Genomic DNA, 55714 nt, shown 5'->3' on the forward strand with positions numbered 1-55714 from the left:
CCGCGGTGGCACCTATTAGTGCGCAGAGCGGCTCTGCTCACCAGGAGGAGTCCGGCGGGCGGGTAACGTCGGGTCATGCCCACCCTGCCGACCGCCCGGTTCTGGGAGCGCCGCGATGTGCCCGGCGTCGAGCACACGCTGGTGGACGCCCGGGACGGTCTGTACGCCCGGGGCATCCAGCAGGCCGTCGACCCGATCCCCTACTCCGCCCGGTACGAGATCCAGACCGACCCACGGTGGGCCACGACCCGGGTCGACGTGGCCGTCGAGGGCGCGGCCTGGGCCCGTACCCTCAGGTTGGAGCTGGCGGCCGGACGCTGGCGGGTGACCACCGCCGAGCAGGGCAATCTGGACGCGGTCCTGACCGCGGCGGGGCACGCGGCGGCCGGCCTGCCGGGCACCGAGGATCCCGATCTGCTCTACGGCGCGTTCGACGTCGATCTGACCGGCTCACCGCTGACCAACACGCTGCCGATTCGCCGGTTGGGGCTGCTGACCGCCGAGCGCGGGGTGGCCCATCGGATCAGCGTGGCCTGGGTGCTGCTGCCCAGCCTCGAGGTGGTGCAGGCCGATCAGATCTACACGCCGCAGGCCGACGGGGTGATCCGGTTCGCCTCGGACACGTTCAGCGCCGACCTTATCGTCGACGACGAGGGCTTCGTCACCGACTATCCGGGACTGGCGAAATGGGTCACGCCGTCTTCCTGATCCAGCTCAGGCAGGCCTGGTCGACCGTTTTGAAGGGCACACCGTAGGCCTCGCGGGACGCCATGTCGTAGGTGTTGTCCTCGCGCAGGGTCAGCTTGACGAACTGGAACAGCTTGCGTTCACCGTATTTCTGGGCCATGCAGTCGACGGCGAAGTGGGCCAGCCCGTAGAACGCGTCGCCGGCCTTGTCGCTGGCGTTGTCGCCGAGTTCGCCGGCGGCGATCGTCTTCGGTTTCCTGGCCCGGGCGAAGGCGTTGTGCACGCTGCGGCGTCGCCAGCTGTCGGTGGCGTGCCGCGGGGCCCAGCCGATGTATTCGGCGATGCCCTCGCTGAGCCACTGGTCCTGGCCGAAGTCGCGGGTGGACACTCCGCCGACCGTGACCACGTGACCGAGCTCGTGCTGGAGGGTGGTTTCGAGCAGGCGGCGGTCGCTGAGTTCGCTCATCCGCAGGACGACGTCGGTGCCGGCGTTGTTGAGCGGGACGGCGTACGCCACCGTCCATTTGTCGTCGATGCCGCCGTACCACTTCTTCCAGACCTTGTCGTCGGCCAGGTAGACGCGGTAGCGCTGTTGCGGGTTGCCGACGAAGGCCGCGTACCGGTCGTTGATCACTGCCGCTTTCTCGGCCACGGCGAGCACCCGCTTGAGGTTCTTCGCCTGTTTCGGGGTGGCCGCCACGGTCACCCGGCGGCCGGCGGCGAAGACCAGGTCGCCGCTCTCCCAGGGCATCGGCTGCAGGTAGTTGGGGTCCTTGACGCCGGCCAGGCCGCTGATCACATACCGCCCGGCGACCGGTTTGAGGGTCAGGGCCTGCTCGGCCCGGGGCGGGCCGTTGTCGGACTTCATGGTGTACGCGGGGCAGGTGACCACGCTCAGGCAGAAGGCGATCGAGACGCCCATCGCGACGGTGCTGCCCTTGCTGCCCGCGCGCTGGTAGGTGTGGTACTCGAAGTGGCTGACGCCGAGGCCGCGCAGCGAGCGGAACATCGTGCGGTACCGCGCCCGCAGCGCCGGCGACTTGGGGTCGACGGCGGCCAGCCACCCCTTCTCGTCCCCCTTGATCAGCGCGCCGGCCTGCCGCTGGAGCGACGCCTCGGCCTGCTCGAAGGGGGTCGGCGGCTCTTTCTCCTCGGCCTCGGCCGCACGCACCGCGGAGACCGAGGCGGGCCGGGACGGCGCGAACGCGATGACCCCGGTGGACACGGCCACCGCCACCGCCAGCACCCCGGCCGCGATGATCAGCGCCCGCCGGGACGGCCGCGAAGGTGAATCGTCTTCCACGTCTGAAATCCAACCAAATCCGGGGCGACCGCGCCGCCCTTCGGTCGGTCAGATTTCGGCCCAGGTCCCCTCGGAGAGAAACCGGTCGATCACCTGGCGATAGCGGGCCAGGTCGAGGCCCTGCGCGGCCACCCAGGCGTCGGAGTAGTAGGTGTCCGCGTACCGCTCACCGCCGTCGCAGATCAGCGTGACCACCGAGCCTGTCCGCCCAGCCGCCCGCATGGCCGCGATCAGCCCGAACGCACCCCACAGGTTGGTGCCGGTCGAGCCGCCGATGCGCCGCCCGAGCACCTCCGACCCGGCTCGCATGGTGGCCAGCGAAGCCGCGTCCGGCACCTGCACCATCCGGTCGACCACGGCCGGCTGGAACGACGGCTCGACCCGGGGCCGCCCGATGCCTTCGATGCGTGAGCCGCGGCCGGTGCAATGATCAAAATCGCCGCTGAAGTACGCCGGGAAGAACGCGGAACCTTCCGGATCGACCACGCACAGCCTGGTCGGGAAGCGCCGGTAACGCGCGTACCGGCCGATGGTGGCGCTGGTTCCGCCGGTGCCCGCGCCGACCACGATCCAGGCCGGCACCGGGTGCCGTTCCAGGGTCAGCTGGGCGTAGATCGACTCGGCGATGTTGTTGTTGCCGCGCCAGTCGGTGGCCCGCTCGGCGTGGGTGAACTGGTCCATGAAGTGCCCGCCGAGGTCGGCGGCGAGGCGGGTGGCGGTGGCCGACACCGTGGTCGGGTCGTCGACCAGGTGGCATTTGCCGCCCTGGAACTCGATCAGCGCGATCTTCTCGGGCGACACCGAGGCCGGCATGACCGCGATGAAGGGCAGGCCCAGCATCCGGGCGAAGTACGCCTCGCTGACCGCGGTCGAGCCGCTGGAGGATTCGACCACCGTGGTGTCCGGGCCGATCCAGCCGTTGCACAGGGCGTACAGGAATAGTGATCTCGCCAGACGGTGCTTGAGCGAGCCGGTGGGGTGCGACGACTCGTCCTTGAGATAGAGGTCGACGCCCCACGCCGATGGCAGCGGGAAGGGCAGCAGGTGGGTGTCGGCGGAGCGGTTGGCGTCCGCCTCGACCAGGGCGATGGCGTTGCGGGCCCAGTCGCGCGCGTGGTCGTCACCGCGGTCGAGCTGATCCATGCCTACTCCGATCCGGGCTGGGGCCGGTTCTCCCATTTTGTGCTGAGGGCGATCGCGGTGCGGGTGCTGGCCACCCCGCGGGTGCGGTTGATCCGGACGATCAGCTGCTCGAGCTCGGCGATCGTCCCGACCCGGACGGTCAGCTGGTACGACTCGACGCCGGCCATGAAGTAGCAGGACTCGACCTCGGGCATCGCGCGCACGGCGGTGAGCACGTCGTCGGTGTCGGCGCCGGAGTCCTCGACGATGCCGATCAGCGCGGTGACCCCCAGACCGATCTGTTCGTGGTCGACCTCGGCACGGTAGCCCCGGATCGTCCCGGCCGCCTCGAGCTTGCCGACCCGCTCGTGCACGGCCGGGGCCGAGAGGCCGACTTTGCGAGCCAGTTCGGCGTACGACGAACGTGCGTTTTCGCGCAGCAGGTCGATGAGTCGGCGGTCGATTCCGTCCATGGTGCAGACCCTAATCTGCCCTTGCGAGAACTTGTCTCGCGGAGGGGCAGCCTCACACCGCGTAGCAGGGTTAGGGTGCCAGGATAATGATCACTGTCGTAATCGGCTCTTTTTCCGCATTTCACGGACTTGCTGTTACGCCGATGCTCTAATGGCTGTACGTCCCGATCGAGCTCGCCGACACTCACCGTGACCACGGCCGCTCCAACACACCGACGCGAGGAGGAGGCTGTGGACACGGGAGATCGTCTGCTGACGCCGGGCGAGGTGGCCGCACTGTTTCGCGTCGACCCGAAAACGGTGACACGCTGGGCCGCGGCCGGCCGGATCGGCAGCATCCGCACGCCGGGCGGGCATCGCCGCTTTCGCGAATCCGAGGTCCGCGCGCTGCTGGAAGGCGACGGCGTGATCGAGGAGATGCGCGAGGACGACGCGGCCAACCGGCCCCGCAACAGCGGACCCAGCAATCCGGGGGCCGGTTACGGGCCACCCAACGGGCTGCGCTGAGCATTCAGCTCACCCGTCCAACGGGTGAACAGGCTGTGCGTGACGCCGAGCGCGTCCAGCACCTTGCCCGCCACGAAATCGACCAGCTGCTGAGCCGTCGCCGACGCACCGGCGCCGTAAAAGCCCGGGCTGGCCGGTAGTACCACCGCGCCTGCATCATGCAGCGCGATGAGATGTTCCAGGTGGGAGCGGGTGACCGGTGTTTCACGGGGAACGACCACCGTGCGCCGGCGCTCCTTCAGGTTGACCTCGGCGGCCCGCTGGAGCAGATCCTTGGACAGGCCGATCGCGATGCCCGCGCAGGCCGCGGTGCTGGCCGGCACGACCACCATGCCGCGGGCCGGGTAGGAGCCACTGCTCGGCCCGGCGGCCAGATCCGTCGCCGGCCAGTAGGTCAGGTCGTCCCCTTTCGTGCCGAGCCAGGCCGCCACGTCGTCCGCCCAGTGGGCGTCCCGGACGGTCGCGCCGGTCTCGTCCAGCAGGGTCAACCGGGCCGCCTTGGAGATCACCAGGTCGACCGGGTGGCCGGCGTCGAGAAGACCATTCACTACCGCTTTGGCGTACGGGGTTCCGGACGCGCCCGAGACGCCGACGATCCAGGGAACGCGGGCTGTCACAGCAGCGCCAGATCGAGCAGAGCGAACACGAAGAGTGCGATCCCGACGAAGCCGTTGGCCGTGAAGAACGCTCTGTTCACCTTGCTCAGATCACTCGGCGTCACGATGACGTGCTGGTAGACGAATGAGGCGGCAGTCAGGGCCAACCCGATCCACCACAGCCAGCCCAGCCCGGCCAGCGCACCGAACCAGACGAAGAGGGCGAACGTCACCACGTGGGTCGCGGTCGAGATGCGCAGGGCGGTACGCACACCGAACCGGGCCGGCGTCGAGTGCACGCCGATCTGCCGGTCGATCTCCACGTCCTGGCAGGCGTAGATGATGTCGAAGCCGCCGATCCACAGGCCCACCGCGACCCCGAGCACCCAGGCCGGGCCGGAGCCGGTGAACGTACCCGTGATCGCGATCCAGGCCCCCACCGGCGCGACCGCCTGGGCCAGCGCCAGCACGTAGTGCGGGAAGTTCGTGAAGCGCTTGGCGTACGGGTAGATGATCAGCGGGATCACGGCCAGCGGCGACAGCACCAGGCAGAGCCAGTTGAGCAGGCCGGCCGCCACGAAGAGGACGAGCACGCTGATCAGGGCGCCGGTCCAGGCCGTGCGGAGGCTAACGGCGCCGGTGACGAGTTCGCGATTCCGCGTACGCGGATTGAGGGCGTCGATCTTGCGGTCGAGGATCCGGTTGGCCGCCATGGCGAAGGTGCGCCCGGCCACCATCGCGACGGTGATCAGCAGAAGCTTCGTCCACTGGGTGTCGCTTTTCATGGCCACGAACGCCGATAGATAGGCGAACGGCAGCGCGAAGATCGAATGCTCGACCTTGACCAGACGGAGGAATGAGGTGACCTTGCCCGGCCGCTCTGACAATTCGGTCATATGCCGTACTCCTTCCACCGCTTGTCGACCAGGCTGACCACCTCGGCCGACATGGTCATCTCTTCCGGCCAGCCGCGGGTGTAGCCCTCGGACGGCAGCTTACGGGTCGCGTCGATGCCCGCCTTGCCACCCCAGAACTGCTGGTAGGAGGCGTGGTCGAGGTGGTCGACGGGCCCCTGGGTGACCAGCAGGTCGCGGTCGTAGTCGACGTTCCCGAAGGCCCGGAACGCCACCTCGTTGTAGTCATGCACGTCGCAGTCGGAGTCCACCACGACGATCAGCTTGGACAGCGACATCAGGTGGGCGCCCCAGATCGCGTTCATGATCTTCTGGGCGTGCTTCGGGTACCGCTTCCGGATCGAGACGATCACACAGTTGTGGAAGACGCCGGCCGCCGGCATGTCGTAGTCGACGATGTCCGGGATCAGCATCTTCAGCAACGGCAGGAAGATCCGCTCGGTCGCCTTGCCCAGCCCGTGATCCTCCTGCGGCGGCTTGGACGTGATGATCGAGTGATAGATCGGCTTCTTCCGCATCGTCATCACCTCGACGTGCAGCACCGGGAACGGCTCGACCGGCGTGTAGAACCCGGTATGGTCCCCGAACGGCCCCTCGTCGTGACGCTCCCCCGGCTCCAGATATCCCTCGAGGATGACCTGGGCCTGGGCCGGCACCTGCAACGGAACGCTGACGCAGTCGACCATCTCGACCCGGTCCCCCCGCAGAAAGCCCGCGAACAGGTATTCGTCGATGTCCCCCGGCAACGGCGCCGACGCGGCGTAACTGACCACGGGGTCACACCCGATCGCGATGGCCACCGGCAGCCTGGTGTTGTTCCGTTCAGCCACGGCGTGATGCGCGGTCGAGTCCTTGTGGATCTGCCAGTGCATGCCCAGCGTGTTCTTCGAGTGCTGCTGCAGCCGATAGAGCCCGAGATTCCGTTTCCCGGTCTCAGGATGCTTGGTGTGCGTAAGCCCGAAGTTGTGGAAAACGCCGCCGTCCCCCGGCCACACCTGCAGCCCCGGCAGCTTGTCCAGGTCAACCTCGTCGCCCTTGAGCACCACCTCTTGGCACGGCGCCGATTTGACCTTCTTGGGCGGCATCGAGGTCAGCTGCATGACCTTGCCGAGCCCTTCGCGCATCCCCGAGAACCCAACCGGCAGTTCCGGCTTGAGCATCGCCCCGATCCGGTCCCCCACCTCGTCGAGCGACTCGACCCCCAGGGCCATGGCCATCCGCCGCTCGGTCCCGAAGAGGTTCACGACCACCGGCATCTCGCCCCGGGTGGGCCGCTCGAACAGTAGGGCCGGGCCCCCCGCACGCACGGTCCGAGTCACGACCTCGCTGATCTCCAGCGTCGGGTCGACCGGCACGGTCACCCGCCGCAGCTCACCGGCCGCTTCCAGCGCGGAGACAAAAGATTGCAGGTCAGAGTACGGAAACCCACGCGCGGCCATACCCCAAGTCTCGCACCGCCAACCACCCGAACCCGCCCAGGGTGCCGATCATCACCGCTGGCCAGGCTCGGATGGCGCTGGGCCATCAATCCTGGACACCACCGTCAGCGTGGCGAGAGTCATCGAAGTGCCGGTACCCGTCCTCCGCTATCTTGTCCGCCGCTTCCTGCCCGATCACACGCTCAAGCGCGTCGAACACCGCACTCCGGGCCGCGGCAAGACGCCGTCGAACAATTCTCTCGGTCATGTATGTCACCAGATTTCCGGATCCGCTTCACCGAAAGCGATGCGCGAGAAGATCTGATCGAAAGCGACCACGAATTCATCGAGGTCTGCGGCAACCGCCATCGCTTCGAACAGTTCCAGTTGGCAATTTCGAACCCCGCATTCACGACCGTCGGTCGCGGCGAGATTACCGATTGGAGTGATGGACGTAAATGAGATTCACGTCCGGTTGACGGCGACCGTCACCGGTGATCGTCGTACTGCGTTGAGGGTGCGTGAAGGTGCGTACCGTGGGACGGGTTCTGGGTCTGGCCGGGCTGGTGGCCGCGCTGGCCGTGGCCACGCCCGCGCAGGCCGGGGACCTACCCGTCTGTGGCAAGGCCAAAGCCTCGACCAAGGCGCCAACCATGCCCGCCGGTACGCGGACGCCGGGCGCCTGCCGGGCCGGGGCCGGGCCGGTGCTCGAGTCGGCCGTTCAGGTGCAGCGGCTGCGGGCGGAGACCACGGCCGGGGGCTACCACCACCTCGGGGCCGGTACCGGCGGTGAATGGGGCGGGGTGTCAGGGCGGATCGCCGTGGTCGACGGGGCGATCCGGCCGAACACCTATGACTTCGTCGCCGGGCGGTTCATGGTCAAGCGGGATCTGGGGAACGGGAACATGGCCTGGCTGGAGGCCGGGTGGGCGGAGACCGGGTGGGTCGGGGCCGGGCGGCAGCATGTGTACACGTACAACTCGAACACCCGGACCTGGCAGTTCTACGACCAGTACACGCTGCGGCCGGGTGACCGGGCCTGGATCGACCTGCACACCGACGGGCAAGGCGTGTGGCAGGCGTGGCTGTGGTGGGGGAACCGGTGGAACCTGCTGACCGCGCAGCGGCTTCCGGTGGGGCGTAGCGCCTACATCGAGCAGTATGTCGAGGTGTACGCCGACCCGCGGCGGGCCGCCCGGATCGACGTGCCTCCGGTGGCGGTGGACAACGTGCAGTTGCGGCCGGCCGTGGGGGCCAGCCGTCCGCGGTATTGGCGATCGGATGTGAACACGCTGACCGCGGACTCGGCGGCCCAGCGGTCGGGCGGGTTCTGCCTGAACTGGAAGAACCGCTTCGACACGTGGACGGCCGGCGACTGCCCGGTCACCTAGCCTCAGGTTCGCGGGTTGCCCGCCGATTACGCGGCCCGTGAAGAAGCGTTCCGTCGCCGGCGTGGTGCTGGTGGTTGCGGCCGTGGCCGGAGCCGTGGTGGCCGTCCGGCTGGCCAAGCGGTCCCGGCCGGTCGAAGCACCACCGCCGCCGCCAGTGCTTCGGCTCACCGCGGGCGGGAGGACGGCAGCGTCACGGTCCCTGATCCGGATGGCCGTCGCCGCCGCCGTCGTCATCGTCGTGGGTCTGGCCGGCATCGTGGCGACCCGCCCGGCCGACGAGAAGGTCGACCCCGAGGCCGGCGAACAGGCCCGCCAAAGAACCAGGGAACTCGAGGAAGAGATCGTGGCCGGGCTCCGGCTCCGCGACCTCGCACCCGACGCGGTGGCGCCGATCCCGCTCGCCTCGTGCCAGGCCCTGCTCGCCACCTGGCCCGCCCAGGCCGGGGACTGCGGCTATGCGGGCGCATCGGTCCTCGACGCGATCGACGAGCCGGCCGCCGACCCGAACGACCCGAAGTACGCCGGCGCCGCACTGCCGACCGCCCTCTCGACCAACGGCCTGGGCTGCTCGACCGGGCCCGGCCGCCCCACCCTGGACGTCGCGTACCCGGTCCTGAGCAGCTCGTTCATCCCGGTGCCGGGGCTGTCGCGGATCCAGAGCACCTTCCAGGTGACCCGGCTCGACGGGCGCCATGACCAGGACGTCAACCAGGCCGGGGCCGAAGACCGGGGCGGCTCGGCGCGCCTGGACTTCCGGATGCTCGGCACGCCCCTGACCCATGGCGCCGGCTACCGGTGGCGGGTGCGGGCCACCCCGCCGAGCATCCCGGCCGGTGGGTGGTCGGAGTGGTGCGAGTTCACCATCGCCAAGTTCACCTCGGACGACCTCGGTCTGGTCGCCGACCAGCCGTACACGGTCACGCTGCCGGTGGTGACCTGGCGGTCGATCGCGGCGCTACTGGGGCCGGTCGAGACGTACGCCGGCGGCGAGCTGTCCGAGCACGCGCCGATCGCCGCCGCGGCCCGGAGACCGGCCCGGACGGCGGCGGTGGCCATGACCGGCCGCTCATGGGAGCACATGGTCAGTGGACTGGCCTACGCCGCGGCCAAGAACGGCGAGTCGTGGGGGCCGGCCGACACGCTCTCGACCGCCCTGGGCGGGCCGCCGCACCCGACGATGGGGTTCGAGCGGAAATGATCAGCCGGCGTTGGCGTACGAGTGCAGGCCCTCGAAGAACAGGTTGACGCCGAACAGGTTCATCAGCATCGTGGCGAAACCGATGATCGCGATCCAGGTGGCCGTGGTGCGCTTCACGCTCGGGGTGGCCCGGGCGTGCAGGTAGGCGGCGTAGACGACCCAGGAGATGAACGCCCACACCTCCTTCGGGTCCCAGCCCCAGTAGCGGCCCCAGGACGCCTCGGCCCACAGCGGGCCGGCGATCAGCGCACCGAACGTGAACAGCGGGAACGCGAACGCGTGGAGGCGGAAGGTGAGCCGCTCCAGCGTCTCGGCCGCGGGGACGTGCCGGCCCAGGGGGTACGGGAAGCGGGTCTTGCCCTGGTCGTACCCGGACTTGATCAGGAACAGGGTGGCGGGCACGGCCCCGAACAGCAGGATGCCCGAGGCCAGGATGATCGTCGAGACGTGGACGACATACCAGTACGACTGGAGCGCGGGCACCAGCGGACCGACCGGTGTGTACGCGATCAGCCCGTTCGCCCCGAGCAGCACGACCATGGCCAGCGCCACGAACAGGCCCAGGTGCCGGATCGCGGGGCGGCGCCAGAGCACGCCGAGCCACACCGCGGAGCCCACGAAGGACACCGACAGGATGAACTCGTACATGTTACCCCAGGGCATCCGCTCGGCCGCGACCGAACGCGTGACCAGGGCGCCGAGGTGCAGGGCGAGCCCGAGGACGTTGAGCGCGACCCCGACCTTGCCGACCAGGTCGCCACGGCTCCGCGGCTCATCGATCGCCAAAGAGTCTTGAGTAGAAAGCGGGGGGCCACCGGCTCCGACCAGCTCACGCGTAGCCGCCCGGGCGATGTGACTGCGCGTGCCGAACGCGTACTCCGCGGCGTAACACACCATCGCGGCCAGATAGCCCAGCACGGTGAGCGCCATCAACTGGTTCGACAACTCCGCCATCACGCGGTCCCCTCGTCACCCTGGGCTGCCTTGACCACACCCCGGAACTCGTCGGTGAAGCCGGGATAGTCGGTGCGCGGCAGGCCACCGGCCTCCATCACGGTACGCCCGGCCCCGTCACCGGCACCGGCCAGGGGCGACATCCGGAAGAACACCCGCCGCCGGCGCCCGTACAGCGACGCCATCAGCCCGAGCAGGCCGAGCACCGCACCGGCCAGCACCACCGGCAGGGTCGGGTCGTCCCGCACGGCCAGCGTGGCGAACGGTTCGGTGCCGAGGAACTCCAGCCTGGTTCCGTCGTCCAGGGTCCAGGCCTGGCCGGGCTCGAGCTCGTGCGGGCGCCCGTCACCGCTGACCCGCGCGAGGCGGCCACTGGCGATCTGGGACCGGTCGAGCGAGTACACCGAGCCGGGGATGCCGGCGTCGACCCCAAGATTTCCGCGGTACGCGGTGAGGAACAGCACCGGGTTGCGCTCGCCCGGGAACACCGACGTCGGCCGGCCGTCGGAACCGGCCGTCGGCAGGAAGACACCCTCGAAGCCGACCTGCAGGTTCTCGTCGCGCCGGCCGGTCCGGGGGTCGATGTTGACGTCGGGGAACATCGCGACGCCCTCACTGGTGAACATGCCGTCGCGGGGCAGGAACGGCACCGCCTTGGTCGACTGCTTGCCGTACCGGTCGGTGTAGCGCAGCACCGGCGCGTACCCGTGGCCGATCAGGCTGACGTTCGCACCGGCCAGCCGCAGCGGGTGGTTGACGGTGAAGGTTCGGGTGCTCTCCCGGCCGTCCTCGTCGACCCGCACGGTGGCCCGGAACGACTTCGGCTGCCCGGTGTCCTGGAACGCCGCGGTGAACTCGGTCAGCTCCAGGCAGAACGGCGGCAGGTCCTCGGGGCCGACGCGCGCGCCCAGCTTCGATTCGTCGTACTGCGTGACCGCATTGCAGAAGCCGCGGTCCGGGCCTCGCACCAGGAGGCGGTTGCCGTGCCAGCCGTACCACGCGCCGAACCCCACGCCGACCAGCACGAACAGCATGGCCAGGTGGAACAGCAGGTTGCCGGTCTCCTTGAGGTAGCCCTTCTCGGCACCGATCGTCCACACGCCGTCGTCGTGCTCACGTACCCGGGCCCGCCAGCGCCGCTTGCGCAGGGCGGCGGCGACGTCCGCCGCGACGGCCGCGGGCTCCCCGGTGCGTTCCGCCGGTGCAGCGTGTTCCGGCAGGCGGTCCAGGCGCTTCGGGGCATCGGGGGGTACGGAGCGGAGCGCGCGGACCAGTTCCAGGAGCCGGGGCGTCACGCAGCCGACCAGCGACGTGAACAGCAGCAGGTAGATCGCGGCGAACCAGACCGACGCGTACACGTCGAACATGCCCAGCTTGTCCAGCGTGGGTGCGAGGTCGGGGTGCTGGCGGAAATAGCCGGCGACCCGCTCGATGTTGACCGCGCGCTGCGGCAGCACCGACCCGGGGATGGCCGCGACGGCGAGCAGGAAGAGCAGCACCAGCGCGGTACGCATGCTGGTCAGCTGACGCCAGGAGTTCCGCAGGAAGGCCAGCACCGGGTTGGCCCGGCGCGGTGGCGGCGCGGCCTCGGCGGTCCGCTCTTCCAAGACTGTCACAGCAGGGCCCCGGCGTCGAAGTTGAAGGTGGTCAGCAGCCAGATCAGGAAGCTGTTCCAGCCGCCGGTGATCAGGGCCAGCCCGACCAGGATGAGCAGGCCGCCGCCGATCCGGGTGACCCAGCGGCTGTTCCGGCGTACCGCCTTGAAGACACCGATGAGCTTGCGGAAGAACAGCCCGAAGAGCACGAACGGCACCCCCAGCCCGAGGCTGTAGGCCAGGGCCAGGACCAGCGCCCGGTCGGTCTGGCCGGTCGTGGTGGCCAGGCTCATCACCGCGCCCAGGGTCGGGCCGGTGCAGGGCATCCAGGACAGGCCGAAGATGGCGCCGAAGACCGGCGCGCCGGCCAGGCCCGCGTTGGGCAGCTTATGGATCCGGAACTCGCGCTGCATGCCCGGGATCACGCCGAGGAAGGCCAGGCCGAGCACGATGATCAGCACGCCGAGGACGATCTCGAGTTCGTGCTTGTGCCGCAGGGCCAGGCCGACGTTGGCGGCGAGGGTGGCGAGCAGGGCGAAGACGACCGAGAAGCCGAGGACGAACAGGCTGGTCCCGGCCAGCACCCGGCCCCGCGTACGCACCGGGGTGGCCACCGCGACCGAGCCCTCCGCCGGCGCCGCCTCGCGGTCTCGGTGATCCTCCAGGTCGGAGCCGGCCAGCCCGGTCACATAGGACAGGTAGCCGGGCATCAGCGGCAGCACGCACGGCGACAGGAAGCTGACCAGCCCGGCGATGGCCGACACGGCGATCGCCAGCAGCAGCGGTCCGTTGTCGGCGATGCCGGCGAACGTCTCGCCCATCAGGGTGTCCTCTCGGCGGCCACCCGCTCGACCAGCGGTTGCAACTCGGAGGCCACTGTCGCTCGGCGCAGCGCCACGGCGATCTTGCCGGCCCGGTCCAGTATCAGCGTCTGCGGCGTGCTGACCTGGTTGACGTCGAACTCGAGCGCGACCTTGCCGTCCGGGTCGAAGACGCTCGGGTAGGTGACCCGGCCCTGCTCGAACGCCTTGGCCGAGTCACGGTCGTCACGCGAGTTGACACCGATGAAGGTGACACCCTTGGCCTTGGTCGCCTGGTAGGTCCGCTCGAGGTCGTCGGCCTCGGCCCGGCAGGGGTTGCACCACGAGCCCCAGAAGTTGACCACGACGACCTTGCCGCGATCGTTGGCCACGTCATAGGCGCCGCCGTCCAGCAGCTCACCGGTCACGTCCTTGACCTGCGGACGCTTGTCCGGGGCGCACTCGATGACGCCCTGGGTGGTGACGCAGTCGTCGACCCAGCTGTCGCTGCCACAGCCCGTCAGCGCCGCCCCCGCGAGAGCGGCGATGGCGAGCAGCGCGACGAACCGGCGCATGGTCAAGCTCCCTTGGCGCTCCGGGCACCCGGCGACATCGCGACCAGATGCGCGGCGGGTTCGGAGTAGTCGATACCGGCTATCTCGCTGCCCTCGAAGCGGAACGAGGTCAGGCTGGCCAGGCCGCACTGGCGGCGGCGCGGGTCGTGCCACAGGCGCTTACGTTCGACGTACCGGCGCAGGGTCCAGATCGGCAGCTGATGCGAGACGCAGACCGCCTCGTGGCCCTCGGCCGCCACCCGCGCGGCCTGCACCGCCTCGAACATCCGCTTGGCGATGACCAGGTAGGCCTCACCCCAGGAGGGGGTGATCGGGTCGCGCAGCACCCACCAGTTGCGGGGGTCGCGGAACGAGCCGTCCCCCGGCCCGACGCCCTTGCCCTCGAAATAGTTGGCGCTCTCGATCAGCCGCACGTCGGTGGTGACGTCGAGCTGGTACTGCGCGGCGAACGGCTCGGCGGTCTCCTGGGCGCGTTCGAGCGGGCTGGCCACGAGATGGGTGACGTCCCGGTCCTTGAGGACGTCGGCGGCCGCCTTGGCCATCTGCCGACCCAGCTCCGAGAGGTGGAAGCCGGGCAGACGGCCGTACAAAATCCTGGTCGGGTTGTGCACCTCGCCGTGCCGCAGCACATGGACGACGGTGGTGGACTCGCTCATCGGCTCTCCCCCATGGCGGCCGCCGCGGCCCGGGCGGCGAACGGCAACGCCTCGGCGATGGTCTCCAACGCCGCCTCGTCCAGGGCGGTCGACACGAACCACGACTCGAACGCGCTGGGCGGCAGGTAGACGCCGCGGGCCAGCATCGCGTGGAAGAAGGCCTTGAACGCGCCGGCGTCCTGGGTGCGCGCGGTCTCGTAGTCGTACACGTCCACGTCGGTGAAGAAAATCGAGAACATGTTGCCCGCGTACGAGAGCCGGTGCGGCACCCCGGCGGTGTTGAGCGCATCGGAGGCCAGCGCGCCGACGGTCGCCGACAACTCGTCGAGGCGCTTGTAGACGGCGTCGTCGGCCAGCCGCAGTGACGCCAGGCCGGCCGCACAGGCCAGCGGGTTACCGGAAAGGGTGCCGGCCTGGTAGACCGGGCCGGCCGGGGCCAGCCGGGACATGATCTCGGAGCGGCCGCCGAACGCCGCCGCCGGAAGGCCGCCGCCCATCACCTTGCCGTACGTGTAGAGGTCGGCGTCGACCGGGTCGAGGCCCTGCCAGCCCTGCCGGCTGACGCGGAAGCCGGTCATCACCTCGTCGACGATCAGCAGGGCGCCGTTCGCGTGGGCGATCTCGGCCAGCCGCTGGTTGAAGCCGTCCCGCGGCGGGACCACACCCATGTTGCCGGCCGCCGCCTCGGTGATCACCGCGGCCACGTTCTTGTGCGCGAAGACCGCCTCGACGGCCGCGACGTCGTTGTACGGAACCACGATGGTGTCAGCCGCCGCCGCACCGGTCACTCCGGGCGAATCGGGCAGACCGAGCGTGGCGACGCCCGAACCCGCCGCGACCAGCAGCGCGTCCACGTGCCCGTGGTAGCAGCCGGCGAACTTGACGATCGTCGAACGGCCGGTGAAGCCCCGGGCCAGGCGGATCGCGGTCATCGTGGCCTCGGTGCCCGAGTTGACCAGGCGGACCTCGTCGATCGGCGTACGGGCGACGATCTCGGCCGCCAGCTCGACCTCGCCGGCGGTGGGAGTGCCGAAGGACGTGCCCTTGACCGCGGCGGCCTGGACCGCGGCGATCACCTCGGGATGGGCGTGGCCGTGGATCAGCGGCCCCCACGAGCAGACCAGGTCGACGTAGCGCCGGCCGTCGGCGTCGGTCAGCCAGGCGCCGCTGCCCTCGGCCATGAATCGGGGCGTGCCACCGACGGCCCGGAACGCACGCACGGGTGAATTGACCCCGCCCGGCACGATGGCGCGGGCGCGGTCGAACAGGGCCTGGGAAGCCGGTGCGTCCTCCGGGTACGGGAACGAGCCGGCGCGGTATGAGGTGGTCACAGCGTCATCCATTCTGGCAGCGGCCCTCCCGTGACGGGGCAAGAGGGTTGTTCATGTCACCTTGGGTGACCCGCTGGGCCCGCTCTCAACAGGAACTACGCGGCCACTCGCGATAGGGTGAAACGCGTGGAGCGACCGGAGCTGTCCATCACGGTTCAGCGTGCCCCTGACGAGCTGACCTTCGTGCTCGCCGGGGAGATCGACGTGCTCACGGTGGCCGAGCTCAGCGCGATGGTGAACGAGGAGCTCAACGAGCCTCCGGCCCGGATCGTGCTGGATATGGCCGGTGTGACGTTCTGCGACAGCCAGGGGCTCGGCACGTTGGTCGTGCTCAGTCGCAAGGCCCAGCATGCACGCTCGGTGCTCGCCCTGGCCAACGTCGGCGACTTCCTGATGCGTGTGCTCGACATCACCGGCCTCCGCTCCGCCCTGATGATCAGTAGCGCTTGACCGCCCCTCCGACCTTTTTTGCGCGGGGAGATGTTCTGGCGAGGGCTCAGCCGGCGGTTTGTTGCGCTAAGCGCGGGGCCGCCCTGCGGGTCGTTGCTGGCCTCTCGGTTGCGGTTCTGTTGCTTTGACACCGGCGTCAAGGCATAGCGTTCGACGCATGCTGATCGGTGAGCTGGCGGCACGGGCCGGGACCAGTACGCGCACGCTGCGTTACTACGAGCAGCACGGGCTGGTTCGCGCGTCCCGGGACGCGCGTGGCTACCGCTGCTACGACGACGCCGAACTGCGGGTGGTCCGGGAGATCCGGTCGCTGCTCGACTCCGGGTTCGCCCTCGACGACATCCGCCCCTTCGTCGCTTGCCTGCGCGCCGGCAACGAGGCCGGCCACGTCTGCCCCGACGCGGTGGCGGTGCTGCGCCGCAAGCTGGCCGAGGTCGACGGCGTCATCGATCAGCTCGCCGCCGTACGCACCCGGCTGCATCGCCAGCTGGCCGACGCCATCGAGGAGCGCACCATCCGATGCCAGATGACCTGCTGACAATCGTCACCGACGCCACCTTTGCCGACGAGGTCCTGCGTTCTCCCACGCCGGTTCTGGTCGACTTCTGGGCCGAGTGGTGCCCACCCTGCCGCCCGATGGCGCAAACCTTGTCGGCCTTGGCCCCGTCCTTCGCCGGCCGGGTCGTGTTCGCCAAGCTGAACTCGGACGAGAACCCGGCCACCACCCGCGACTACCGTGTCATGTCGATGCCGACGCTGATGCTCTTCCAGGCCGGCCACCCCACGATGACCCTGGTCGGCGCCCGGCCGGCGGCCCACCTGCGAGCCGCCATCGACAACGCCCTCACTCCGTACGTGAACCGATAACCTCACCCAGGTGTATGCCCGCCGCTCCGCCCGTGTGTTGCTGGTCGACGGTCAGGACCGGTTGCTGTTGCTCCGCAACCGGTTCGCGCACGGCGAGGCGTGGCTGACACCCGGCGGTGGCGTCAAGCGCTGGGAACGCCTGGCCACGGCGGCCGCGCGCGAGCTGGGCGAGGAGGTCGGCCTCACGGTGGACCGGCGTCAGCTGGGCGCGCCGGTCGCGTTCACCACCGGGTACGCCGACCTGGGCTTCGCCCAGGGCCAGTTCCGCGACGACTTCTTCTTCCACCGCGTCGACCGCCACGACATCGACACCAGTCGCATGGAGGACCTGGAACGGGGCTTCCTCACCGGCCACCGCTGGTGGCTCCTCCCCGACCTGCGGTCCACCACCGAAACCATCTACCCGTACGCGCTACCACCGTTGCTGACCAACCTGCTGGCCGGTCGCATCCCACCCACCCCGGTCCAGCTCCCCTGGCACCACTGAGCCACCCTCAGGCGATCGCGGCAATATCGCCGTCGTCGAAGTAGATCGCCTGGTGCAGGGTCCCGCCGAGCGCTATCGCATACCGGGCGACGACATCCTGACCGGAGATCTTGCCCTGCTCGATCTGGGAGATCCGCCCCTTGGTCACGCCCATGCGCTCGGCGACCTGCAGCTGCGTCATGCCCCGCGCTTTCCGGATCTCAGCGAGACGCTGCCCGATCATCGAGGCCAGCAGTTCGCGTTTGCCGGCCTCAAACGCTTCCTCGCCGCCTGCTCGCTCGACGTACTCGACGCGAATGTCCTTCCAACGCACATAGCTGCTCACGCACTGTCCCCCTCTTCTTCGGCCCGTTCCTTCAGATAGACCTCATACCGTTGCTCCGCGAGAGGTATGGCTTGGTTGTACCACTCGTTCCACATCCCATCCTTGTCTCCCGCGACCAACAGGATGGTTGATCGCCAGGGGTCGAAGACGAACAGGATTCGAACCGTGCCCGGCCGCAGCTCCTTCAGATTGGCGATCGACGAGAGGCGGACGCTGTCGACCATAGGCCGGCCGAGACCGGGCCCGACCTCAGCCAAGATGTCGATCGCCTTAGCGACACGATCCTTCGTAGCTGGATCGAGCGCGTTGACCCAGGCTCGCACTTCATCGACGACATATATGTCCCACTCCCTGTCCTCCGGCACGGCCGAAGTTTAGCAAATACTATACCCCCCGGGGGTAGTCGCATGACAAGTCCTAGGTCTCGGATGCGTTACTTCCTGTCAGAAGGCGCGGGTGAGGTCCTCGATGAGGGCGGCCCGGTCCTGTTGGACGGCCGGGTCGGTGGTGGGGTGCCACGGGCAGGCGACGTCGAGGGCGACCACCCGGTTGGTGTCCAGGATGCGACGGACGGCCTGGAGCACGTCGGCCGCGGAAGGGCCGCCGGGGGCCGCGAAGAGCAGGCCGGGCAGTTCGGACGGGTCGATCACGTCGACGTCGACGTGGACGATCAGCGGGCCGTCGGGCAGTTTGGCCACGTCCAGGTCGGCCACCCCGAAGCGGGCGATCGCGCTGGTGCGCAGGAAGTCGGCCTCGGCCGGGTCGAGGTCGCGGGCGCCGACCAGGACGCTGCGATTCTCGGAGATCGGGCGGACGCCGAGCGGGGTGGCCAGGCGGTCGGCGTGCGCGCCCTGCAGCAGGCGCAGCGACAGGCCGCCCAGGTAGCCGGAACTGCTGCTCTCGAGCGTGTGAACGTCGCCGTGGGCGTCGAACCAGACTATCGCCGGATCGTGGCCGGCTCGCTGGGCGCCGGCCAGGGTGGCCATCGCGACCAGGCAGTCGCCGGACAGGACGATGGTGTCGCCGTCGGCGCGGATCTCGGCGGCGATCGCGTCGGCCGCGGCGGCGTGCAGGGTGACCATGCGGGACCAGACGTCGCCGTCGGGCAGGGCGGGCTCGATCAGCCGGACGCCCGTGGTCAGTGGCAGCAGGTCGTCGGCCAGGCGCTCGTCCTGGTGGTACGGAACCAGGATCATCAGTTGCCCCAGCGCGCCTTCTCGAGCAGTTCCAGGGCCTCGCCGGCGGCGTTGTCGCCGTTTCCGCGCAGCACCCGGGCGGCCTCGTCGACCGTCTCGGTCAGCCGCTGCCACTGGGCGTCCCGTTCGCGGGTGGCCTCGGCCTGGGCTTTGAGCTGCTGGGTCTTGTTCCACAGCTCGACGAAGATGGACACCTTGGCCCGCAGCACCCACGGGTCGAACGGCTTGGTCAGGTAGTCGACGGCGCCGACCGCGTAACCGCGCAGGGCCAGCTGGGCGTCACGGTCGGCGGCGGTCAGGAACAGAATGGGTACGTGCCGCGTACGCTCGCGCCGTTTGATGTGGCTGGCCGTCTCGAAGCCGTCCATGTTGGGCATCTGCGCGTCCAGCAGGATCACCGCGAAGTCGTCGGTGAGCAGCTGTTTCAGCGCCGCCTCGCCACTCTCCACGGCCACCGCGGTGACCGGCAGGCCCTGGAGGATGGCCTCCAGGGCGAGCAGGTTGTCGCGCCGGTCGTCCACCAGCAGCGCTTTGGCCCGATCAGCCACGTTCAGAACCCCCCGACAGCCCGGTCAGCCACGTTCAGAACCCCCGAAAGCCCGGCAGCCACGCTCAGCCACGCTCCGTCTCGGTCTCGTCGGCGTTGACCCAGCGGGCCATCAGCTCGATCAGTTCGTCCAGGTCGACCGGTTTGGTGATGTAGTCACTGGCCCCGGCGGCCAGCGCGGACTCCCGGTCGCCGGGCATCGCCTTCGCGGTCAGGAACACTACCGGCAGGTCGCGGAAGCGTTGATTGCGCCGGATGCCCCGGGTCGTCTCGTAGCCGTCCTGGTCGGGCATCATCGCGTCCATCAGCACGATGTCCACCTCGGGGTGCTCGGCCAGGATGCGGACGCCGTCGACGCCGTTGTCCGCGTACAGCACGTGCAGGCCGTGCATCTCCAGCGCGCTGGTCAGGGCGAACACGTTGCGGACGTCGTCGTCCACGATCAGCACGGTGGCCCCGTCGAGCTGCCGGCTGGCCGGCGTCACCACGGGCTTCTCCTCCGGCCGCGGGGTGATCATCGGGAAGTCGAAGGCCGGCGGTGCGGTGCGCGGCTGGATGGTTGCCGCCGGCACCGGCGGCACGAGCGGCGCGGGCATGGCATCGGGTACGAACGAGTCGGGCATGAACAGCGTGAACGTGGACCCTTCGCCGGGCACCGACCGGACCGCGATCTCACCGCCGAGCAGAGCCGCCAGTTCCCGGCTGATCGACAGCCCGAGGCCGGTGCCGCCGTACTTGCGGCTGGTCGTGCCGTCGGCCTGCTGGAACGCCTCGAAGATGAGGCTGAGCTTCTCGTCCGAGATGCCGATGCCGGTGTCGGTGACCGCGAACGCGACCACCTGACCGGCCTGCCGCAGCGACGGCGTGTCGAAGTCGACGCCGGGCTCGGCCGGGTTGATGCTCAACGTGACCCGGCCGTGGTCGGTGAACTTGACCGCGTTGGCCAGCAGGTTGCGCAAGATCTGCTGGAGCCTCTGCGAGTCGGTGACCAGCGCGTCGGGCAGCGAGTTGGCCAGCTCGACCCGGAACTCCAGGCCCTTCTCGTCGGCCTGCGGGCGGAACGCCTGCTCGACGTAGCTGCGCAGGCCCGCGAGGTCGACCTGGTCGGGTTCCACGTCCATCCGGCCGGCCTCGATCTTGGACAGGTCGAGGACGTCGTCGATCAGGGACAGCAGGTCGGATCCGGCGCTGTGGATCGTACGAGCGAATTCGATCTGCTTCTCGGTGAGGTTGGCGTCGGGGTTGTCGGCGAGCAGACGGGCCAGCAGCAACAGCGAGTTGAGCGGCGTACGCAGCTCGTGGCTCATATTGGCCAGGAACTCGTTCTTGTATGCCGACGTGCGGGTGAGCTGCTGCGCCTTTTCTTCCAGGCCGAGCCGGGCCAGTTCGATCTCACGGTTCTTGGTCTCGATGTTGGCCTTCTGCTCGCTCAGCAGCTTGGCCTTGTCCTCCAGCTCGGCGTTGGTGCGCTGCAGCTCGGCCGACTGGTCCTGCATCTCGCGGGCCAGCCGCTGCGATTGGGAGAGCAGTTCCTCGGTGCGCCGGTTGGCCTGGATGGTGTTGAGGGCCACGCCGATGCTGGCCACCAGCCGTTCCAGGAAGGTCAGGTGCAGACCGGAGAAGGCCGCCACCGACGCGAACTCGATCACGCCGAGCATTTCGCCCTCGAACACGACCGGAAGCACGACCAGGTCGTTGGGCGGCATCGACATCAGCCCGGACCGCATGGTCAGCACGCCGTCGTGCGTCGCGCGTACCCGGATGGTCCGCCGGCTGACCGCGGCCTGGCCGACCAGTCCCTCGCCGGGACCGAACGTCACCTCGTGGTTGCGGGCCACGTAGCCGTACGAGGCGGCGAGCCGCAGACGCATCACCGCCTGCTCGTTGTCGACCAGGAAGAACGCGCCGAGCTGCGCGTCGACCAGCGGCGTGACCTCGGTCATGATCATCCGGCAGACCTCGCCGGGGTCGCGCTGGCCCTGCAGCAGGCCGCCGATCCGGGCCAGGTTGGAGTCGAGCCAGCCCTGTTCCGCGTTGGCCTTGGTGGTGTCGCGGAGCGTGACGATCATCTGGTTGATGTTGTCCTTGAGCTCGGCCACCTCGCCCTGCGCCTCGACCGACACGCTCTGGGTGAGGTCGCCGCGGGTCACGGCGGTGGACACCTCGGAGATGGCGCGCAGCTGGATGGTCAGGGTCGAGGCCAGCTGGTTGACGTTGTCGGTGAGGTCTTGCCACGTGCCCGAAACGCCCTTGACCTGGGCCTGACCGCCCAGCTTGCCCTCGATGCCGACCTCGCGGCCGACCCGGGTGACCTCGGTGGCGAACGAGCTGAGCTGGTCGACCATCGTGTTGACGGTTTCCTTGAGCTCGGCGATCTCACCCTTGGCGTCGACCGTGATCTTCTGCGAGAGGTCGCCCTTGGCCACCGCGGTGGTCACCGAGGCGATGTTGCGCACCTGGGCGGTGAGGTTGGACGCCATGTAGTTGACGTTGTCGGTGAGGTCGCGCCAGGTGCCGGCCACACCCCGCACCTGTGCCTGACCGCCGAGGCTGCCTTCGGAACCCACCTCGCGAGCCACCCGGGTGACCTCGTCGGCGAACGACGACAACTGGTCGACCATCGTGTTCACGGTGTTCTTGAGCTCGAGGATCTCGCCCTGGGCGTCGACCGTGATCTTCTGCGACAGGTCGCCCTTCGCGACGGCGGTCGACACCTGGGCGATGTTCCGCACCTGGGCGGTCAGGTTCGTGGCCATGTAGTTCACGTTGTTGGTCAGGTCGCGCCAGGTGCCGGCCACACCCCGCACCTGTGCCTGACCGCCGAGCTTGCCTTCGGAACCCACCTCGCGAGCCACCCGCGTGACCTCGTCGGCGAACGACGACAACTGGTCGACCATCGTGTTCACGGTGGACTTCAGCTCAAGGATCTCGCCGCGGGCGTCAACCGTGATCTTCTGCGACAGGTCGCCCTTGGCCACAGCGGTGGTGACCGAGGCGATGTTACGCACCTGGTTGGTCAGGTTGGTGGCCATGTAGTTGACGTTGTCGGTGAGGTCGCGCCACGTACCCGCGACGCCCTTGACCTGAGCCTGACCACCCAGTTTGCCTTCCGAACCGACCTCGCGGGCCACCCGCGTGACCTCGTCGGCGAACGAGCTGAGCTGGTCCACCATCGTGTTCACGGTGTCCTTCAGCTCGGCGATCTCGCCGCGGGCGTCGACCGTGATCTTCTGCGACAGGTCACCCTTGGCCACCGCGGTCGACACCTGGGCGATGTTCCGCACCTGGTCAGTGAGGTTGTTGGCCAGCTGGTTGACGTTCTCGGTGAGGTCACGCCAGGTGCCCGAGACGCCCCGCACCTGCGCCTGGCCGCCCAGCTTGCCCTCGGTGCCCACCTCGCGGGCCACCCGCGTGACCTCGTCGGCGAACGAGCTGAGCTGGTCCACCATTGTGTTCACGGTGTCCTTGAGCTCGAGGATCTCGCCCTGGGCGGCCACTGTGATCTTCTGCGACAGGTCGCCGTTGGCCACCGCGGTCGACACCTGGGCGATGTTGCGCACCTGGCTGGTCAGGTTCGAGGCCATCGAGTTGACCGAGTCGGTCAGGTCCTTCCACGTACCGGCGACGTTGGGCACCTGGGCCTGACCACCCAGCTTGCCCTCGGTGCCGACCTCGCGGGCCACCCGGGTGACCTGCTCGGCGAAGAGCCGGAGGACGTCGGTCACCCCGTTCATGGTGTGCGCCAGGTCGGCCACCTCGCCGCGGGCCGAGACCGTGATCCGCTGGGTCAGGTCACCGCGGGCCATCGCCGTGGCCACCTGCGAGATCGACCGCACCTGATGGGTCAGGTTCGAGGCCATCGTGTTGACCGAGTCGGTCAGGTCCTTCCAGGTGCCGGCCACCCCGCGGACGTCGGCCTGGCCGCCGAGCTCGCCCTGCGTACCCACCTCGCGGGCGACCCGGGTCACCTCGTCGGCGAACGACGACAGCTGGTCCACCATCGTGTTGACCGTTCGGCCGATCCGCAGGAATTCACCCCGGAGAGGTCGCCCGTCCATCTCCAGGGCCATGTGCTGGGACAGGTCGCCGTCGGCCACGGCCACGATCACGCGGGAGATCTCGGTGGTCGGCCGGGCCAGGTCGTCGATCAGCGAGTTCACGGAGCGTACGGAATCGGCCCACGCTCCGTCGAGACCTTCTTCGTCGAGGCGTTCGGTCAGCCGGCCGTCGCGACCGACAATTCGGCTGATCTTGCGTACGTCGAGGTTTTGCCGCTCCTGAAGCGAGACGACCTCGTTGAACGCATCGGCCACCTCACCTGCGGTGCCGGACCACTTGGGCAGGCGTACCTTGAGATCGCCGCGGCGAACCCGCCGCAGCGCATCGGCCAGCTCGCCGAGCAGAATGCCGTCGTCGGGCACGCCGACGCTGACCTGTTTGGCCGCAGTCATGCTGTCCTCACTCGCTGTCCACCGATCTAAGGTGCTTCATCATCCCTCGCCCGAGCGGGTTGATGCGAGACATGCTTTGTGCATCGAGCGGAGAACAGGGGAGGATGCTTCTCGTGTCGGTGGAAGCGGGAACCGGAGGCGCCCTGGTGCGCCGGGTCCGGCTGCCCAACGACCGGCGTACGCCCGCCGCCGCCCGCGCCCTGGTCCGCTCGGTGCTCGAGGAAGCCGGCCTGGACGCGCTGCTCAATGAAGCCCTGCTGCTGACCACCGAGCTTTCCACGAACGCGGTCGTGCACGCCAACACCGAGCTCGACATCGAGGTCGCGGCCGACCACGAAGGCCTGACCGTGACCGTCACCGACTTCGCGCCCGGCCCGGTCGAGCAGTTGGCGGTCGGCCCGCGCAACGACAGCGTGGACATCGGCGAGGTCGCCGAACGGGGCCGCGGCCTGCTCCTGGTCGATCATTTCGCCAGTCGTTGGGGAACTGTTCACGAGGGCACCGGCAAGGGCGTCTGGTTCCGGCTCGAAGGCCGGACGAGTGGCAATTCGGTCGCGTCGGCCGTGCCCACCGGCGCCTCCCCGGAGGCCGATCTGCCCAGCGTGGGGGCGCTCGCCGCGCTGCTCGAGGTCGACCCCGAACGCAGCACCGAGGAGGGTCTGGCCGACTTCGCCCTCGAGTTGCTCTCCCGCCTGGCCCGCCTGACCGGCGCGGCCGGCGGCGTGGTGCGCCTCGACCGCGGCGACGGCACCGGACGACAGATCATGGCCCGCTACGGTCGCGCTCCCCGGGACGATGCGGCCACCATCCGGGTCGGGCTCAACGTGCAGCGTCCGTACGCGGGAGAGCTGGAGCTGGACGCCTCACCCGACGGGTACGGGCACCCGCTGGCCTCGATCGTCGCCGAGCGCCTCTCCCTGCACCTCGAGAACGACCGGCTGCGCCGCGCCGACCTGCGCCGGCAGACCTGGCTGACCTTCCTGGCCGAGGCCAGCGAGCTGCTCGCCCAGTCGCTCGACGTCAACCTCACCATGGCCCTGATCCCGCAGCTGGTGGTGCCGCGACTGGGCCAGTGGTGCGCGGTGCACACCACCGACGCCTGGGGCCGGCTACAACTCGCCGCGGCCACCCACGCCGACGAGGCGGCCGTCGCCGAGTTGCACGCCCGGCTGGCCGAGTCCGGTCCCGACTCGGTCCTGGCCCGGCTCGAGGAGGCGTCCCGGCTGGGCACGCAGGTGATGTTCGGGGCGCCGGCCGACGGTTTCGCGGTGCCGCTGGTCGCCCGCGGGCAGCGGCTGGGCACGCTCGCGGTGGGCCGGCACCACCGGCACCGGCACGACGCCGACGAGGTCGCGGTGCTCGAGGACGTGGCTCGCCGGGCCGCGCTGGCCATCGACAACGCCCGCATCCACGACGAGCGGCGCAAGGTCGCGCGCACGCTGCAGGCTTCACTCCTGCCGCCGGCCCTGCCGCACGTCGACGGTGTGGGTTTCGCCGCCGAGTACGTCCCCACCGGCAGTGAGGTGGGCGGCGACTTCTACGACGTGGTGCCCGGCCCCTCCGCCGACGGCTGGGTCGTGGTGGTCGGTGACGTCTCGGGCAAGGGCGTGCAGGCGGCCACCGTGACCGGCCTGGTCCGGGACGTGATCCGGATCCTGGTCGACGACGGCAAGCCGATGACCGAGATCCTCTGCCGGGTCAACCGGACGCTGGTCCAGCGGGGCGGCGGCCGCTACTGCACGCTGGCGATGGCCTCGGTGACCCAGCAGAAGGACGGGACGCTCGCGGTCTGCCTGCACCTGGCCGGCCACGACCGGGCGGTGCTGGTCCGGGCCGACGGCAAGACCTCGTTCGTGGGTGAGGGCGGGACGGCGCTGGGCCTCCTGGAAACCATCTCGTCGCCGGACGAACTGGTCACGCTCGGGCCGGGCGACTCGCTGATCTTCTACACCGACGGTGTGACCGAGCGCCGGCGCGGCCGCGAGCTCTTCGGCACGGCCCGGCTGCGCGAGGCGGCGGCGCCATTGGCCGGCTACCCGGCCGACGTGATGGCGGCGCGACTGCGCTCGACGACGATCAACTTCTCGGTCGAGGAGCCGCGGGACGACATCGCGATCCTGGTGCTGCGGAACGACGCCTAGGCTTGTCCCGCCGCCGGCTCGGGCCGTAACTGTCGTACGGCGCTGGCAGGCTTTCGGGCATGGCGCTTACGACGTATTACACCGCGACCACGCTCGATGGGTACATCGCCGATTCCGACAACTCGCTCTCGTGGCTGTTCGAGGCGGACTCCGGTGACAACTCGGACTTTCCCTCGTTCTTCGCCTCGATCGGGGCCTTCGCCATGGGCCGGACGACCTGGGAATGGGTCATCGACCACGAGGATCTGCGCTCCGATCCGGCCAAGTGGCACGGCTATTACGGCGACGTCCCCGCGTGGGTCTTCAGCAACCGTTCGCTGGATCCGGTGCCCGGCGTCGATGCCCGCTTTGTCCGGGGCGAGGTGCGGCCGGTGCACGCCGAGATGGTCGCCGCGGCCGGCGAGAAGGACATCTGGTTGGTCGGGGGCGGTGATCTGGCCGGGCAGTTCGCCGACGCCGGGCTGCTCGACCAGCTGATCGTCGGGGTCGCGCCGGTGACACTCGGTGCCGGCGCCCCGCTACTCCCACGGCGGCTCCCGTCCACCCGCCTCACCCTGACGTCGGTGCGGCAGGTGCATCAGTTCGCCTACCTCACGTACGCGGTCAGTTAGGCATTTCGCCCGTTTTTGTCCAGCGGAAGTGGCATCGTGATCGTCGTGAAGACGCAGTACTACACCGCGACGAGCATCGACGGATACATCGCCGATCCGGACAATTCGCTCGACTGGCTGTTCGAGGTCGACGAGGGCACCGACAACCCGTTCGGGGCGTTCTTTGCCGGGGTGGGCGCCTTCACCATGGGCGCCACCACCTATGAGTGGATCCTCGCCAACGACAACCTGCTCGAGGAACCGCAAAACTGGCACGACATGTACGGCGACGTACCGTGCTGGGTCTTCACCCACCGTGACCTGCCACCGGTACCGGACGCCAACATCTTCTTCATCAGCGGTGACGTGCGGCGCGTCCACGAGGCGATGGTGGTCGCCGCCCAAGGCAAGAACGTCTGGCTCGTCGGCGGCGGCGACCTGGTGGGCGAGTTCGCCGACCAGGGACTGCTCGACGAGATCATCCTGGGCGTGGCGCCGGTGATGCTGGGCGCCGGGGCGCCGCTGCTGCCCCGGCGGCTGACTTCGCACCAGCTGGCGCTCACGCAGGTGGCGCAGATGGGGCAGTTCGCCTATCTGAGCTATGCGGTGGGGTCGCTGGCCGATTTCGGGCGGCACAAGGCGACCGAGGTTCTGGGCAGCGCCCACCCGACCGAGCCGGCCGAGCTCTTCCACCAGCCCTAACCCTCAACGGGCTCGTGCTCCGCGCGTACCAGGGCCTGAAACGGCGAAGCCGGTGCTGCCGTGGGCGGTGATCCCGTGGCCGAGGGCCCGGTCGAAATCAGGGTCTCCATCAGCTCAGCACCTTGCGGTAGATGCGGTAGTCGGTCGACACGGCCAGGATGGCCGCAGTCCGGAAGGCCACGGTCAGAAGAACCTCAGTCAGAAGAGCTCACGGCGACCGGCGATGTCGACCTCTCGGGCAATCGCCGGCGGCGCGCTGATGACCATCGCGCGGCCGCTGCGAGCCATCAGGACGCTGCGGACCGAGTCCACGATGGCGGCGATGCGGTCGGGGGCCAGGTCGCCGGGCAGGACCGCGTGCACCGTGCCGACGCCGGCCGAGCCACGGATCGGAACCGCGCCGCCGGCCGCGTCGCGTAAGGCGTACACGGCGGCATGAAGGTCTTCGATCTTGACCGAGATGCGCAGGGCGACATCCTTGGCGGTGAACGGGTAGCGGCCCCACCAGGTCGGTGCGATCTCGGCGATCTCGGCGCCCGCGCCCAACGACCGGACCAGCCGGCCCGCGCGCTCGACCACCGATTGCGCGCCGCCTTCGAGCAGAACCGCGACCGCGCCTGGTGGTTGCTCGACGGTGCGGCCGCCGGGCATGGGAGTGGGTAGGTCGACCTCGACCGCGCTGGGGTCGACCTGCTGCGCGAGAGCCTCGTCGACCAGGTTGTGGACCTGAAGCGGGGTCGAGACGGGTATGGACACCCAGCGCCGGGCGGCCGGCAGCGGCTCGAGCCGGAGCACCGCGGTCAGCAGCACGCCCTCGAAGTCGTCGCCGACCAGGTCGGTGTCGCGGCGGCGGCCTTCCGGGTCCACATAGCCCACCCCCGCGACCTGGGCGGCGGGCTGGCCGTACTTGTGGCGCAGCGGACCGGACTCGTTGGTGGCGAGCATGCCCCCGACGGTGGCCGCGCGGGACGGCGGGTCGACGGCCAGCCGCTGGCCGCGCAGGGCCAGGGCGGCCTGCAGGGCGCGGACGGGCGTGCCCGTGCCGACCTCGGCGGACAACTCGGAGGGACGGTGGTTCCACAGGCCGCCGAGGCGCCCGGTGTCCACCAGGAGGTCGACGCCGGCCGGTGGCGTACCCCAATCGATCTTGCTGCCGGAACCCCGGGCCATCGCGGCGAGCCCCCGCTCCGCCGCGATCCGCAGGGTGTCCTCGACCTGACGGGCGGTCGCCGGGACGGTCACGAAGCTGACCCGCCGGCCGGCGACGGTGTCGACCGAGCGGGCGGTACGCGCGAAGTCGGGGCCGCTGATATCGGCCAGTGCGCGCAGCACCGGCTCGCGGCGTGGCGGTAACGGGGGCGAGCCGTTCGTCGCGGGCATCACACCGTCCCCTGACATCGATGACCCGGAAGATCGTCCATTCTGGCGTATCGTACACATGTTCGAATGGGGCCGGGGAGGGCTGTTCATGCGACTAGTCGGCGCTGACATGCGAAGACACGACGGTAACCTGAGCGGGGTGACGAGCAATGTGCCTTCGGCCGCCCGCGTCCCCTCCGAGCGGACCTTCCACGGCGACACCGTGACTGACGACTACGCTTGGCTGACGGATAAGGACAATCCCGACACGATCTCCTATCTGGAGGCGGAGAACGCCTTCACCGAGCAGACGACGGCGCATCTGGCCGGTCTGCGCGAGACGGTGTTCGGCGAGATCAAGGCGCGGACCCAGGAGACCGACCTGACGGTGCCGGTCCGCAAGGGCGAGTGGTGGTATTACACACGTACGCAGGAGGGCAAGCAGTACGGCATCCAGTGCCGCGTGCCGGTCCGCCCCGGCGAAACCGCCCCGCCGGCCGAGGGCGCCGCCGACGAGCAGGTGCTGCTGGACGGCAACGAACTGGCCGAGGGCAACGAGTTCTTCCAGCTCGGCACGTTCGACGTGAGCCCCGACGGCAACTGGCTGGCCTACTCGACCGACTTCACCGGCGACGAGCGCTTCACCCTCAAGGTCAAGGATCTGCGTACGGGTGAGGTGCTCGCCGACGAGGTCACCGACACGGGGTACGGCAGCGCCTGGTCGCTGGACGCGTCGGTGCTGTTCTACATCACGGTCGACGACGCCTGGCGCCCCTACCGCGTGTGGCGCCACATCGTCGGCCACCCCGCCACCGACGACGTGATGATCTTCGAGGAGCCCGACGAGCGCTTCTTCGTCGGCGTCGATCTCACCCGCAGCGACAAGTTCATCCTGATCGACGCCCACAGCAAGATCAGTTCTGAGGTACGCGCGATTCCCGCCGACACCCCGACGGCCGAGCCGGTGGTGATCGCCCCACGCCGGCAGGGCGTCGAATACTCGGTCGAGCACCACGGCCACCGCTTCCTGATCCTGCACAACCACGAGGCGGAGGACTTCGCGCTGGCGTACACGTCGGCCGACGCCCCCGGCGACTGGGTCGAGCTGATCCCGCCGCAGCCCGGCATCCGGCTCGAGTCGGTCGACTCGTTCCAGCGGCACGTGGTGATCTCGCTGCGCAAGGACGGCCTGACCGGCCTGCGGGTGATGGCCGACGGCAGCACCGAGGCGTACGACATGGAGTTCCCCGAGCCGCTCTACAGCGTCGGGCTGACCTCCAACCCGGAGTACGACACCCAGACCATGCGGATCAGCTACACGTCGATGGTCACCCCCGAGTCGGTGTACGACGTGGACCTCATCACCCGCGAGATGACCCTGCGCAAGCGCCAGCCGGTGCTCGGCGGCTACGACCCGGCCCGGTACGACCAGTTCCGCGAGTGGGCGATCGCCGACGACGGCACGAAGGTCCCGATCTCGATCGTCGCGCGCAAGGGCACGCCACGCGACGGCTCCGCCCCGCTCGTGCTCTACGGCTACGGCTCGTACGAGTACAGCATCGACCCCTACTTCTCCATCGCCCGTCTGTCCCTGCTGGACCGAGGCGTGGTCTTCGCGATCGCCCACATCCGCGGCGGCGGCGAGATGGGCCGTCGCTGGTACGAGGACGGCAAGCTGCTGGCCAAGAAGAACACGTTCACCGACTTCGTGGCCTGCGCCCAGACGCTGGTCAAGCACGCGTGGACGTCGGCCGACCGCCTGGTCGCCCGCGGCGGCTCGGCCGGCGGCCTCCTGATGGGCGCGGTGGCCAACCTCGCCCCCGACGCGTTCGCCGGCATCGTGGCCCAGGTCCCGTTCGTCGACCCGCTGACCAGCATCCTCGACCCGTCGCTCCCGCTCACGGTCACCGAGTGGGAGGAGTGGGGCAACCCCCTGGAAGACCCCGACGTGTACGCCTACATGAAGTCCTACTCCCCCTACGAGAACGTGGCGCCGGTCCGTTATCCGCAGATCCTGGCCATGAGCGGGCTCAACGACACCCGGGTCCTCTACCACGAGCCGGCCAAGTGGGTGGCCCGACTGCGGGCAGTGGCGCCGGAGGGCACCTACCTCCTGAAAACGGAGATGGGAGCCGGCCATGGTGGGCCGTCGGGCCGCTATGACGCCTGGAAAGAGGAGGCGTTTGTGGCGGCTTGGGTCTTGGACGTGGTCGGACTGGCATAGCCCCCTCTCTCCCCCGCCGGCCGGGGAATGCGGCAATACCCCTGCCGGCCGGGGGCGCGGCAACAAATCCATGCCGTCGACGCTATCGATCCGGCCTGCCCGGAGCCATGAGGTCGACCGCCGACCTCATCGGACCAACCACAGCCACGACTGTGGAGAAGCCCACCCAAAGCGAGCGCCGCAGAGAAGCCCGCCCAAAGGCGAACGCCACAGAACAGCGCCCCGAAGGCGAACCGCACCCCTAGGCGGTACGCAACTCGCTGAGATCGGTGGTCGAGCGCAGCACCAGCAGCCCGGCCACAGTGGCCAGCAGCATCGCCGCCAGCACCACGGCGGCCAGGAGGGCCAGGCCCGTCCACGGGACCGGGATGTTCAGCACGATCTCGTGCTTGGTCACCCATTGGACGTACGGCGGCTCCCCGGTCTCGCACTGCGCCGACGTGCCGGTACAGATCGTCTGGGTTTCGGTTCGTTTCTCGGTGGTGCCCATCAGGCGGGCCAGTCCGGTGCCGGCGGTCAGGGCGATCGCCGCCGCCGGCAGCAGCGGGGTGAAGGTGTGCCACAGGATGCTCTCGGACAGGGTCCGCCGGGGTACGCCGACCGCGTTCAGTGCGGCGTACGACCGGCTGCGGGCCACGATGCTCTCGACCATCGCCACCAGGACGCCGGCGGTCGCCACGACCAGCGCGACCGCCACCGCGATCAGGACCAGGCGCAGGGCGCCCAGGTAGAACTCGTCGGGCGCGGCGCTGCCCTGGGTCGTGCCGTCGGTCGACAGCGCGTTGATCTTCGCGTCGGCGGCGAAGCCGGTGATCATCATTTCGCGGTAGCCCAGGGCGATGGCGCCGGCCAGGATGCCGGTCAGCAGGGCGGCGAGGGTACGGCTGCCGTTCCACGGGTCGGCCATCAGGCGGCGGGATGCCAGCAGGATCGCGGGGCGCCGGCCGACCCGATGCAGGACCCGGCCCGCTGTGTACGAGATCCAGCCGGTGCCGAGGACCACACCGACCATGGTGGACACCACGCCGACGCCCATGATCGTGGCCGTCGTGTTCGGGGACAGGGCGTTGTCGCGCAAGTGGGACGGGCCGTCGAAGAGGATCAGACCGGCGGCGATGAGCAGGCCGGGCCACGGCTTGGGCGAGCGCTTCCGGCCGCGCCGCAGGACGCCGAGCGGCCCGATCAGGACGCGCCGCAGCAGGAGCATGCCGATCAGCGCGGCGGCCAGCGGGACGATCAGCAGCAGGACGGTGATCGTCGCGGTGGACGGCAGGACGTCGGTGGGCAAGACCAGAAGACCTTGCGGGGTACGCCGTTCCAGCAGCACCCGCAGCAGCAGGTAGCCCCCGAAGCCGGCGGCCGAGCCGAGGATGCCGGCCACGAAGGTCTCGGCCGCGGCGATCAGCGCGGCCTGACCTGGGGTGGCGCCGGCCAGGCGGATCGCGGCCAGCCGCCGGTCCCGGGCCGGTGCACCCAGGCGGACGCATTGCCCGGCCAGCGCCAGGACCGGCAGCGCGAGCATGACCAGGGCGATCACCACGCCCGAGCGCAGACCCGACTCGACCAACAGGGTGCTGGCGTACTGACTGGAGCCGGCGGTGAGCTCGCCGTCGGGGCCCGGGGCGCCGCCGTCGATGGCGGCCACTGTCGCGGCGGCCAGTAGGGCCACTGCCGCCAGCGCGGCGCTGCCGGCGGTCAGGCCGGTGCGGAGACGATCGGTGCGGCTCCCGGCCAGCGCCAGCCGAAACAGCGTGCCGGGCCTCATCGAACCGCCCCCACACCACGACAAAACACACGCGGAGCAAGGAAGGGGGCGGAACAAAGCGGGCGCACCGCGGGGCGAAGGGCGCGCGGGTTGAAGCGGCGGGAGCGCGGGGCGAGGCGGAGGACTGCGGCCGCGGTCATCGGACCGAACCCAGGCCAAGGCCGGTGGGATCCACGACACCGTCGCGGAGCATGACTTCGCGGTCGGCGTACGCGGCGATCTGGGTCTCATGGGTGATCAGCACGACCGCCATCCGCTCGGCCCGCGCCACCTGGACGATCTCGGTGAGGACCTGTTCGCCGGTGCGGACGTCGAGGGCGCCGGTGGGCTCGTCGGCGAAGAGGACCGCGGGGGCGGTGACCATCGCGCGGGCCAGGGCGCAACGCTGCTGCTGGCCGCCGGACATCTCGCCGGGCCGCCGGCCGGCCTGGTCGGCGACGCCGAAGCGGTCCAGCCAGTTGAGGGCGGCGGTGTGCGCGGCGCGGCGGCGGGCCCCGGCCAGCAGCAACGGCAGGGCGACGTTCTCGGCCGCGGTGAGCTCGGGGACCAGCTGGCCGAACTGGAAGAGGATGCCGAACCGGGTCCGCCGCAGAGTGGAGCGCCGGGCTTCGGACCAGCCGGCGATGTCCTCCCCGCGGAAGAGCACCTGCCCCTGGTCGACCGGCATGATGCCGGAGAGGCAGTGCAGCAGCGTCGACTTGCCGCAGCCGGACGGGCCGGTGATGGCGACGATCTCGCCCTCACCGACAGTGATGTCGACGCCGCGCAGGGCCGGGGTGACGCCGTACGAGCGGGTCAGGCCGGTGCCGGCCAGCACTGGGGTCATCGGTGCACCTCCGAGGAGAGTTCGGCCACCCGGCGCAGGGTGTTCTCCAGCCAGCGCAGGTCGGCGTCGAGATGGCCGAGGGCGTAGTCGGCGGCGACGATGTCGGTGAGGCCGGCGCCGGGGCTGGTCTTGAGCTGGGTGAGCTCGCGCATGCGTTGGACGTGGGCGGCACGCTGGGCGATCAGGTAGTCGCGGGCCCGGTGCTCGTCGGCGACCAACAGGCTGACCACGACCTTGGTGAAGAGCGTGCTGACCACGTACGGCGCGGGGGTCTCGACCTCGGTCAGCCACCGGTCGAGGTGGGCCCGGCCGGTGTCGGTCAGCGCGAACGAGGTGCGGTCGGGGCCGGCGTCGCGGTCCTGGCCGGAGGGGGCGACGTAGCCGTCCCGTTGCAGCCGGCCGAGGGTGGCGTACACCTGGCCGTAGGCGACCGGTTTGGCCCGGGGCAGGCGCTCGTCGTGGGCACGCTTGAGGTCGTAGCCGTGCCGGGGCCCGGCGGCGAGCAGCCCGAGCAGAACGTGGGGCGTCGACATGCCGGACACTATTCACTGAGTGAATAGCCGGCGTCAAGAGAGCCCCCTCCACTAGGAGGGGGCTCGCGTGCGAAGTCTTTAGGCGGTGGGGCTTTCCTGGGCGTCGACGGCCTCGTCCACCGAGGGGTACGTGTGCAGCACCTCGACCAGGCCACTCACCTCGAGGATGCGCAGCACGCCGCGCTGCGGGGCGGCCAGGCGCACGACACCACCGGCGTCGTCGGTGCTGTTCTTGGCCCGGACGAAGACCGACAGCCCGGTCGAGTCGCAGAACGACACCTCGGCCAGATCGAAGACCAGCCGGTTGCGACCCTTCTCGAGCAGGTCACTGATCTGGTCCTGCAGCTGTGGGGCGGTCGCCATGTCGAGCTCACCGGCCACCGAGACCACGACGACATCGCCGCGTTGTTCCGTTTGTACCGTCAGGGACATTCAGGACCTCCAGTTATGAGCAGACGGTACTCCACGAGCCCGGTGACGTGCAGCACGGGGCGTTAGTTGGCTGATGGCAACTATTGGCGGCGCCGGTGGTAGAGTCCCGCCCGTCGCATTGGGTCCACAGCTGGGAGGCCGCGGTGGCGCTGACTTCGGATGAGGCGAGCCGCTTCGCCGAGTTGTTGAAAGGTCACGCCGATGACCTGAGCCGGCGATGGGTGGAGGTCGTCACGTCGAGCCTGCGCGGGCGCCTGAGTCACGCCGAGCTGGAACGCCAGATCGGCGATCTGCAGCGCGCCTTCATCACCGCGCTCGACGGCGGGGCGGCCGGCCTCGACGCGGACAGCGCGGCCGAGCTCCGGGGCCTGCTCGGCGACCTGTCGGCGACCCGGGCCCGGCAGGGCTTCACGGCCAACGAGACCGCGGTCAGCGTGTTCGCGTTGAAGGACATCGTGCTCGGCATCCTGGGAACGAACGGCAGCGACGGCGCCGCCACCTTGAGTGACTACGTCGCGTTCTCCGCCTTCGTCGACCAGGCCGCGCTCCACACCTTCGACAGCTTCGTCCGGGTCCGCGAGGAACTCATCGCCGACCAGGCCGAGCAGCTGCTGGAGCTGTCCACCCCGGTGGTCAAGCTGTGGGAGGGCGTGGTCGCGGTCCCGCTGGTCGGCACGCTCGACTCGGCCCGGGCCCAGGTGGTCATGGAACGCCTGCTGCAGACGCTGGTGGACACCGGATCCCCGTACGCGATCATCGACATCACCGGCGTGCCGGCGGTCGACACCCAGGTCGCGCAGCACGTGCTCAAGACCGTGGTGGCCGCCCGCCTGATGGGCGCCGAGTGCATCATCTCCGGCATCCGCCCGCAGATCGCCCAGACGATCGTGGCCCTGGGCATCGAGTTCGGCGACATCGCGACCAAGGCGTCCCTGGCCGACGCACTGCGCCACGTGATCAGGCTCAACGCCCCGGGCAAGGGCCGCTGACATGGAGCGGGTCCCGATTCTGAAGATCGGCGACGTCCTGCTCGTCTCGATCCAGATCGACATGGAGGACCAGGTCGCCCTGCAGTTGCAGGAAGACCTGGCCGACCGGATCGTCGCCACCAGCTCGCACGGCGTGATCATCGACATCAGCGCGCTGGACATCGTCGACTCGTTCGTCGGCCGCACCCTGGCCACGATCGCCTCCATCTCCCGCGTGCTGGACGCCGAGACGGTCGTCGTCGGCATGCGCCCGGCCGTGGCGATCACGCTGGTCGAGCTGGGCCTTCAGCTGCCCGGCATCCGGACCGCCCTGAACGTCGAGCTGGGTATGGCGATGCTGGCCCGAGCCGGGTACGACGCGGACATCGGCGAGGACGACGACGAGCCGGTGCCAACGCCATGACCGAACGGATCACGGTCGCTTCCGACCAGGACGTCGTCCGCGTCCGCCAGTTGATCCGGACCGCCGCCGTGGCCGCCAAGCTCTCCCTCGTCGACCAGACCAAGCTGGTCACCGCGGCCAGTGAGCTGGCCCGCAACACGCTGGTCTACGGCGGCGGGGGCACCGTCGAGCTGATCTCGGTGGACAACGGGCGACGCAAGGGCATCCGCATCGTCTTCGCCGACGAAGGGCCGGGGATCGCCGACCTCGATCTCGCGCTCACCGACGGGTACACCACCGGCGGCGGGCTCGGGCTCGGGCTGTCCGGTGCGCGCCGGCTGGTCGACGAGTTCGAGATCGACACCAAGATCGGTGAGGGTACGACCATTACGGTCACCAAGTGGTGTCGATGAACGATGACGTGCTCAGCGGGCTGCTGGACGGCGGCGCCTGGTTCCGGGTCGAGGAGGCCGCCTCCGCCTCGGGCGTCCGACGCGCCGCCGAACGCCTGGCCGCCGAGCTCGCCCTGCCCGCCAAGCGGCTGGCCGACCTGTCGATCATGGTCGCCGAGGCCGCGGGCAACCTGGTCAAGCACGCCGAGCAGGGCACAATGATGGTCCGCACGGTACGCGACGAGGCCAGCGCGAGCGCGGGGGTCGAGGTGATCGCCATGGACAGCGGACCCGGCATGGCCGACGTCGCCCGCTCGGCCTTCGACGGGCACTCCACCGCCGGCACGCTGGGCATCGGGCTGGGCGCGATCCTGCGCCAGGCGAGCTGGGCCGATCTGCACTCCGTACCCGGCAAGGGCACCGTGCTGACCGCCCAGATCTGGCCCGCGACGGCGCCCGCACCCGCCTGGGCCGCCGGAATCACCCGGCCGCTGACCGGCGAGCAGCACAGCGGCGACGCCTGCGCGGTGCGCGTCGCCGACGGCCGCCACCAGGTGCTGATGGTCGACGGCCTGGGCCACGGTCCGCTGGCCGCGGCGGCCGCCCAGGAGGCCGTACGCGTCTTCCGGCTCGCCGCCCCCGGACCACCCACGACCGTCGTCGAAGCCCTGCACCGCGGCCTCGCACACACCCGCGGCGCGGCCGTCGCCGTCGCCGAGACCGACCAGGAGGCCGGCGTGGTGCACTACGCCGGACTGGGCAACATCACCGGAACCATCCACGCGCACGGCGTCCCGCGCAAGGGCCTGGTGTCGCTGCCGGGCATCGCCGGCCACCAGCGGCGGCAGATCCGGTCGTACGACTACTCGTTCCCGACCGGCTCGACGCTGATCATGCACTCCGACGGCGTGGTCGACCGCTGGAACCCCGGGGACTATCCCGGCCTGCTCAGTCACTCACCGCAGGTGATCGCCGCGACGGTGCTGCGCGACGCCGGCACCCGCCGTGACGACGCCGGCGTGCTGGTGGCCCGCCATGAATGACGTCCTGGCCCAGATCCGGCTCCGGGTGGCGCAGGACGTGTTCGTCGTCCGGCAGCTCGGCCGTGAGGTCGCCCGCGAAATGGGCCTGGAGGAACAGGATCAGACCCGGGTGGCCACCGCGCTCAGCGAGGCGGCCCGGGTGATGGTGGCGAGCGGACAGGTCACGACGGTCGCGTTCCGGCTCGCCCAAGGCCCCGCCCCCAGTCTTCTGGTAGAGATGACTCGTCCGGTCGGCGCTGACGCGGCGCCGGTCGCCGAGCAGTTGCGGGTGGCCGGACGGCTGGTCGACATGATGGAGGTCGATGATGGTGAGACGGGTACGGTGGTCCGGATGGCGCGCCGCCTCCCGGCCGGGGCCAACAGTCTGACCCCGGAATCCATGGACGAGATCCGCGCCCGCCTCGACGCGCACCGGCCCGGCACCCCGCTCGACGAGCTGGCGGTGCAGAATCAGCAGCTCATTTCCGCCCTCGACGAGGTGCGGGCGCAGCGTGACGACCTGGCCCGGCTGAACGCCGAGCTGGAAGAGACCAACAAGGGCGTGATGGCGCTCTACCACCAGCTCTCCGAGGAGCTGGAGGAGACCAACCGCGGTGTGGTGGCGCTCTATGCCGAGCTGGACGAGAAATCGGTGCAGCTGCGCGCGGCCAGCGAGGCGAAGAGCCGGTTCCTGGCCAATGTCAGCCACGAGCTGCGCGCCCCGGTCACCGCGATCATCGGGCTGAGCCGGCTGCTCGCCGACGACGGCTCCGACCAGCTGACCAGCGAGCAGGACCGCCAGGTGGAGCTGATCCGCACCTCCGCCACCGACCTCCTGGCCCTGGTCAACGACCTGCTCGACCTGGCCAAGGCCGAGGCCGGCCGGATCGAGCCGACGCCGTCCGACGTCGACCTGCGCGCGGTCTTCGGCCAGCTCCGCGGCACCCTGCGCCCGCTGGCCACCCGTCCCGAGGTGGACTTCGTGGTCGAGGAGCCCGGGCTGCCGGTCCTGCGCACCGACGAGGTGCTGCTGGCCCAGGTGTTACGCAACCTGCTGACCAACGCGATCAAGTTCACGGCCGAGGGTTCGGTGCGGCTGAGCGTGACCCCGGTCGGCGACGACGCCGTCTTCAAGGTCGCCGACACCGGCGCCGGCATCCCACCTGAGCTGCACGAACGCGTCTTCGAGGAGTTCTACCAGGTGCCCGGCAGCCGGGCGCTGAGCGGCAAGGGCACCGGCCTCGGTCTGCCGTACGCCCGCCGCTTGGTCACCATCCTCGGTGGTGCGCTCCGGGTCGAGTCCGAGCCCGGGAAGGGGAGCACATTCACCGTCGTCCTGCCGGTCGGTGCGCCGTGACTCCCGCCTCGATCCTGGTCGTCGACGACAGTGCTACCAAGCGTTACCTGCTGGTGAGCTGGCTGAGCCGGGCCGGCTTCAGCGTGCTCGAGGCCGAGGCCGGTACGGACGCGCTGGCCATGCTGCCCGGCGCCGCCGTCGACCTGGTGGTACTCGACGTGAAGCTGCCGGACATGAGCGGTTTCGACGTCTGCGAGAGGATCAAGAGCGATCCCGAGTACGGAGTGCTGCCGGTGATCCACGTGTCGGCGCACGCGGTCGACGTGGTCGATCGGGCTCAGGGCCTCAACCGCGGCGCGGACGCCTACCTGGTCGAGCCGATCGAACCGGACGAACTGATCGCGACCGTCCAGGCGGTGCTGCGCTATTACCGAGCCCGGCAGCGGGCCGAGACGCTGGCCGCGCGCATGGTCAAGCTGGCCGAGACCACGCTGGAGATCAACTCCTCGTCGACCCTGTCCGGCCTGCTGGAGGCGGCCGCGGCCGGCGCCCTGTCGATCTTCGGCGGCCCGGTGGTGGTGCTGGCCGAGAACTCCGACGGCGTCAGCCTGGCCGCGACCGGCTCTCCGGTGCGGCCGTGGTCGCTGGACGACGGCAACGTGGCCGTGGGTTCGCTGGTCCGCACCGACGAACCCGGCGACTGGGACGTGGTGTCCTGGCCCGAGGGCGAGTCCGTCGCGGTGGCGGTGGCGCGGCTGCGCATCGACCGGCCGCCGGTCTATGTGGCCGTGCCGGGCAGTTCGCAGACGCCCGGCTTTCCGGTGCTGCGGCAGCTCGTGCAGGCGGTGGCGGCGGCGGTCGAGGCGCAACGGTCGTACGACGAGGAGCACCGGATCGCGGTCATGCTCCAGCGCAGCCTGCTGCAGTCGCGGCTGCCCGAGGTGCCCGGCCTGGAACGGGCGGTCCGCTACGAGCCGGCCGGCCACCAGACCGAGGTCGGCGGCGACTTCTACGAGATGACCATGGTCGACGGCCGCTTGCTGGTGGCGATCGGTGACGTGGCCGGGCACTCGCTGCACGCGGCCACGGTGATGGCCGAGATCCGGCACGCGGTGCGGGCCTACGCGGTCGAGGGCCATCCGCCGGGTGCGGTGCTCGAGCTGGTCAATCACTTCATGCGTACGGTGTTGCCGACCGACTCGGCCACGGTCTGCCTACTCACCCTCGAACCGGCGACCGGGCACGTGCGGATGGCCAGCGCCGGGCACCCGCCACCGCTGCTGCGTACCGCCGAGGGGGTCCGTTTCCTGCACGCGCACGGCCCGCTGCTCGGCATCAACGCCCGGCGTCCCGACGACTTCGAGTTCGTCTTGCCGCCCGGCGGCACCCTGATCCTCTACACCGACGGCCTGGTCGAACGCCGCGACGCCGACATCGACGTGGGCCTGAGCGCCCTGGCCACGGCGGCGGCCGAGGTCGAGGGCGACCTGGACGACTTCTGCACCCGCCTGCTCGACGGCCTGGCCGGCAACGGTCAGCGCGCCGACGACCTGGCCGTCATCGCCCTACGCCGCTCCGCCCCCTGAACACCCGCCCGGCCCCACCCACAGCGCCCCGGACCACCACCACTGAGCCCAGTGGTAGCCCCACGCGGCATCCGCCCCGCCCACAGCACGCTGGGCTACCACCGAAAAGCCCAGCGGTAGTCCCACGCGGCATCCGCGGCGTGGATGGCGCCCTGGGCTACCACTGGGCATTTGGGGTTCAGGCGGCGGCACCACGGAGGAAGTTGTCGACCAGCTTCTCGGCCAGGCCCTCGTGCGGGATGTTGGGGTTCCAGCGGAACCAGTTCTGCACCATGCCGGGCGCCTGAAGCATCAGCAGGCTGAGCTCGATGTCCAGGTCGGCGCGGAGTTCGCCGCTCTCGACACCGCGGCGCAGCACGTTGCGCATCAGGTCGCGGCGCGGCTCCATGACCGCTCCGAACGCCGCCCGCAACTCCTCGTCGCGCAGCAGGTCGGGGATCAGGCAGGCGGTGACCTTGCCGTAGATCTCCATACGCTTGCCCCGGTTGGCGCTGACCAGCGCGATCAGGTCGCCGCGGAGCGACTCGCCGGGCGGCTGCACCGGCGGGCCCTTCATCGTGCCGACCGCGTCGATGAGCATGGCCTCTTTGTTGGGCCACCGGCGATAGATGGTCGCCTTGCCGACCCCGGCGCGGGCGGCGACCGCCTCCATGGACAGCGCGAAACCGCTCTGCCCCTCGCTGAGCAGGTCGATCACGGCATTCATGATGGCCTCATCGGCTTTCGCACTGCGGGGCCGGCCTGGAGCGCGACCTTTGAGATCGGCATTGCGCTCCAGGTCGGTTCCCGCATCCGCGCTCGCGGTCGTCATGGCATCCATTGTTGCCTGCGCGTTACGCCTCGACCAGAGCGACGCCCTGCTCCTCGGCCAGGCTCTCCTCGGTACTGGGGGCGGGCGCCTGGGCCGGGCGCTTGCTCGGCAGCCAGATCGCCGCCGCGGCCACGCCCAGCAGGGCGACGACCACGCTGGCGATCGAGGCATAGTGCATGGCCGTCACGAAGGCGTCGTTGGCCGAGGCGACCAGCCCGGGACCGGCGGCACCGGCTTGTTCGGCCACCCCGTACGCGCCGGAGATGGACTCCTCGGCGGCCGCGCGGGCCGCGGCGGGCAGACCGGCGGGCACCTCGCCCAGATTGTCCCGGTAGACCGAGCTGACCACCGCACCGAGCGCGGCCACGCCCAGGGCGCCGCCGACCTGCCGGATGGTGTTGCTGACGGCGGAGCCGACGCCGGCCTTCTCCCGCGGGAGCGCCGCCATGATCGACTCGGTGGCGGGCGGCATCACGTTGGCCATACCCACGCCCATCAGGAAGAACAGCGCGCCGACGACCCAGATCGGGGTGTCCACGCCGATCATGGTGAAGCCGGCCAGACCGGCGGTGACCAGCAGCAGGCCGACCGTGCTGACCGCGCGGGGGCCGAACCGCTTGACCATGGCCGCGCTGCGCGGCGCGAAGACCAGCTGGCCGAGGGCGAACGGGACGAACAGCGCGCCCGAGGCCAGCGGACCGTAGCCGCGGACCAGTTGCAGGTAGAAGGCGCTGAAGAACATCGCGCCCATCGCGGCGAAGAAGATCAGGCCGATCACGCCGGTGGAGGCGGCGAACTGGCGGTTGCCGAAGAGCCGGACGTCCAACGCCGGGAACTCGCGGCTGCGCTCCCACAGCACGAAGGTGGTCAGCACGACGACCGCGCCGAGCAGCGGGCCCCAGGACTGCGGGTCGCCGAAGCCGGCCTCGCCGCCCTCGATCACGCCGTACGTGAGCAGGCTCAGGCCGATCACCGAGAGCAGCACGCCGACGATGTCGATCCGGCCCGGCTTGGGGTCACGGGACTCGGGCACCAGCACCGCGACGAGCACGATGCCGACCACCACGACCGGCACGTTGATCAGGAAGACCGAGCCCCACCAGAAGTTCTCCAGCAGGAGGCCGCCGACGATGGGGCCGATCGCGACGCCGAGTCCGACGGCGCCGGCCCAGACGCCGATGGCGCGGCCGCGCTCGCTCGGCTCGAAGACGTTGGCGATGATCGAGAGGGTGGCCGGCATGATCGCGGCGGCGCCCAGGCCCATCACCGCGCGGGCGGTGATCAGCTGGCCCGAGGTGGCGGCGTAGGCCGAGATGAGCGAGGCGATGCCGAAGACGGCCAGGCCGATGATCAGGCTGAGCCGGCGGCCGAAGCGGTCGGCCAGCACGCCGGCGGTGAACAGCAGACCGGCGAAGACCAGGGTGTACGAGTTGATCGCCCATTCGAGCTGGCTCTGGGAGGCACCCAGGCCCGCGTCGGGGTCGGCGATCGTGCGCATGGCGACGTTCAGGACCGTGTTGTCCAGAACCACCACCAGGAGGCTGATGACGAGAACGCCCAGGATCGCCCAGCGCCGGGGATGTCCGTTCATGCTGACTTCTTCCAGTTTCGATACGAGACAGGTCCGTATTATCTGAGGAAGCGTAAGCCCATCGGGCAACGATACGGAACGGACTCGTATCGAATGTGTTTCTGATCACGACGGCGTCGAACCGTCCGGGCCCGGCATCCGTACCATCTGTCGTGCCGGCCGACCGGGAGCGCGCCTACCAGGCGTTCTTCGAACAGCACCACGCCGACCTGGCGCGCCTCGCGTACCTGATCACCGGCAACCCGGACGCCGCGGCCGACATCGCGGCGGACGCGCTGGTGGAGATCTGGCGGCACTGGCGCCGGGTCACGAGCGCGGACAACCCCGTCGGGTACGCCCGCGGCGTGCTCGCCAACACCGCCCGCGGCTGGCTGCGGCGGGACCGCCGGGAACGACTGGGTCTGCTGCGCAGCCGGCTGAGCACCGACGAGTACCGCGGACCCGACGTCCCGGCGGTGCTCGACGTGCGGGCCGCGCTGCGCCTGCTGCCCATCCGGCGGCGGGAGTGTGTCGTGCTGCGCTACGCGTTCGACGTACCGGAGAAGGAGGTGGCGGCGATTCTCGGGATCTCGGTGGGCGCGGTGAAGAGCCACACCTCGCGGGGCGCCGATCAGCTCGCCGCGCTGCTGCGCAAGGCCGGCCACACGGCCGATCTCGGGCTGCTGCCGGTGCTGGAGCGGCGATGAGTCACCACCACGACGACCGGTTGCGGTTCGAGCTTCGGCAGGCGGCCGACGCGTACGTGCCGGACCGCGCCACGATCGCCCGGCGTACCGCCACCCGGCGCGCGGCCGCCGCCCGTCGCGACCGCCTCCGCCCGGCCGCCGCCGCCCTGGCCGTCGTGGCCGTGGCCATCGGCGGCGTGGTCGCGGTCCAGCTCAGCGACGGTTCCACTCCTCCGCCGCCGGTCGCCGGGGCCCCGCCACCGCCGGCTTCCCGCTCGGCCGGGCCCGCCTCGACCCGGCCGGCACGGACCAGACCGGCGACGTCGAAGCCGACCACCGAGCCACCGGCCGAGCGTGCGCCGGCCGATGACCCGACCACTCCGGCCGCACCCCAGCTGGTTCAGGTCTCCGGGACGGTGGACAAGGCCTCGGTGGCCAACTGGACGCAGAACACGGTCACCGTCAAGGCCGACGAACCGACCTGGGTCCAGGTCACCGTGCGGGTCGAACGGACCCGGGACGCGTCCCGGGCCGGCTGGTTCACCACCGTGCCGAACTCGGACCTCACCTTCACCGCCAAGGACACCCCGGACGCGCTGCTGTACACGTACACCCTCAAAGAGGGGGCCCGGCTACGGCCCGGCACCTACGTCTTCGCGGCCCAGTTCTCGCACGGCACCGGGCGGGACCCGGACGGCGACACGTTCACAGTGGACGCCCGCTCCGGCGGAGCCGACGCCACCTCCCGTGGCGACTTCATCGGAAATTAAGGAAGTCGCGAGCAACCTTCTCCGCGGTTTCGGCGGAACCGGAAAACCTTGAACGAGCCGGCGCCGGGCGTCCGTACCGATCGACGTAGAACGCCCTGACGAAAAGGTGGAAGACATGAACCGCACGTGGCGCAGGCAGGAAAACCGCCGGTGGTGGAAGCCCGTGACGATCGGCGCGGCGGCACTGGCGGTGACCGCGGGTGGACTCGGCGTGGCGATGGCCTCGGAGAACGGCAACAGCACCAAGGCCGCCGGCTCGATCGTCTGCCCGGACGTGGCCGGCCAGCTGCCCGCCATCCCGGACCGGGCCAAGGCCGAAGTGGACCGCAACCTCGCGCTACTACAGACCCAGATCAACGAGGCCAACAGCCGGCTGGCCCGCGACGGCGACCAGGGCGGCCCCAACTTCGTCAACAACGCGATCCTCGGCCCACTGAAGGACAAGCGGATCTCGACGATCGACCGAATCGCCATCTCGATCGGCCGGGCCGGGGAGAAGCCGCAGGGTCTCGACCGGCTGGCCGCGTGCTCGCTCTCGGGTGAGGCCGCGGCTCCGGCCGCTCCGCCGGCCGAAGAAGCGCCGCCGGCTGAGGAAGCCCCGCCGGCCGAAGAGGCCCCGCCCGCTGAGGAAGCCCCGCCGGCCGACGGGGGCGGCAACGCCGACGCACCCTTCGGCGTGATCTCCTGCCCCGACGTCGCCAGCAAGCTGCCGGACGTCCCGGCCTCGGCCCAGGCCGAGATCGACCGCAACCTGGCCCTGTTGCAGACCCAGATCGACGAGGCCAACGCCCGCCTGTCCCGCGACGGCGACCAGGGCGGCCCGAACTTCGTGCAGAACGCGATCCTCGGCCCACTGGAGGACAAGCGAGTCGCGACCATCAACCGCATGGCCACCGCCATCGGCCGCACCGCGGCGAAGCCGGTCGGACTCGACGCACTCGCCCCCTGTGCGCTGAACGACTGAGCCGCCCCGACCTGAGATCGGCGATCACCGTGGCCGCACGGTGACCGCCGATCTCAGGCGTTATTCACCTGCACACCCCGGTCCACCCCAGCTAGCCTTCCCGCACCTACTACTCGGGAGGCAGTCATGCGCGATTTCGAGGCAACGTCCTTTTGAGCCGACCAGCAAGCGCCGCCGGGGGTTCCCTCTAGCGAGACGCAGGTCAAACGCGGCGACCGGGTCGTCGGCGCGAACAAGGAACTAATCGAGAAACTGGGCCGCAACGACCCGTGCCCGTGCGGTTCCGGGCGGCGCTTTCCGCCGGTGCTGCCGGTCCGGCGGTCGTTTCGACGACACCAACGGCCACTACTACGTCCGGGACTGACCGATCCCGCCCTCGGGCCCGCGCCATACATGCGGCGCGGGCCTTTCGCATCTCCGCCCGCCCGCCCGGCCGCCCGCCACGCCGCCGCTCCTGCCCACCGCCGCTCCGGCCAGCCGACACTCTTGCCTCCCCGCCGCTCCCGGTCACCGCCGCTCCCGGTCACCGCCACTCCCGGGTCACCGCCGCTCCCGGGTCGCCGCCACTCCCGGGTCGCCGCCACTCCCGGGTCACCGCCACTCCCGGTCACCGCCGCTTCCACCGCCGCCGCTCCGGGTCACCGCCACTCCGGGTCGCCGCCACTCCACCCTGTCGCACTCTCCGACCCTGCCGCCGCTCCTGTCCGCGTGGAGATATGCCCGGAGGACCCTTTGCTCTGAGCACATATATGCATCGCCCACGCGTAGTGATGACATGCGTGCTCAAGCAAGGACAGCGGCGATGCGTATTTGTGCTCAGAGCAAAGGGCGCGGCGATGCGTAATTGTGCTCAGAGCAAAGGAGGCCAAACAGCGGTGGCGGGGAGACGAGAGAGGCGAAGAGCGGCGCCACCTCAGCGGGGCGGAAGGAACGACGCGGGACGCCCAGGAACGACGCGGGACGCCCAGCAACGACGCGGGACGCCCAGCAACGACGCGGGACGCCCAGCAACGACGCGGGACGCCCGGGAACGGCGCGGGGCGGAGGGAACGGCGCGGGGTGGCGACTGCGGGGATGGGCGGGCTGAGCGGCGGGAACGCCTGTGGCCGGGCGCTCCCGCCGCGGGGTCGTCAGTCGAGGAAGCCGAACTCGTCGGCCTTGCACCCGCTGACGAAAGCTGCCCACTCGGCGTCGCTGAAGCGCAGGGCGCCGGATGCGGGCGAGGTGCTGTTGCGGATGGCCACGCCGCCCTCGACCGCTGCGACCTCCACACAGTGGCCGGCGGCTCCGCTGAAGGAGCTCTTGCGCCAACCGGTGACGTGGATCATCTCCTCGCCGCTCAGAAATACACCCATACCGAAAACCACCCTTCTTCGCCGTCTGCTCGACCCCAATAGTCAAGCGACTAGTAGTCGGAGGACGACGGACAGGGTGTGCGATCGTCTGGTTGGCGTCGCGTCGGCCTACGGTGCCGGGGGCCGGTCGAGGAGAGGGGCCAGCTGGGTCAGCAGCTGCTGCGTGCTGACGTTGGGCGGGAGGTCGATCGACAGGCTGACGCCGGGTCCTCGTACGGTCAGCGTGGTTGGCTCCCCGGCCGGTTTGCGCGGCTGGTGCAGGCGCCACTGGCGGAGCGCGGCGGCCAGCCGGGGGGCGTACTGCTTGAGCGTCACCAACGTCACGATGCTGGCGGCGACGTTGACGCCCTCGATGGCGATCACGACAGCGCCGGCGTCACGCACCCCGTCGTAGGGAAGGTCCATCTCCCGCAGCACTTCTTCGGGCAAGTTCAATCGCACGTGGTTCGTCGTCACCTGTGACACGAGCGGCGATCTCCTTCCGGATCTCGAGCGGTAGCCTCCGCAGCCGGGCCGAAGCCGGCTCCCCGACGATGTAGCCCTGCACGTGCCGGATCTTCTTCTCGGCGAGCTGCCGCAACGTCACCGGTGAGTGCTCGTCGACGCCCTCGACGATGACCACCCGCGGCGCGTGCGTCTCGCCGCGGTCGAGGGCGTCCCGGGCCATGGCCACCACGAAGGAGAGCTCCAGCAGCGCCTGCCGGTGGTGCAGGATGGCCCGGTCCACCTTGATCTGTGTCAGGGGCAGCTCGGCCATCCGGGACAATGACGCGTACGCGGAACCGAAGTCGTCGACCGCGAACCCGACACCGACATCCCGCGCGATCTCGACCAGCCGGTTGTGGAAGTAGGCGTGGGGCTCGTCCGGCCACTGTTCGTCGATGCGCGGCTCGATCGGGTCGCGCTCGGAGATCTCCAGGGTCACCGAGCTCGGATCGAGATTGGCGGCGGCGATGGCGGCGCGGAGGGTCTCGACGTACGAGTCGCTGAGCAGCGCCCGCACCGACACATTGACCGACAGCGGTTTGGGCATGTCCCACGGGTCCTCGGCGTGCGCGCGGGCGTACGCCATCATTGCCTTTTCGGTGATGATCTGATCGCGGGCGATCGTGAAGCAGTCGGTCCAGGCATCCGGCACCTGCAACATCGCGGCGGGCGCGCGCATGTCGTCGAGCGACCGGCGGGCCAGCGCCTCGTAGCTGTGCACACCGACCTGCTGGGGCGTCGGGCCGATCGTGACGACCGGCTGGAAGACGATTTCCATGGACCGCACGATTTCCTGGTATTGCCGGAAGCAGCGCTCGAACATCGAGGTGGGCAGCCGCCCGAACGTCTCGCGGAGGGCGGTCAGGGCCAGCACCTCGGCCTCGAGCGGATGCCGCGCGAAATCGGCCCGCCACACCGTCTCGAGCACCTTGGCCACGGGCTGCCCGGCCGCCACCAGTTCCGGTCGCGGGTTCACCGCCACCAGGAAGAGCACCTTGCCGGCCGCGCGGTTCACCGGCGCGCACAGCAGGGTGAGCCCATTGCGCTCGATGGTGTGGCCGAACCAGTCCGGCCGGAGGCCCTCCTCGGCCGGCTGCAACAGGTGGCGCAGATCGTCGAGGTCGAAGCGCGGCGTCGCATCGACGATCTGGAAGCTCTCGTGGGCATACTCGAGAAGCGCCACCGAATCGGCATCCGTCGCCGATTGGACATGCTGGACATTGGCGCGCAGCGGCTCGGAAAGGCCGAGTGGATGCGGCTTGGCCGCGGCATGCGAAATTCCATCGATAAGCGTGAGAATGTCGGCCGCATACTGTTCGAGCGGATTTTTCAACGGCGTCACGCTCACGCCCGGGATCGCGGACGCCGGGGCCTGGCCGACGCCGGACGCGTCGGTCTCCGGGCGGGTGAGCACGGTGGTGCCGCCCCAGCTTTTGGTGACCACGCCCGGACGGGAATCGAGCCCCTGCTCCTGGACATAATTGGTCATCGCCTGGAAGGTCACCTGGCCACGCCGGTCGACCGCCTGGCCACGCAGGCCGCGGAGCACGTGATAGGTCAGCACGCCGTGACCGAGCTCGGCGTCCTCCCGAGTGGTGCCGTCGCCGGCACAGGCCATCAGAGCGCTGTATCGCGCTTCGGGCCGGCCGTCATGGCTGATCAGGTCGATATTTTGCTCAGTGGTGGCGAGCAGGCTCCCCGCACGGCAGCAGTCCAGGATCAGCAGGGCGGTGCCCGGGAAGCGGCCCAGGACGTGACGTTTCAGGTATGACATCCGCAGCCCGGCCTCGGGATCGAGAGCCAGGGCCGAGTCGTCGAGGTCGGGCGTCACCAGGTGGACGTCGGTTCCCCGGCTCCAGTCGGGCTCGCGGGTGTGGCCGGCGAAGAAGACGAGCAGCACATCGTCGCGACCAGCACCGTGCACGGCCTGGGACAACGAGGCTTTGACGGCGCCCACGGCCGCGTCGGGCCCGAGGTGGAGGGACACGTCGGCCGGATCGAACGTGCCGATCTCGGGATCACAGAGCAGATCGCGCACCGCACGTGCATCTTTTTCGGCGAAGAGAAGCGGCGGCAGCCCGGCCGCGGGCACGGTGCTATTCACACCGATGATCACCGCAATGCGCCGGCCGGCCACTCGTCGTCCTAGGAGTTCTCGCCCTCCAGGATGGACGGCTGACCGGTCCAGGGTACCGCTGGATAACCAGGCCTCAAACTTGATCAATTCGATGTCTAGTTTGCACGGAATAACGAGCACCATTCGATTTCCATGGGTAATTGCGCGATTCCGTGAGGTAATGACAACGTTTTCCGTCCGACGGATATCGTTGACCGATGATCATTGACGTCGGCGGGATCCGGATCGCCTACGACGAGGCCGGCACGCGCTGACGCCGCCGGACGAGCCGACACCGTTCGATTTCGCGGCCGTCAGCGGTCGACGCCTCCCTCAGTTAAGGAAGCGGCCAGGAGGAACACGCCGAGCGGGGTCAGCAGCAGCCCGCCGAGCAGCAGAGCGGCCGCGACCCAGCCTCGGCGGGGGCCGGCGGTCTCCGGTCCATGGTGGAATTCTGCTATATCATCGCCACGTCGTTGTCGGCGTGGGCGATGCTGGTCAGCGACCGCCACAACAGGACCACGAAGACGGCCGAGCCGACGAAGGCGAACCAGAACGGCGCCGTCACGCCGAAACGAGTGGCCAGGGTGCCGCCGATGGCCGAGCCGACCACCATGCCACCGAACACACAGATGGTGTTGACGCTGGTCACCCGGCCCTGCAACGCGGCCGGCACGGCTCGCTGGCGGACGGTGATCGACGTCGTGCCCCAGATGAAGGCGTGCGCGCCGAAGACGAAGAAGATGGCCAGCGCGGCCGGCGCCCAGGTGGTCACGGCCAGGGCCAGGTGGGTCAGGGTCTCGATGATCAGACCGGCGCGCATCACGTTGCCCAGGCTGACGCGGGCGGTGATCCACCCGTACATGCCGGTGCCGAGCAGCCCGCCCACGGCCGAGACCGTCGTGAGCAACCCGAACCCGAAGGCGCCGAGCCCCAGCCGTTCGGTCGCGTAGAGCACCAGCACCGACCAGGCCGCGCCGAACGTCACGTTGAAGATCAAGATCGTCAGCACCAGGGTACGCACGGCCGCGTGCCGGATCGTCCACGCGAAGCCCGCCCGGATGTCGCGCAGGACCGCCGCCTTCTCCGGTGTCGTCACGGGCAGGGTGAGCCGGGCCAGCAGCAACAGCGCGGCCAGCACCAGGACCGCCTCGGCGACGAACGGCCACACGTATCCGGCCGCGAACAGCGCCGCGCCGATCGGCGGGCCGGCCAGCTGGTTGAGGGTCAGGAAGCCGGTCTGCACGCGGGCGTTGGCCACGCCCAGGTCGGCCCGCGGCACCAGCATCGGGGTGAGCGTGGCGGTCGTGTTGTCGGCGAACACCTCGGCCGTGGCCAGCAGCCCCAGGCCGATCAGCGCGCCGGCCACCGTGAGCCGGCCGGTGGCCAGGGCCGCCACCAGGGCGAGGAGCACGAGGAGCCGGGTCGCATTGGCCACCAGCACGATGCGGCGCCGGTCGAGCCGGTCGGACAGCACCCCGGCGTACAGGCCGAAGACCATCGGCGGGGCCCAGCGCAGCAGCGCCGCCATGGAGACCAGAAAGGGCTCGTCGGTCAGCGCGGCGACGAGCAGCGGGCCGGCCGCGGCGGCGACGCCGTCACCGAGGTTGGTCAGCCACGACGAGCCCAACAGCCATCGGAAGGGTGTTCCCAGCCGGGGCGGCACCGCCCGATTCACGAGCCTGTTCACCGCGAGACTCTACGCGCATCGCGACGCACCGGGCCAAGCGTTTACCCGACCGGGAAGGTCGTTCCGATGGCCATGCCGGTGATCCACTCGGGGACGGGCTCGTAGCTGTCCCAGACCAGTGGCAGCCCGGCCGCCGCGTGACCGACCAGCCAGGTACGCACCTCGTGACCGCCGCTGCCGGCCTCCTCCTCCAGCTTGTCGTGGCCGAGCGCGACGATCGGGTCGAGGTCGAGCGTGTACAGCTGACGCAGGAACCAGCGGTCCCAGTCGGCGTTGACCGGGGCGTCGGGGTTGCCGGCCATGGCTCGGACCCGGGGTTCCCGCACCGCGGCGAACGCCCGGGCGTCCTGCCGGCCGTGGATCAGGGAGTCGCGGCGCTCGCCGACCACCGAGGGATCGCGCGGGTCGTTGGACGGCAGCCAGTGCGACAGGCCACCGCTGGCCACCACCACCACCCGGCCGGCGTCGGGGGACCGCCGGACGGCCGCGCCCAGCGCCCGGCCCAGCGCGACGCAGCGGGCCAGGCTCGGCAGGGGCGGCGCGGCGGTGTTCAGGACCAGCGGCACCAGCGGGACGCCGATGCCGCCGGTGGCCATCTCGTAGCTCTGCACCACGCCGTGGTCGACGGTCAGCGCGTACGACAGGGACACGTCGAACCCGGCGTCGGCCAGCCCGTCCCGGATCGCCCAGGCCGGCCCGGACGCGACCGGCAGCGGCCCGGCCGTGCTTCCGAAGTCACCGAACCCGGTGGCCGCCTCGACGCCGAGCACGAACGGCGGCATCTGGTCGTAGAAGTTGGCGTGGAAGTGGTCCGGCCCGATCACCACCACCGCGTCCGGGCGCAGCTCGGTCACCGTCGCGGCGACCCGGCGCGCGTCGGCGAGGAAATGCGCACCGGGCTCCCCCTCGGCGCCCGGTGGCAGCAGGGTGGCGAACGGCGAGTGGGACATGCCCACGAAGCCGATGATCTCGCTCATGCGGGGTCCTTCCCGAGCAGGAGGAAGTCGCGGTGCGTGGCCAGGTATTCGCCGGGCTTCTCCCACTGCGGCCAGTGCCCGGCGTCGGCGATCACGTGCAGCCGGGCGTCGGGCAGCCAGCCGAGCAGCAGGTCGGCCTCGTCCAGGCCGCCGGTCGGGTCGTGCTCGGTCCAGAGCAGCAGCGTCGGCGCGGTCACCCGTCCGACCCAGTCCGGGCTCCACGCGTAGTCCTTACGTACAACCGGATCCTGAAGAACCAGCGTGTTGCTGATCGCCTGGAGGAACCCCGGCCGGGTGTAGACCGCCTGGCGCAGGCGGACCAGCTCGTCGGTGACCATCTCCTTGTGGTGGAAGAGGAACTCGACCCGCCGGCGGACCGTCTCGTCGCTCGGGTCGCGCACCGCGGCCATCGTGCTGTCCCGCATCCGGGCCATCACCTCGGGCTTGTTGGCGATGTTGCCCGGGGTGTTCAGCACCAGCCGGTCGACGCGCTCGGGCCGGACGGCGGCGGTCCAGGCCACCACCCAGCCGCCCAGTGACTCGCCCGAGAGGTGGGCGCGGTCGATGCCGAGGGCGTCCATCAGCCCGATCAGATGATCGGCGAGGACATCGATGGTGTACGGGCGGTCCGGCGTGTCCGACCACCCGTGCCCGACCATGTCGTACGCGGTGACCCGGAAGTCGGCCGCCAGCCCGGCGATGTCCCGGGCGTACGCCTCCAGATGACCACCCGTGCCGTGCAGCAGAATCAGATCAGGACCAGACCCAGCCCTCAGTACGCGGGTACGCACACCTCCCACGTCCAGAAACCGCAGCTCGTGCTCGACTGTGGCCAGTTCGCCCCAGATGCTGATGTGCTCGCTCACGTCGTACCCTCCCGGGCTTCCTTCATCGTCACCAGGCCGGCGCTCTCCCGGCGGGCGATCCCGAACAGGCTCAGCAGCCGCGAGTTCTCGATGGTCAGGAACTCGACCGGCTCGTCGGCGGAGTCGTTGTAGTGCCGGTGCCAGGTCCACGGCGGCGTGTAGACGAACGCCCCGGCCGACCACTCCTCCACCTCGTCCTCCACCTCGGTGTGGCCGGTACCGGAGATCACGAAGTGCACGGTCTCGTGGTAGTGCCGCTGCATGTCCGAGCTCAGGCCGGCCGGGATGGTCTGCCGGAACAGCTCGAACGTCGCGGTCGGCAGCTTCCCGGCGATCCGCAGCGTGGTCGGGTTGTGCACCTGGCCCGCGGGCAGCGTCTCGAGCTCGTGGTCGTGCACCACGATCGGGCGGGCCTGGCTGGGCCGCACCGCCGGGGTGATCGAGGACAGGAAGTCGGCCAGGTCGAAGCCGGGTCCGGACGTCGTCATCAGGGAGTCTCCGTTCTGCCACCGTCGACCGTGAGCACGGTCCCGTTGACGTAGCTTGCGGCAGCCGAGGCGAGGAACGCGACGGCCGCGCCGACCTCCTCGGGGCGGCCGGCCCGGCCCGCCGGGACGGTGGCGACGTCGGCCGCGTCCAGGTCGGCGTAGGTGCCACCGGCCGCCTCGGCCCGGGCGGTGAGGATCTGCCGGCGCCGGTCGGTCGCGGTCGGACCAGGCGCCACGCAGTTCACCGTGACACCGTGGCCGGCGTACTCCCGCGACAGCAGTTTGGCCGCGCTGGTCACCGCCGCCCGCAGCACCACGCTGGTGGCCAGGTCGGGCTGGGGCTGGCGGACCGCGGTCGAGGTCACGAAGACCACCCGGCCGAAGCCGCGGTCGGCCATCGCCGGCACGGCCGTCCGCGCCAGGCGCAGCGGCCCGCGCAGCAGCAGGTCGAACGCGGCCTGCCAGCCGTCGTCGGTCACGTCGAGGATGCGGCCGGGCGGCGGGCCGCCGGCGTTGAGCACGAGCACGTCGGCCGCGGTGGTCAGCCGGGGTACGTCGACTGCCAGGTTGGCGACGACCGTGCTCACCCCGGTGCCGGTGCGCTCGGCCAGGGTGGCCGCGGCCTTGTCGAGCGGCTCCTGCCGGCGGCCGGCCAGCACGATGTCGTGGCCGTCCCGGGCCAGGGCCTCGGCCGCGGCGAACCCGATGCCGGAGGCTCCGCCGCCGACCAGTGCCGTTCTTCTGCTGACTGATTGCCCCACAGGGCCTAGCCTCACCGTCATGACGTGTGGCGGCCTACCATGAGTCCCGCTGAGCGGGACGGGAGTGTCGGCGGGCTGGAGCGAGCCGCCGCGATCCTCGGCGCCTTCGACGAGCAGCATCGCGAGCTGACCCTGGCCGCGCTGGTCACCCGCAGCGGGCTGCCGCGCTCGACCACGCACCGCACCGCGGACAAGATGCTCAAGCTGGGCTGGCTGGACAAGCCGGCCGAGCGGTACCGGATCGGCAACCGGCTGTTCGAGCTGTCCGGGCTGGCGCCGGTCCGGCACGAGCTGCGCGAGTCGGCCCTGCCCTACCTGCAGGACCTGTTCCACGCGACCCGGACGACGGTGCAGCTGGGCGTGTTGCACGGCGTCCAGGTGCTGCTGGTCGAGAAGATCACCGGTCATCGGCCGATGCCGATGCTGTCGCAGGTCGGGGCGTTGCTGCCGGCGTACTGTTCGGCGCTCGGGCGCGCGATCCTGGCCCACAGCGACGAGGCCACCGTGCAGGCGGTGATCGACGGCGGGCTGGAGCGGCGTACCCCGCGGACCATCACCACGGCCACCGCGTTGCGCCGGGAGCTGGCCGCCATTCCCGACCGTGGGCTGGCGGTCGAGCGCGAGGAGGGCAACATCGGGATCAGCTGCGTGGCCGCGCCGATCTTCGGCCCGCTCGGCGGAGTGGTGGCCGCGGTCTCGGTGACCGGGCCGGCCGCACTGGTCCGGGCCGACCGCGCCGGGCCGGCGGTGCGGCTGGCCGCGGCGGCCGCGTCCCGGGCGTACTCCAGTTTTCCGTCCCGCTGAGCGGGATCGCCGTTAGGCCTTTCCGTTCGCGCAACCGCAGGCTGTGAGCCAGCGCACAGTATCTAGGGAGGCAACCGTGAGTCTCGGTGGCGGATACATGCTCAGTTCACGCAAGGGGACCCAGATCCCGGCGATCGGGCTGAACATCACGATGAAGGCCAACGGGTCCTCGACCCGCGAGGCCTACTCCCTGTTCGAGTACGCGATCCCGCCCGAGACCAACGGCCCGCCCGCACACCTGCACACCCGCGAGGACGAGTCGTTCATCTGCCTGGCCGGGCGGCTGGACGTGTCGCTAGGCCGCGAGGAGTTCACCCTCGAGTTCGGCGACTACCTCTACCTGCCGCGCAACGTGGTGCACACGTTCCGGAACCCGTACCGCGACGAGGCCCGGGTCATCTCGGTGGTCTCGCCGGCCGGTCTGGAGGCGTATTACCAGGCGCTGGGCGAGCTGCCGCCCGGCCCGAAGGACCTGGCCACGATCAAGCCGATCATGGAGCAGTTCGGCATCGAGCCGCAGCTGCCGCCGGGCGGGGGGCACTGAGCCATGCGCGTCGGGATCATCGGCGCCGGGGTGGCCGGGCTGGCCACCGCCAAGACGCTCCAGCAGGCCGGCCACGAGGTCGTGGTCTACGACTCGGCCCCGGACGTCGGTGGCGTCTGGAGTCGCACCCGCCGCTATCCGGGCCTGACCACGCAGAGCGCCAAGGCGACCTACGGCCTGTCCGACTACCCGCTGCCGAAGGATTTCCCGGAGTGGCCCACCGGCGCCCAGGTGCAGTCCTGGCTCGCGTCCTACGCCTCGGAGTTCGCCCTCCCGCTCCGTCTGAACACGCTGGTCACCCGGGCCGCCCAGATCGACGGCAAGTGGGCGCTGACGTTCGACGGCGGCGACGGCGACATCGTGGATCGGCTGGTCGTCGCCAACGGAGTCTTCTGCCGGCCCAACATGCCTTCGTTCCCGGGAGTCGAGGAGTTCACGGCGGCCGGTGGCGAGGTGCTGGCCGGCACCGAGATGCATGATGCTTCGCTCGCCCAGGGCAAGAACGTGCTGGTCGTCGGCTACGGCAAATCGGCCTGCGACGTGACCGTGCCGCTGAGCCGGGTGGCGGCGAGCACCCACGTGATCGCCCGGCAGCTGCTCTGGAAGGTGCCGCGGAAGATCGCCGGCGTGCTGAACTTCAAGATGCTGCTGCTCACCCGCCTGGGCGAGGCGCTGTTCCGCTATCACCGGCGCCGCGGCGTCGAGAAGTTCCTGCACGGGCCGGGCAACCCGATCCGCCGCAA

At 70.2% G+C, this 55714-nt stretch carries 58 protein-coding genes (1 of these 58 cut by a window edge); 26 read left to right on the forward strand and 32 right to left on the reverse strand.

Features of this window, described 5'->3' with window-relative positions; translation table 11 throughout:
- The first annotated feature begins 75 nt into the window (after positions 1-75).
- The gene (locus ACGFIO_RS16225; RefSeq protein ID WP_392826928.1) at positions 76-708 is read left to right on the forward strand and encodes a putative glycolipid-binding domain-containing protein; all 633 of its coding nucleotides are present in this window, start codon (positions 76-78) and stop codon (positions 706-708) included.
- Here ACGFIO_RS16225 and ACGFIO_RS16230 read toward each other — a convergent pair.
- From ACGFIO_RS16230 to ACGFIO_RS16240, 3 genes are read right to left on the reverse strand one after another with little or no spacing between them, the layout of a single operon-like run.
- The gene (locus ACGFIO_RS16230) at positions 692-1990 is read right to left on the reverse strand and encodes a hypothetical protein (RefSeq protein ID WP_392826929.1); all 1299 of its coding nucleotides are present in this window, start codon (positions 1988-1990) and stop codon (positions 692-694) included. The two genes, ACGFIO_RS16225 and ACGFIO_RS16230, sit on opposite strands and share 17 nt — an antisense overlap.
- A 48-nt stretch (positions 1991-2038) precedes the next feature.
- Complete coding sequence (locus ACGFIO_RS16235; RefSeq protein WP_392826931.1) at positions 2039-3133, reverse strand: PLP-dependent cysteine synthase family protein; 1095 nt, start codon at positions 3131-3133, stop codon at positions 2039-2041.
- A gap of 2 nt (positions 3134-3135) precedes the next feature.
- Entirely contained in the window at positions 3136-3585 is a 450-nt protein-coding gene (locus tag ACGFIO_RS16240; protein WP_392826932.1) for an Lrp/AsnC family transcriptional regulator, read from the reverse strand.
- Positions 3586-3816: 231 nt separating this feature from the next.
- Between ACGFIO_RS16240 and ACGFIO_RS16245 the strand changes: the two genes are divergently transcribed.
- The gene (locus tag ACGFIO_RS16245; protein WP_392826934.1) at positions 3817-4092 is read left to right on the forward strand and encodes a BldC family transcriptional regulator; all 276 of its coding nucleotides are present in this window, start codon (positions 3817-3819) and stop codon (positions 4090-4092) included.
- Here ACGFIO_RS16245 and ACGFIO_RS16250 read toward each other — a convergent pair.
- The 3 genes from ACGFIO_RS16250 to ACGFIO_RS16260 are packed head-to-tail and all read right to left on the reverse strand — an operon-like array spanning position 4065 to position 7041.
- Positions 4065-4709, reverse strand: a complete 645-nt coding sequence (locus ACGFIO_RS16250) for a UbiX family flavin prenyltransferase (protein WP_392826936.1) — start codon at positions 4707-4709, stop codon at positions 4065-4067. The genes ACGFIO_RS16245 and ACGFIO_RS16250 overlap by 28 nt on opposite strands.
- Entirely contained in the window at positions 4706-5584 is an 879-nt protein-coding gene (mqnP, locus tag ACGFIO_RS16255) for a menaquinone biosynthesis prenyltransferase MqnP (RefSeq protein WP_392826937.1), read from the reverse strand. Before mqnP ends, ACGFIO_RS16250 begins: the two co-directional genes overlap by 4 nt.
- Complete coding sequence (locus ACGFIO_RS16260) at positions 5581-7041, reverse strand: menaquinone biosynthesis decarboxylase (RefSeq protein WP_392826938.1); 1461 nt, start codon at positions 7039-7041, stop codon at positions 5581-5583. Before ACGFIO_RS16260 ends, mqnP begins: the two co-directional genes overlap by 4 nt.
- Positions 7042-7290: 249 nt before the next feature.
- Here ACGFIO_RS16260 and ACGFIO_RS16265 point away from each other — a divergent pair, with 249 nt between their 5' ends.
- From ACGFIO_RS16265 to ACGFIO_RS16275, 3 genes are all read left to right on the forward strand, one after another.
- On the forward strand, positions 7291-7482 hold the full coding sequence (locus ACGFIO_RS16265; protein ID WP_392826940.1) for a hypothetical protein: 192 nt from the start codon (positions 7291-7293) through the stop codon (positions 7480-7482).
- Between the two features lie 74 nt (positions 7483-7556).
- A complete protein-coding gene (locus ACGFIO_RS16270; RefSeq protein WP_392826941.1) occupies positions 7557-8411 on the forward strand; it encodes a hypothetical protein in 855 nt (284 codons plus the stop codon).
- 37 nt (positions 8412-8448) lie between these two features.
- Entirely contained in the window at positions 8449-9609 is a 1161-nt protein-coding gene (locus tag ACGFIO_RS16275; RefSeq protein WP_392826943.1) for a hypothetical protein, read from the forward strand.
- On the opposite strand, the gene ccsB is transcribed toward ACGFIO_RS16275, so the two are convergent.
- The 6 genes from ccsB to hemL are packed head-to-tail and all read right to left on the reverse strand — an operon-like array spanning position 9610 to position 15532.
- Positions 9610-10563: a c-type cytochrome biogenesis protein CcsB gene (gene ccsB, locus ACGFIO_RS16280; RefSeq protein ID WP_392826944.1), complete on the reverse strand. Its 954-nt coding sequence runs from the start codon at positions 10561-10563 to the stop codon at positions 9610-9612.
- A complete protein-coding gene (locus tag ACGFIO_RS16285; RefSeq protein WP_392826946.1) occupies positions 10563-12179 on the reverse strand; it encodes a cytochrome c biogenesis protein ResB in 1617 nt (538 codons plus the stop codon). Before ACGFIO_RS16285 ends, ccsB begins: the two co-directional genes overlap by 1 nt.
- The gene (locus tag ACGFIO_RS16290) at positions 12176-12979 is read right to left on the reverse strand and encodes a cytochrome c biogenesis CcdA family protein (RefSeq protein WP_392826948.1); all 804 of its coding nucleotides are present in this window, start codon (positions 12977-12979) and stop codon (positions 12176-12178) included. The genes ACGFIO_RS16285 and ACGFIO_RS16290 overlap by 4 nt, the downstream gene beginning before the upstream one ends.
- Positions 12979-13539: a TlpA family protein disulfide reductase gene (locus ACGFIO_RS16295; protein ID WP_392826949.1), complete on the reverse strand. Its 561-nt coding sequence runs from the start codon at positions 13537-13539 to the stop codon at positions 12979-12981. The genes ACGFIO_RS16290 and ACGFIO_RS16295 overlap by 1 nt, the downstream gene beginning before the upstream one ends.
- Complete coding sequence (locus ACGFIO_RS16300) at positions 13536-14189, reverse strand: histidine phosphatase family protein (protein ID WP_392826951.1); 654 nt, start codon at positions 14187-14189, stop codon at positions 13536-13538. Before ACGFIO_RS16300 ends, ACGFIO_RS16295 begins: the two co-directional genes overlap by 4 nt.
- A complete protein-coding gene (gene hemL / locus ACGFIO_RS16305; protein ID WP_392826952.1) occupies positions 14186-15532 on the reverse strand; it encodes a glutamate-1-semialdehyde 2,1-aminomutase in 1347 nt (448 codons plus the stop codon). Before hemL ends, ACGFIO_RS16300 begins: the two co-directional genes overlap by 4 nt.
- A 114-nt stretch (positions 15533-15646) precedes the next feature.
- On the opposite strand from hemL, the gene ACGFIO_RS16310 reads away from it, so the two are divergent.
- The 4 genes from ACGFIO_RS16310 to ACGFIO_RS16325 all read left to right on the forward strand — a co-directional run bounded on the left by ACGFIO_RS16310 (position 15647) and on the right by ACGFIO_RS16325 (position 17324).
- On the forward strand, positions 15647-15970 hold the full coding sequence (locus tag ACGFIO_RS16310; RefSeq protein ID WP_392826954.1) for an STAS domain-containing protein: 324 nt from the start codon (positions 15647-15649) through the stop codon (positions 15968-15970).
- Between the two features lie 157 nt (positions 15971-16127).
- Positions 16128-16508: a MerR family transcriptional regulator gene (locus tag ACGFIO_RS16315; protein WP_392826956.1), complete on the forward strand. Its 381-nt coding sequence runs from the start codon at positions 16128-16130 to the stop codon at positions 16506-16508.
- Complete coding sequence (trxA, locus tag ACGFIO_RS16320; protein WP_392826958.1) at positions 16490-16837, forward strand: thioredoxin; 348 nt, start codon at positions 16490-16492, stop codon at positions 16835-16837. The genes ACGFIO_RS16315 and trxA overlap by 19 nt, the downstream gene beginning before the upstream one ends.
- A 10-nt stretch (positions 16838-16847) precedes the next feature.
- Positions 16848-17324 (forward strand): NUDIX hydrolase, encoded by a 477-nt coding sequence (locus tag ACGFIO_RS16325; RefSeq protein ID WP_392826959.1) that lies wholly within the window; start codon positions 16848-16850, stop codon positions 17322-17324.
- Between the two features lie 7 nt (positions 17325-17331).
- Here the strand turns inward: ACGFIO_RS16325 and ACGFIO_RS16330 are convergent, their stop codons facing one another.
- From ACGFIO_RS16330 to ACGFIO_RS16350, 5 genes are all read right to left on the reverse strand, one after another.
- On the reverse strand, positions 17332-17649 hold the full coding sequence (locus ACGFIO_RS16330; RefSeq protein WP_392826961.1) for a helix-turn-helix domain-containing protein: 318 nt from the start codon (positions 17647-17649) through the stop codon (positions 17332-17334).
- Positions 17646-18014 carry a type II toxin-antitoxin system RelE/ParE family toxin gene (locus ACGFIO_RS16335; RefSeq protein WP_392826963.1) on the reverse strand — a complete coding sequence of 123 codons (369 nt, stop codon included), beginning with the start codon at positions 18012-18014 and terminating at the stop codon, positions 17646-17648. Before ACGFIO_RS16335 ends, ACGFIO_RS16330 begins: the two co-directional genes overlap by 4 nt.
- 78 nt (positions 18015-18092) lie before the next feature.
- Positions 18093-18845: an arginase family protein gene (locus ACGFIO_RS16340; RefSeq protein ID WP_392826965.1), complete on the reverse strand. Its 753-nt coding sequence runs from the start codon at positions 18843-18845 to the stop codon at positions 18093-18095.
- Positions 18845-19393: a two-component system response regulator gene (locus ACGFIO_RS16345; protein ID WP_392826967.1), complete on the reverse strand. Its 549-nt coding sequence runs from the start codon at positions 19391-19393 to the stop codon at positions 18845-18847. Before ACGFIO_RS16345 ends, ACGFIO_RS16340 begins: the two co-directional genes overlap by 1 nt.
- 64 nt (positions 19394-19457) lie before the next feature.
- Positions 19458-23843: a HAMP domain-containing protein gene (locus ACGFIO_RS16350; RefSeq protein WP_392826969.1), complete on the reverse strand. Its 4386-nt coding sequence runs from the start codon at positions 23841-23843 to the stop codon at positions 19458-19460.
- Between the two features lie 104 nt (positions 23844-23947).
- Between ACGFIO_RS16350 and ACGFIO_RS16355 the strand changes: the two genes are divergently transcribed.
- From ACGFIO_RS16355 to ACGFIO_RS16365, 3 genes are read left to right on the forward strand one after another with little or no spacing between them, the layout of a single operon-like run.
- On the forward strand, positions 23948-25984 hold the full coding sequence (locus ACGFIO_RS16355; RefSeq protein ID WP_392826971.1) for a SpoIIE family protein phosphatase: 2037 nt from the start codon (positions 23948-23950) through the stop codon (positions 25982-25984).
- Between the two features lie 59 nt (positions 25985-26043).
- A complete protein-coding gene (locus ACGFIO_RS16360; RefSeq protein ID WP_392826973.1) occupies positions 26044-26595 on the forward strand; it encodes a dihydrofolate reductase family protein in 552 nt (183 codons plus the stop codon).
- Between the two features lie 45 nt (positions 26596-26640).
- Entirely contained in the window at positions 26641-27276 is a 636-nt protein-coding gene (locus ACGFIO_RS16365; protein ID WP_392826974.1) for a dihydrofolate reductase family protein, read from the forward strand.
- Between the two features lie 198 nt (positions 27277-27474).
- Here the strand turns inward: ACGFIO_RS16365 and ACGFIO_RS16370 are convergent, their stop codons facing one another.
- Positions 27475-28656: an FAD-binding oxidoreductase gene (locus tag ACGFIO_RS16370; protein ID WP_392826976.1), complete on the reverse strand. Its 1182-nt coding sequence runs from the start codon at positions 28654-28656 to the stop codon at positions 27475-27477.
- A 109-nt stretch (positions 28657-28765) separates the two neighbouring features.
- On the opposite strand from ACGFIO_RS16370, the gene ACGFIO_RS16375 reads away from it, so the two are divergent.
- The gene (locus tag ACGFIO_RS16375; RefSeq protein WP_392826978.1) at positions 28766-30859 is read left to right on the forward strand and encodes a S9 family peptidase; all 2094 of its coding nucleotides are present in this window, start codon (positions 28766-28768) and stop codon (positions 30857-30859) included.
- Between the two features lie 241 nt (positions 30860-31100).
- Here the strand turns inward: ACGFIO_RS16375 and ACGFIO_RS16380 are convergent, their stop codons facing one another.
- The 4 genes from ACGFIO_RS16380 to ACGFIO_RS16395 form a co-directional block, all read right to left on the reverse strand.
- Positions 31101-32624, reverse strand: a complete 1524-nt coding sequence (locus tag ACGFIO_RS16380; RefSeq protein WP_392826980.1) for an FtsX-like permease family protein — start codon at positions 32622-32624, stop codon at positions 31101-31103.
- 136 nt (positions 32625-32760) lie between these two features.
- Complete coding sequence (locus tag ACGFIO_RS16385) at positions 32761-33450, reverse strand: ABC transporter ATP-binding protein (RefSeq protein ID WP_392826982.1); 690 nt, start codon at positions 33448-33450, stop codon at positions 32761-32763.
- Complete coding sequence (locus ACGFIO_RS16390) at positions 33447-33983, reverse strand: PadR family transcriptional regulator (protein WP_392826984.1); 537 nt, start codon at positions 33981-33983, stop codon at positions 33447-33449. The genes ACGFIO_RS16385 and ACGFIO_RS16390 overlap by 4 nt, the downstream gene beginning before the upstream one ends.
- 78 nt (positions 33984-34061) lie before the next feature.
- Positions 34062-34415: an STAS domain-containing protein gene (locus tag ACGFIO_RS16395; RefSeq protein WP_364322269.1), complete on the reverse strand. Its 354-nt coding sequence runs from the start codon at positions 34413-34415 to the stop codon at positions 34062-34064.
- Positions 34416-34558: 143 nt separating this feature from the next.
- Here ACGFIO_RS16395 and ACGFIO_RS16400 point away from each other — a divergent pair, with 143 nt between their 5' ends.
- From ACGFIO_RS16400 to ACGFIO_RS16425, 6 genes are read left to right on the forward strand one after another with little or no spacing between them, the layout of a single operon-like run.
- On the forward strand, positions 34559-35404 hold the full coding sequence (locus ACGFIO_RS16400) for an STAS domain-containing protein (protein ID WP_392826986.1): 846 nt from the start codon (positions 34559-34561) through the stop codon (positions 35402-35404).
- A gap of 1 nt (position 35405) precedes the next feature.
- A complete protein-coding gene (locus tag ACGFIO_RS16405) occupies positions 35406-35807 on the forward strand; it encodes an STAS domain-containing protein (RefSeq protein ID WP_392826988.1) in 402 nt (133 codons plus the stop codon).
- Positions 35804-36199: an ATP-binding protein gene (locus tag ACGFIO_RS16410; RefSeq protein ID WP_392826990.1), complete on the forward strand. Its 396-nt coding sequence runs from the start codon at positions 35804-35806 to the stop codon at positions 36197-36199. Before ACGFIO_RS16405 ends, ACGFIO_RS16410 begins: the two co-directional genes overlap by 4 nt.
- Positions 36196-37221 (forward strand): SpoIIE family protein phosphatase, encoded by a 1026-nt coding sequence (locus ACGFIO_RS16415; protein ID WP_392826991.1) that lies wholly within the window; start codon positions 36196-36198, stop codon positions 37219-37221. Before ACGFIO_RS16410 ends, ACGFIO_RS16415 begins: the two co-directional genes overlap by 4 nt.
- Positions 37214-38557 carry an ATP-binding protein gene (locus tag ACGFIO_RS16420; protein WP_392826993.1) on the forward strand — a complete coding sequence of 448 codons (1344 nt, stop codon included), beginning with the start codon at positions 37214-37216 and terminating at the stop codon, positions 38555-38557. Before ACGFIO_RS16415 ends, ACGFIO_RS16420 begins: the two co-directional genes overlap by 8 nt.
- Entirely contained in the window at positions 38554-40083 is a 1530-nt protein-coding gene (locus ACGFIO_RS16425) for a SpoIIE family protein phosphatase (protein ID WP_392826994.1), read from the forward strand. Before ACGFIO_RS16420 ends, ACGFIO_RS16425 begins: the two co-directional genes overlap by 4 nt.
- 178 nt (positions 40084-40261) lie before the next feature.
- On the opposite strand, the gene ACGFIO_RS16430 is transcribed toward ACGFIO_RS16425, so the two are convergent.
- Positions 40262-40789, reverse strand: a complete 528-nt coding sequence (locus tag ACGFIO_RS16430; RefSeq protein ID WP_392826996.1) for a TetR/AcrR family transcriptional regulator — start codon at positions 40787-40789, stop codon at positions 40262-40264.
- Between the two features lie 127 nt (positions 40790-40916).
- Positions 40917-42485 (reverse strand): MFS transporter, encoded by a 1569-nt coding sequence (locus tag ACGFIO_RS16435; RefSeq protein ID WP_392826998.1) that lies wholly within the window; start codon positions 42483-42485, stop codon positions 40917-40919.
- Positions 42486-42637: 152 nt separating this feature from the next.
- Here ACGFIO_RS16435 and ACGFIO_RS16440 point away from each other — a divergent pair, with 152 nt between their 5' ends.
- The 4 genes from ACGFIO_RS16440 (at position 42638) to ACGFIO_RS16455 (ending at position 45625) form a co-directional block, all read left to right on the forward strand.
- Entirely contained in the window at positions 42638-43171 is a 534-nt protein-coding gene (locus tag ACGFIO_RS16440; RefSeq protein ID WP_392827000.1) for a SigE family RNA polymerase sigma factor, read from the forward strand.
- Positions 43168-43920 carry a hypothetical protein gene (locus ACGFIO_RS16445; RefSeq protein WP_392827001.1) on the forward strand — a complete coding sequence of 251 codons (753 nt, stop codon included), beginning with the start codon at positions 43168-43170 and terminating at the stop codon, positions 43918-43920. The genes ACGFIO_RS16440 and ACGFIO_RS16445 overlap by 4 nt, the downstream gene beginning before the upstream one ends.
- A 115-nt stretch (positions 43921-44035) precedes the next feature.
- The gene (locus tag ACGFIO_RS16450) at positions 44036-44884 is read left to right on the forward strand and encodes a hypothetical protein (protein ID WP_392827002.1); all 849 of its coding nucleotides are present in this window, start codon (positions 44036-44038) and stop codon (positions 44882-44884) included.
- 252 nt (positions 44885-45136) lie between these two features.
- Positions 45137-45625, forward strand: coding sequence for an SEC-C metal-binding domain-containing protein (locus ACGFIO_RS16455; RefSeq protein ID WP_392827092.1), 489 nt, complete (start codon positions 45137-45139; stop codon positions 45623-45625).
- A 389-nt stretch (positions 45626-46014) separates the two neighbouring features.
- On the opposite strand, the gene ACGFIO_RS16460 is transcribed toward ACGFIO_RS16455, so the two are convergent.
- The 8 genes from ACGFIO_RS16460 to ACGFIO_RS16495 all read right to left on the reverse strand — a co-directional run bounded on the left by ACGFIO_RS16460 (position 46015) and on the right by ACGFIO_RS16495 (position 53623).
- Entirely contained in the window at positions 46015-46239 is a 225-nt protein-coding gene (locus ACGFIO_RS16460) for a DUF397 domain-containing protein (RefSeq protein ID WP_392827004.1), read from the reverse strand.
- Positions 46240-46347: 108 nt separating this feature from the next.
- Positions 46348-46644, reverse strand: a complete 297-nt coding sequence (locus ACGFIO_RS16465; protein WP_392827006.1) for a hypothetical protein — start codon at positions 46642-46644, stop codon at positions 46348-46350.
- Positions 46616-48985, reverse strand: a complete 2370-nt coding sequence (locus tag ACGFIO_RS16470; RefSeq protein WP_392827008.1) for an EAL domain-containing protein — start codon at positions 48983-48985, stop codon at positions 46616-46618. The genes ACGFIO_RS16465 and ACGFIO_RS16470 overlap by 29 nt, the downstream gene beginning before the upstream one ends.
- Before the next feature lie 313 nt (positions 48986-49298).
- Positions 49299-50531 carry an MFS transporter gene (locus tag ACGFIO_RS16475; protein WP_392827010.1) on the reverse strand — a complete coding sequence of 411 codons (1233 nt, stop codon included), beginning with the start codon at positions 50529-50531 and terminating at the stop codon, positions 49299-49301.
- Between the two features lie 41 nt (positions 50532-50572).
- On the reverse strand, positions 50573-51508 hold the full coding sequence (locus tag ACGFIO_RS16480) for a 2,3-dihydroxyphenylpropionate 1,2-dioxygenase (RefSeq protein ID WP_392827012.1): 936 nt from the start codon (positions 51506-51508) through the stop codon (positions 50573-50575).
- Positions 51505-52374 (reverse strand): alpha/beta fold hydrolase, encoded by an 870-nt coding sequence (locus ACGFIO_RS16485; RefSeq protein ID WP_392827013.1) that lies wholly within the window; start codon positions 52372-52374, stop codon positions 51505-51507. The genes ACGFIO_RS16480 and ACGFIO_RS16485 overlap by 4 nt, the downstream gene beginning before the upstream one ends.
- Positions 52371-52862, reverse strand: coding sequence for a cupin domain-containing protein (locus ACGFIO_RS16490; protein ID WP_392827015.1), 492 nt, complete (start codon positions 52860-52862; stop codon positions 52371-52373). Before ACGFIO_RS16490 ends, ACGFIO_RS16485 begins: the two co-directional genes overlap by 4 nt.
- On the reverse strand, positions 52862-53623 hold the full coding sequence (locus ACGFIO_RS16495; RefSeq protein WP_392827017.1) for an SDR family oxidoreductase: 762 nt from the start codon (positions 53621-53623) through the stop codon (positions 52862-52864). The genes ACGFIO_RS16490 and ACGFIO_RS16495 overlap by 1 nt, the downstream gene beginning before the upstream one ends.
- A 39-nt stretch (positions 53624-53662) precedes the next feature.
- Here ACGFIO_RS16495 and ACGFIO_RS16500 point away from each other — a divergent pair, with 39 nt between their 5' ends.
- The 3 genes from ACGFIO_RS16500 to ACGFIO_RS16510 all read left to right on the forward strand — a co-directional run.
- Positions 53663-54427 carry an IclR family transcriptional regulator gene (locus ACGFIO_RS16500; protein ID WP_392827019.1) on the forward strand — a complete coding sequence of 255 codons (765 nt, stop codon included), beginning with the start codon at positions 53663-53665 and terminating at the stop codon, positions 54425-54427.
- A 76-nt stretch (positions 54428-54503) separates the two neighbouring features.
- Positions 54504-54971 (forward strand): cupin domain-containing protein, encoded by a 468-nt coding sequence (locus ACGFIO_RS16505; protein WP_392827021.1) that lies wholly within the window; start codon positions 54504-54506, stop codon positions 54969-54971.
- 3 nt (positions 54972-54974) lie between these two features.
- On the forward strand, positions 54975-55714 hold the 5' portion of the coding sequence (locus tag ACGFIO_RS16510; RefSeq protein WP_392827022.1) for a flavin-containing monooxygenase. The gene runs 733 nt beyond the window's last position; 740 of the gene's 1473 nt are visible here — the first part of the coding sequence; it begins with the start codon at positions 54975-54977; its stop codon lies off the right edge, out of view.

This window comes from Actinoplanes sp. NPDC049265 (genome assembly GCF_043197135.1).
In the GTDB taxonomy this organism is placed as follows: domain Bacteria; phylum Actinomycetota; class Actinomycetes; order Mycobacteriales; family Micromonosporaceae; genus Actinoplanes.

Coding starts and splice junctions, on each gene's coding strand:
- ACGFIO_RS16225 (WP_392826928.1), top strand. CDS start 76: ATGCCCACCCTGCCGACCGCCCGGTTCTGGGAGCGCCGCGATGTGCCC.
- ACGFIO_RS16235 (WP_392826931.1), bottom strand. CDS start 3,133: ATGGATCAGCTCGACCGCGGTGACGACCACGCGCGCGACTGGGCCCGC.
- ACGFIO_RS16240 (WP_392826932.1), bottom strand. CDS start 3,585: ATGGACGGAATCGACCGCCGACTCATCGACCTGCTGCGCGAAAACGCA.
- mqnP (WP_392826937.1), bottom strand. CDS start 5,584: ATGACCGAATTGTCAGAGCGGCCGGGCAAGGTCACCTCATTCCTCCGT.
- ACGFIO_RS16260 (WP_392826938.1), bottom strand. CDS start 7,041: ATGGCCGCGCGTGGGTTTCCGTACTCTGACCTGCAATCTTTTGTCTCC.
- ACGFIO_RS16265 (WP_392826940.1), top strand. CDS start 7,291: ATGTCACCAGATTTCCGGATCCGCTTCACCGAAAGCGATGCGCGAGAA.
- ccsB (WP_392826944.1), bottom strand. CDS start 10,563: ATGGCGGAGTTGTCGAACCAGTTGATGGCGCTCACCGTGCTGGGCTAT.
- ACGFIO_RS16290 (WP_392826948.1), bottom strand. CDS start 12,979: ATGGGCGAGACGTTCGCCGGCATCGCCGACAACGGACCGCTGCTGCTG.
- ACGFIO_RS16300 (WP_392826951.1), bottom strand. CDS start 14,189: ATGAGCGAGTCCACCACCGTCGTCCATGTGCTGCGGCACGGCGAGGTG.
- hemL (WP_392826952.1), bottom strand. CDS start 15,532: ATGGATGACGCTGTGACCACCTCATACCGCGCCGGCTCGTTCCCGTAC.
- ACGFIO_RS16315 (WP_392826956.1), top strand. CDS start 16,128: ATGCTGATCGGTGAGCTGGCGGCACGGGCCGGGACCAGTACGCGCACG.
- trxA (WP_392826958.1), top strand. CDS start 16,490: ATGCCAGATGACCTGCTGACAATCGTCACCGACGCCACCTTTGCCGAC.
- ACGFIO_RS16340 (WP_392826965.1), bottom strand. CDS start 18,845: ATGATCCTGGTTCCGTACCACCAGGACGAGCGCCTGGCCGACGACCTG.
- ACGFIO_RS16350 (WP_392826969.1), bottom strand. CDS start 23,843: ATGACTGCGGCCAAACAGGTCAGCGTCGGCGTGCCCGACGACGGCATT.
- ACGFIO_RS16355 (WP_392826971.1), top strand. CDS start 23,948: ATGCTTCTCGTGTCGGTGGAAGCGGGAACCGGAGGCGCCCTGGTGCGC.
- ACGFIO_RS16360 (WP_392826973.1), top strand. CDS start 26,044: ATGGCGCTTACGACGTATTACACCGCGACCACGCTCGATGGGTACATC.
- ACGFIO_RS16370 (WP_392826976.1), bottom strand. CDS start 28,656: ATGCCCGCGACGAACGGCTCGCCCCCGTTACCGCCACGCCGCGAGCCG.
- ACGFIO_RS16375 (WP_392826978.1), top strand. CDS start 28,766: ATGCGAAGACACGACGGTAACCTGAGCGGGGTGACGAGCAATGTGCCT.
- ACGFIO_RS16380 (WP_392826980.1), bottom strand. CDS start 32,624: ATGAGGCCCGGCACGCTGTTTCGGCTGGCGCTGGCCGGGAGCCGCACC.
- ACGFIO_RS16385 (WP_392826982.1), bottom strand. CDS start 33,450: ATGACCCCAGTGCTGGCCGGCACCGGCCTGACCCGCTCGTACGGCGTC.
- ACGFIO_RS16390 (WP_392826984.1), bottom strand. CDS start 33,983: ATGTCGACGCCCCACGTTCTGCTCGGGCTGCTCGCCGCCGGGCCCCGG.
- ACGFIO_RS16395 (WP_364322269.1), bottom strand. CDS start 34,415: ATGTCCCTGACGGTACAAACGGAACAACGCGGCGATGTCGTCGTGGTC.
- ACGFIO_RS16405 (WP_392826988.1), top strand. CDS start 35,406: ATGGAGCGGGTCCCGATTCTGAAGATCGGCGACGTCCTGCTCGTCTCG.
- ACGFIO_RS16410 (WP_392826990.1), top strand. CDS start 35,804: ATGACCGAACGGATCACGGTCGCTTCCGACCAGGACGTCGTCCGCGTC.
- ACGFIO_RS16415 (WP_392826991.1), top strand. CDS start 36,196: ATGAACGATGACGTGCTCAGCGGGCTGCTGGACGGCGGCGCCTGGTTC.
- ACGFIO_RS16420 (WP_392826993.1), top strand. CDS start 37,214: ATGAATGACGTCCTGGCCCAGATCCGGCTCCGGGTGGCGCAGGACGTG.
- ACGFIO_RS16430 (WP_392826996.1), bottom strand. CDS start 40,789: ATGAATGCCGTGATCGACCTGCTCAGCGAGGGGCAGAGCGGTTTCGCG.
- ACGFIO_RS16435 (WP_392826998.1), bottom strand. CDS start 42,485: ATGAACGGACATCCCCGGCGCTGGGCGATCCTGGGCGTTCTCGTCATC.
- ACGFIO_RS16445 (WP_392827001.1), top strand. CDS start 43,168: ATGAGTCACCACCACGACGACCGGTTGCGGTTCGAGCTTCGGCAGGCG.
- ACGFIO_RS16450 (WP_392827002.1), top strand. CDS start 44,036: ATGAACCGCACGTGGCGCAGGCAGGAAAACCGCCGGTGGTGGAAGCCC.
- ACGFIO_RS16460 (WP_392827004.1), bottom strand. CDS start 46,239: ATGGGTGTATTTCTGAGCGGCGAGGAGATGATCCACGTCACCGGTTGG.
- ACGFIO_RS16465 (WP_392827006.1), bottom strand. CDS start 46,644: ATGGACCTTCCCTACGACGGGGTGCGTGACGCCGGCGCTGTCGTGATC.
- ACGFIO_RS16470 (WP_392827008.1), bottom strand. CDS start 48,985: ATGGTGCTCGTTATTCCGTGCAAACTAGACATCGAATTGATCAAGTTT.
- ACGFIO_RS16480 (WP_392827012.1), bottom strand. CDS start 51,508: ATGAGCGAGATCATCGGCTTCGTGGGCATGTCCCACTCGCCGTTCGCC.
- ACGFIO_RS16490 (WP_392827015.1), bottom strand. CDS start 52,862: ATGACGACGTCCGGACCCGGCTTCGACCTGGCCGACTTCCTGTCCTCG.
- ACGFIO_RS16500 (WP_392827019.1), top strand. CDS start 53,663: ATGAGTCCCGCTGAGCGGGACGGGAGTGTCGGCGGGCTGGAGCGAGCC.